Origin of the sequence: Streptomyces sp. NBC_00252 (assembly GCF_036187565.1) — a bacterium.
Lineage (GTDB): Bacteria > Actinomycetota > Actinomycetes > Streptomycetales > Streptomycetaceae > Streptomyces.
Genome location: NZ_CP108087.1, coordinates 9080827 through 9137718, shown reverse-complemented (window position 1 = coordinate 9137718; position 56892 = coordinate 9080827). Strand labels below are relative to the sequence as shown.

Genomic DNA, 56892 nt, shown 5'->3' with positions numbered 1-56892 from the left:
TCAGCAGCGGCTGGCCGTCGCCGCCGGTCTTGACGGTGGAGGTGACCAGCACGGGCAGCCGGGTGCCGTCCCTCGCCTTGAGTTCGAGGGCGATGCCGCTGACCTCGCCCTGCATGCGCAGCAGCGGGGCGAAGTGGGTCTCGTGGTAGAGGCGGCCGCCCACGGTCAGCAGGTCGGAGAAGGTCCTGCGGCCGACCAGGTCGCCGTGGTCGTAGCCGAGCCAGTCGAGCAGCGTCGTGTTGATCTTGGCGATGGTGCCGTCCAGCAGGGTGGAGAGGTAGCCGCACGGCGCGTGTTCGTACAGGTCCTCGGCGCTGTCCTCCAGGAGTGCGGAGAACGCCGCGTGGTCGGTACCCGGCTGTTGGCCGGGCGGTGTCCCGTGGTGTCTGTCGGACGGCCGGTGATCGCCGCTCTCGCCGTCGCCGCCGGCACCCATCAGTGCACGGCTCGGACGAAGTCGGTGATCGCGGCGGCCGTTTCCTCGGGGGCGGCGAGCTGCGGGCAGTGCCCGGTCGCGTCCAGGGTGACCAGCCGGCTGCCCGGGATGCGGGACCGCACGAACGCTCCGACCTCCGGGGGCGCTATGGCGTCGACGGAGCACTGGGCGACCAGGGTGGGCACGGTGACCTTCGCGAGGTCCTCGCGGTTGTCGGAGAGGAAGGTGACGCGGGCGAAGACACGGGCGATGTCGGGATCGGTGCGGCAGAAGCTGTTGGTCAACTCCTCGCCCAGTTCCGGGCGTTCGGGGTTGCCCATGATCACCGGTGCCATGGCGCCCGACCAGCCGAGGTAGTTCGCGTCCAGCGATTCCAGGAGTTCGTCGATGTCGTCGGCGCTGAAGCCGCCGCGGTAGCCGGTCGCCGGGTCGTCGATGAAGCACGGCGAGGGGGCGAGCAGCACCAGGCCGGCGAATACGTCCGGTTCGCGGGCGGCGGCGAGGACGCCCATCATCGCGCTCACGGAGTGCCCGACGAACGTGACCGGGCCGAGCGCCAGCTCACTGCAGATCGCGAGCACGTCGTCCGTGTAGCCGTCGAGCGTGGCGTAGCGCTCCGGGCTCCAGGCCGACAGGTCGGACTGTCCCGCGCCCACGTGGTCGAAGACGACCACGGTGAAGTCGCGTTCCAGGAGCGGTACCACCAGCCGCCACATGTGCTGGTCGCAGCCGAACCCGTGCGCCAGCATCACGACCGGCCCTCCGGCCCGGCCCGACACCGTCACATGGTTCCTGCTCCGCGTACCCATGCGGCTCATCCTCACAGACCGCTGCCCGCTCCACCCGTCGTGCCCACTCCGTGGCGGCGTGATTCAGGCCTGCTTCGGCTTGCCGAGGGACCAGCCGGAGACGTCCGTGAGCCGTCCGCGCCACAGGGGCATGACGACGGTCCCGCCGCCTCCGGCGACCCCGGTGGCGTCGCGCAGGTGGATCCACTGCGGCAGGCGCTGCGGGACGGGTCCGCCCTGCCGGTCCTCGACGACCTCGTCGACCTGCTGCGGGAACCGCTCCAGCAGCTGGGCGCCGGAGCCCTCCATGCCGTGCAGGCTGCGTGCCCAGTCGGTGGTCCACGCCTCGTGGGAGATGAGGTCGCCGTGGAGGAAGGCTCCTCCGACGGTGAGGGTGACGGGCAGGGCTGCCTGCGGGTCCTGGGCGATCAGCCGTACCAGCAGCTGGAGCTGGAGGTCGGGGACCGGCTCCGTCACGATCGGTGCGGCGGGCTGGTGCAGGGGATCGTGGTCGGTGCTCGTGGTGCTCATGCGGAGTGATCCTTTCGGGGCCGCGCGAGGTGGAAGCTGTCGGGCGGGGGGATCACGTGGGGAGCAGGCCGGTCTTCAGCTTGGCGAGGGTGCGGTTGAGCAGGCGGGAGATGTGCATCTGCGAGAGGTTCAGCTCGCGGCCGATCTCCGCCTGGGTCAGCTCCTGGCCGAAGCGCATCTCGATGATGGTGCGCTCCCTCGGGTCGAGCTGCTGGAGCAGCGGGGCGAGGGTGTGCAGGTCCTCGAAGAGTTCCATCGCCGGGTCGTCGTCACCCATCGTGTCGGCGTACTTCGGCGCGCTGTCGGCCTCGTCGTCGCCGCTCGGGGTGTCGATGGAGCCGGCGACGTAGCCGTTCGCGGCGACCAGGCCCTCGATGATCTCGTCCTCGGACAGCTCCAGGTGGGCGGCGAGTTCCTTGACCGTGGGGGTGCGGCCCAGCTCGGTGGCGAGGGTCTCCTTGCTCTTCGCGAGGTCGACCCGGAGTTCCTGGAGGCGGCGCGGGACGTGTACGGCCCAGGTGGTGTCGCGGAAGAACCGCTTGATCTCACCGAGGATGTAGGGGATCGCGAAGGAGGTGAACTCGACCTCGCGGGTCAGGTCGAACCGGTCGATGGCCTTGATCAGCCCGATCGTGCCGACCTGGATGACGTCCTCCATGTCGCCGCTGCCCCGGTTGCGGAACCGGCGCGCCGCGAAGGACACGAGGGAGAGGTTCATCTCGATGAGGGTGTTCCGCGCGTACTGGTGCTCGCGGGTGCCCTCCTCCAGCTCCTGGAGCCGGTCGAGGAAGAGCTTGGACAGCGCGCGGGCGTCCTTGGGAGCGACCTTGGCCCCGTCCTCGATCCACGGAAGGTCGTCGATGACCTCCGGGGCTCCCGTGCGGACAGGAGCAGTTGCCTCGAGGGCGTTCACGGAGGAAGCCACGATGCCGCCTTAGCTGGAGAACAGGACGAACGTCGCGTGCCCCCTTCCGGCCCATGCATGTCTCCCTGGACCTCACAATTCCGCAGTGGCCCCGAAAACTTTCCCGCGAGCCACCGCCGTCGCGTGAATACCTCCTGGTTTCACGCCATTTCACATGGTCTACGACGCTGTCGTGCGCCAGGGTTCACAGGCGCCGCCAGCGCGCCGAAGCGAAGGAGAAGCCGCCGAAGAGGACCAGCCCGACGGCGACGGCGACCAGCAGCCACGGCCCGGCCGGGGTGTGCGCGAAGGTGCGCAGGGTCGCGTCCATGCCCTTGGCCTGATGCGGGTCGAAGCGGATCGCGGCCACCAGCGCGAACACACCCACCCCGGCGAACACGGCACCGCGCGCGGCACCACCGCCCACACCCAGCACGGTGACGACCTGCCGCACCCGGCGGCTCATCCGCCCGGTCTCCAGCTTCCGCAGGAAGCGCCGCATCAGGGCACGCACCGCGAGGACCACGCCGACGCCGATCAGGACGCAGCCGACGAGACCCACCAGCCACTGCCCGCCCGGCCACTTCAGCGCCGAGGCGGTCCAGTCCTGCGACTTGGCGTCGCTGCCGGACGAGCCGCCGGTGCCGGCCGCGAAGGACGCCGTACCCCAGCAGACGAAGCCGTAGAACACCGCCCGGCCGGCGTTCATCAGGCGTGAACCGACCTTTTTCTTCGGGCCGTTGGCGAGGAGTGCCTCGGAGGCGCGCCAGATGGTCATGCAGCCGAAGCCGATGACGAGCAGCCACAGCATCACCTTGCCGAAGGGCTGCGCGGCGACCTGTTGCAACGCGCCCTGCCGGTCCGCCTCGCGGCCCCCGCCGCCGAACGCGATCTGCAGGGCGAGGGCGCCGACGAGGACGTAGACGACGCCGCGTGCGACGAATCCGGCGCGGCCGGTGACGGCCAGCGCCTGCTTTCCCTCGGCCTGCCCCGGCGCGTGGTTCCGCGCGGTGGAACTCGCCCTCCGCAGGCCCCACTTGTGCGTGTGCGACGAGGTCATGATGCCTTCCCGGTGACGCCGGACGGTCCGGAACGCGGACGCTCGGTGCACGTCCCGTACTGTCGCGTGCCCCCTGCGGGCACTTCGATGTGCGTCAGGGGCACGGCATGGCCGATCGCCCGGCGACGGAACCCTCGGAACTGTTAGTTTCCTTTGCGTGATCCATTGGATCTTGTCCCCCACCTCCACACCCCGCGGCGAGGCCTACATGCCCAACTCCCCCTCCGTAGACGGCATCAGCGGACGCCACCGCAAGAGCAGACCCGTCAGTCCGGCGCTCCGCCGCGCCGCCGTCATCGTCGTGGCCGCTCCCGTCGCCGGCACGATCCTGTTCGGCGGCTCCGCCTTCGCCGCAGGGCAGACCGCGGGCACGTCCGACACCGCGACGCTCGACCCGGCGGAGCAGAAGATCGCGGACAATCTCGACGCCCGGGTCCAGGACACGCGTCTGGGCAGCACGTTCAGCGGTGTCGTCATCGACTCCACGGAGAAGACGCCGATCTGGGGCCATGACGCGACCACGGCGCTGATGCCCGCGTCCAACACCAAACTCGGCACGTCCACGGCCGCGTTGACGATCCTCGGCCCCGACCACCACTTCACGACGAAGGTCGTCTACGACAACGGCACCCTCACCCTGGTCGGTGGCGGGGACCGTACCCTGACCACCGCCGACCTCACCGCGATGGCGACAACTGCCGTGGCGGGCCTGAAGAACGCGGGCCTGACGTCGGTGAAGGTGGCGGTCGACGACAGCCTCTTCCCCGAGCCCACGCTCGCCACCGGCTGGAACGACGGCTACTACCCCGACTCCATCGCGCCGGTACGGGCGCTCGTGGTGGACGGCCGCCATGTCACGGACACGTCGCTGGACGCCGGTCAGATCTTCGCGAAGCTCGTCGCGCGGCAGGGGGTGACGGTCACCGGGACCGTCGCGCACGCCACCGCGGGCACCGGCGCCGTCCCCGTGGCGCAGCACGACTCCGCGGCGCTGTCGGCGATCGTGGAGCACATGCTCAAGGTGAGTGACAACGATTTCGCCGAGACCCTGCTCCGGATGACCGCGCTGGCCGCCGGCCGCCCGGCCACCTTCGAGGACGGCACGGCGGTCGTCCGCGAGGTCCTCACGCGGTACGGCATATCGCTGACCAACTACGAGATCCACGACGGCAGCGGGCTGTCCCGCTCGAACCGGATCCCGGCCCGGACGATCGCCGACATCCTCGACGTGGCCGACGACCCGGCCAACGCCCCGACTCTGAAGTACATCGTGGACGGGCTGCCCGTCTCGGGCGAGGCGGGTTCGACGCTGGGCCCGGAGTGGGGCCGCTTCGACACCGCGGACTCGAAGTGCGCCGTGGGGAAGGTCAGCGCCAAGACGGGCACGCTCACCGGCGCGATCGCGCTGAGCGGCCTGACGAAGGCCGAGGACGGGCGCTGGAAGATCTTCTCGTTCATCGAGAACAACTCCACGGCCGCCCCGGACGCCACGAAGGACGCCCTCGACGGTCTCGCGGCCACGGTCAACGGCTGCTGGGCGTAGCCGGCCGGCACACCTCACGACGACCGGTTCCGTGCGGCGGCGATCCATGCGGTCCCGCCGCCGGAACCATCCGATCGACGGAGCGACAAATCGATTCGCCGGGTGAACGCGCCGGCATCCGACCGGCCCCGCCGGTCACCGCGGCGATCCTGGAACGGCTGTCCGCCGATCCACGGCGACAGCCCTTCCAGGACCGACCTCTCCCCTGACCAAGGAGTCCCTTTGCGTCTTCGTCGTACGGTGACCAGCGCCCTCGGTGCCGCCGCCCTCGTGCTCACCTCGCTGGGCGCGGTGGCCGCCGCGAGCCCCGCCGCCTCGGGCGAGCCCTGCGGTTTCTACGAGACCGGGTCCGACGCCTTCTACCGCCACTGCACCACCGACGGCTCGCAGGTCGTCATCAAGGTGGAGGTCGCCCGGGCGCGCGACTACGAGCGGTGTGTGGCGCGGGGCACGACCTGGCTGGGCTCCGCCCGCAAGATCCAGGGCGCCCACTACACGGGCCGCACCTGCTGACACCGGTCCGCATACGGCTCAGGGCCGCCCGTCTCGCGATGGGCGGCCCTGAGTTCGTCGGAGCGGTGCGTCACAGCGCGGCGGTCGCCCCCTCGCCGGAACCGCTGCCCGCGAGCCACTGGGACCAGTCGAGGTTGAAGTCGGCGTAACCGTTGTCGGCCGGGGCCTTGCCGCGGGGCGAGCCGGTGATCGTGATGGGGTCGCCCTGCTTGACCTGGCCGTAGAACCACTTGGCGTCCGACAGCGACAGGTGGACGCAGCCGTGCGAGCCGCGGGCACTGCCGGTGCCGGGGTTCGGGTCGCCGGTCGAGTAGTGCACGTAGGTGCCGGACTGGGTGAGGTGGATGTCCCAGGGCAGCGTCAGGTCGTAGTAGTTGGGGCTGCCCTTGTCGCAGCTGATGCCGACGCTGCAGGAGGTCATGTGGACCTTCTCCTGCTTGTCGATGACGGCCATGGTGCCGTCCCAGGTCGGGTACTGGGCGCTGCCCGCGTTGATCGACAGGGTGCGCACGGCCTGGCCGTTCTTGGTCACCTTCATGGTGTGATCGGTGACCGAGACATCGGCGCGGACGTCGTCGCCGACCTTGAAGGTGTGGGTGTAGTTGTGCACGCCGTAGCGGCCGTTGCCGTTGCTGACGCCCGTCATGTCGGCGTCGATCTTCACGGTCGTGCCGGAGGGCCAGTACGTCTTCGGGCGCCAGTCGGCGCGCTTGTCGCCCATCCAGTGCCAGGCGCCGACCACCGACTGCGAGGCGCTGACCTTCATGTGCTTCTCGACGGTGGCACGCGCCTTGGCGGACACCGGGTTGGTGAAGATCACCGAGATCGGCATGGCCACGCCGACCGTGGTGCCGGTCTGCGGGGTGATCGTGTCCAGCAGCATCGGCGGGCCGGCGGGTTTCGTCGGCGACGGAGAGGTGCTCACGGTCGGCTTGTCCGACGCCTTCGCGTCGCCGCCGCTCGCCTTGTCGCTGCCACCCCCGCCGCAGGCACTCGCGCCCACCAGCACCGCACCCGTGACGAGTGCGATCCCTATGCTGCCCTTGCGCCGTCCCACGACGTGCCCCACTCTCTCTTGGTTCCCCGGCCCTGACGGGCCCGACTCACTGTCAGACAGCGACTGCGGGGGCGGCAGTTGCGTGCGGCGCGTAAAGCGTGTCTCAAGATTCGGTACGCACCGGGTGACCCGGGTCCGTCAGCACTCCGCGTCACCGGACGTCACTCCCCGGCCACGGCCTCCGCCGTCTCTCCCCCTCGCTCCTACCTTGAATACGCGCGGGTATGCAGAAACTCCCAATCGCCGTTCCGCTGGACCGGGATCGTGCCGCAGCGTGAGATCTCCAGCAGGACGCGGCGCAGCCTCCGGCGGAGGTCCGTCATCGTGCGGCGGGACTGCGGTGTGTCGGCGTAGATCGAGTTGATGTGCAGGCCTGAGGTGTCCCGCTGGAACCAGGAGGAGGTCCCGTTGGAGCGGGACGCCCAGACGTGCGCCGTGGGCCGCCAGTCCTCGTGGTGCTCCGCGCCCGGGCACTTGCGCATGTCGACGTAGGAGAAGAAGTTCACCGGGAACGGCCAGGTGCGCAGCGCGAACTCGTCCGGCGCGAGCAGTTCCCACACCCGGACGAACGGTACGTCGACGCTGCGCAGCATCTCCGCGAAGCCGGCCCGCACGTTCGCCAGCACGTCGGCGAAGTCCTCGTCCTCGGCGACGGAGAACTCGATGGGCATGGTGTTCACGAACCAGCCCATCGAGTGCAGCCAGTCGCCCCGGCCGCGTTCGCTGACCGGCATCAGCCCGCGGTAGACCCCGGGACCGCCCGCCTGCCGCAGCGCGATCGCCACGGCGGCCAGCACCCCCATGAACGCCTTCCCGCCGACGGCGAGGCAGCGGCTCTCCAGATCGGCGGTCTGCCGGGCGTCGAGCAGCGGGCCCGCCTCGTTGACCGTGGGATAGGTGCGGCCGGGCTCGATGCCGAGGTCGAGCGGGAATCTCGGGAAGAACTCTCCGTTCCGCGCGATGAACGACTTCCAGTAGTCCAGCCGGCTGTCCGACTCGCTGATGGAGAGATAGTGGTGGCGTTGTTCCTGCGCGAAGTCCAGATAACTTCCGGCCGTCGGGAGTACGACGTCACGTCCGGCCGCATAAGAGGCGTACGCGGTGCGGACGTCGCTGACCACGTTCGGCATCGACATTCCGTCGCACACGATGTGGTCGAAAGCGAGATACACCGTCGAGACGTCGTCCCGGACCACGGCCCCCATCAGGAACAGCGGCCACGAAAGCGTGTCGATCCGCTCTTTGAAACCGTCGCCCAGGAACGTCCGGAGTTCCTCGGTGGATTCGAATTCCCCTACGTCGACGGCGATCAGCCCGATGTCCTCAGGCCGCAGCGGTTCGCACGCCAACTCCCCCGCCAGGCGCCGGAATTCGCACCGGAGCACTTCATGCCGCCGGGCGAAGTGCAGCAGGGCGGACTCCAGTGCCCGCCGGTCGAGGGCGCCCGGCACCTCGAACGTGACCGCGAGCCAGGACGAGAACTCGTCGTCCTCGCGCCGCCCTTCCTCGGCCACGGTGAAGTGCTTGTCCTGGTTGAACGAGGCCCGCCTGACCGGCCCTTCACCACCGCCGCCACCCCGCTCCCCCGTCCGATGAAGCCGCCACTCCACCAACCGCCCGGGCGCCAAGTCGAGCGCCTCCAGGGGAAACTGCCTCATACCGACTCTCCCGCCACCTAAGAACAACTCTCCGGACGGGTAACGACCGTGAGTGCCTGCCGTGTCGCCCCTGGCCGAGGAGGCTCAGGGTGTGGTCGGGACGCGGTCGCCGTGGCCGGTACTGGTGGTTGTGCTCCAGTGCTCGTCGATGACGGCGGTGGTGCGGGCTGTGAGGTCGTAGCGGGGCCGGCCCGGGACGCCGTCGCGGATGAACGCGGTCCACGCCGCGTGTGTGCGGTCCGCCAGGTCGGAGCATCGGCGAGGCGGGAAGGCCGAACCCGGCCGGGAGAGCGCGGAGTTGAGCCCGCCCGCGACTACGGCTCGCTCTGGGAGGACGTGGTGCGCCGCGTCATGCAGGGCGCTTCGAGGGAGTCGGTCTTCTCAGTCGTGAGGGTGATGTCGAGCGTGGTGCCGGCGTCCGCGAGGTGGTGCGGCTTGGTCGCGCCCATGATCCGGGCAGTGGCCACCTGGTTCGCCGGTGCAGGGACCCGTCCGCGGCGCCCGTCCCCTGAAGAGTCGTGGCGGTCGGCGTCTCCGACATGTGCCGTTCCGCGCGCTCATAGGGAGCCGGTCTCCCCCGTCTCCACGAATCGGGTCACGGACCTGCGGATGAGATCAAGGAACTCGGGCAGGTCCTCGGCGACTTTGTCGAACTGTCCCTCGTCCACGGCGGCCGTCCGGGACCGGTGGATCGCGCCGCCCCAGTCGGCGACGTACAGGCGGCCCCCTCCGTCGGAGCCGATCACCATGCCGAGCGGGTCGTCGGCGGCCGGGATCGCGACATCGCCGTCCTCCGCCAGCTGGTCCAGGACGTCTCGCGCCGCGTGGATGAAGTAGCCGTTGCCGACGTCGGACAGGACGACCTCGCCGATGGACGCGTAGAACGTCCGCAACTCCTCGAACCCCAGGGTCTCGCGGGCGTACTCGCGGGCGGCCCGGCGATCGTCGTCATCGGCGACGCGGATCTCGTTACGGCCGGGGGGATATCCGTGTGTCTCCTCGAAGGCGACCACCATCGCGCCGACCGCGTCCGTGATCTCCTCGCGCCAACGGGACAACCAGGCGGCCGAGTACGGGGGTTGGTCCATGGTCCGGATCATTTCACCTCGCCCGGGCGAGGGTTGCCGGGGTGGGTGAGCGGGGTGCGGCGCCCTGCCGGTCGTGCGGCGCGCGGCGCGATTGATCTCCCGGAGGGGCCTGACCCCTTTCGCCAATTCCTCGGATACGGCAATTCCACAAGCCCGTATATCCGTAGCCGCTCTGCCCGCGGATTGGTCTGGGAGAAAGTTTCATCAGATCGGGCAAACGGCCAATCCGCCGGGCTTTCGGAACCGGATTCCCCACGTGACCGACGACGAGCAGATCCCCCGGTCCGGAATGCGCACGGTGCGGTTTTCGCACGGCGGTTCCGGTACGTCGGCGCGGGCCTCTCGACGCGTCGGCCCGGCTGACCACGAACGACCTTTCTCACCCCCCTCTGCCGGCACGTGCCGCACGAGCAACAGGAGAAACACCATGACCACCCGCATCCGTATGCGCCGTACCGCCGTCGTCCTCGCCGCCTCCGCGGTGCTCCCGCTGGCCCTCAGCGCCTGCGGCAGCGGCGGCAGCGACTCCGCGAAGTCCGACGCCTCCACCAAGGCGTCCTCGACCGCGACCGCCGCCGACAACGGCATGACCGGTGCCGGTGCGACGATGTCCGGTCAGCCCTTCGGTACGGGGTGTGCCGCCGTGCCGAAGAGCGGCTCCGGTTCCTTCGACGGCATGGCTCAGGACCCGGTGGCCACCGCCGCGTCCAACAACCCCGCGCTGTCGACGCTGGTGGCCGCGGTGAAGAAGGCCGGTCTGGTCGACACCCTCAACAACGCCCAGAACATCACCGTGTTCGCGCCGACCAACGACGCCTTCGCGAAGATCCCGAAGGCCACCCTGGACAAGGTCCTCAACGACAAGGCCCAGCTGACGAAGATCCTCACCTACCACGTCGTGGGTCAGCCGCTCACCCCCAAGGACCTGGAGAAGGGCTCCTTCACCACGCTGGAGAAGTCCAAGCTGACCACGGCCGGTTCCGGTGAGTCCTACACCGTCAACGGCACGTCCAAGGTCGTCTGCGGTGACGTCAAGACCTCCAACGCCACCGTCTACATCGTCGACACCGTCCTGATGCCCACCAGCTGACGGACCACCAGCAGGCCGGGTTCCTGATGTCACGGCGCCCGGCCGTACGGCTCCTGTGACGGGGAAACGGGAGACAGTGAGGGGCGAGGCGCCGATGGCCTCGCCCCTCATTGCTGCGCGCCTTTCACCTCGGTCACCCCCCGCACCGCACCACCCCCCGACGACCTGCCATGATTCTTACTCATCAGTAGCTTCATGTTCCGGCGAGAGGCAGTCCCGTGGTCCGTCTGTTCACCGTGAGTGGGAGCATCGTCGTCGGCGTCTCCCCCGAGGCCGTCTACCAGGCCGTGAGCCGTCCCGGCGACATGGGTCGCTGGAGCCCCGAGAACCTGGGGACGACGGCCGACTCGGCGGGCGGGGAGGCCGCGACGCTGGGCACCACGTTCGTCGGGCGCAACAAGCGGGGCCGGTTCCGCTGGGTGACGCGGTGCACGGTCACCGCGGCCGATCCCGGCCGGCGTTTCGCCTTCCGCGTCCATGCGATCGGACGCCGCCGTCCGCGGCTGCGCGGTCCGATCGCCAGCTGGGAGTACCGCTTCGAACCCGTCGCCGAGGGGACCCGGGTGACGGAGACCTGGACCGATGACCGGCGCGCCTGGCCGACGTTCGTGGCCAACGCCTTTGACCGTGCGGTCACTTCAGGCAAGACGTTCGCCGACTACCAGTCCCGCAACATCGAGACGACCCTGCGCAACCTCAAGCGGGAGCTGGAGCTGGAGCAGTCCCAGGGGCAGGGACACACCGCGTGAACGCCTTCCGCCCCAGGCACCTGAAGTGGCCTGGGGCGGAAGGCGGTTGAGTTGTGTGGCGGGAGGCTGTTCAGCCCGGACGGCTCATCCGAAGGTGAAGGAGTACGCCTGGATGCCGGGCGTGAACCGGAGTTCCAGATGCGCGGTGCGGGCCGTGTCGTCGTCGACGAGCCGGTGCAGGGTGGGTGTTCCCTCGACCTGGATCGTCTTCACGACCTTGCCGTCGACCAGGACGCTGACCGAACCCTTGCCCGCGAGAACGACGTTGGCGTTCTTCGCCCGGTAGGTGAAGGCGAGCCGTGCGTGGTCGCCCGCCGTGAAGTACTGGTAGCCGGCCGTCCACGTGCCGTCCAGGGAGAGCCTGTTGACCGGGACGTCGCTGGCGAACCGGTAGGCCTTGGGCTTGTCGTGCAGCAGCGGGTCACCGACGTAGCCGCTGATGCGCAGGTTGCTCAGATAGGTCTCCGGAGTGCGGCCCTTCGTGAGCTGCGTGTCCTTCTGGTCGGTCGTCGGGGGCAGTTGGACGTTGGGGTTCGCCTGCTTGAGCAGCGTGCGGATCAGGTTCTCGGTCTGCGCGTACTGTCCCTCGCCGAACTTGAAGTAGCGCACGGTGCCGTTGGCGTCGATCAGGTACTTGGCGGGCCAGTACCGGTTGCGGTAGTTGTCCCAGGTGGTCAGCTTGTTGTCGAGGGCGACCGGATAGGTGACGCCCAACTTCCGTGACTGGTCGGCCACGTTGGACGCGTTCTTCTCGAAGGCGAACTCCGGCGAATGGACCCCGATGATCTCGAGACCGGCGCTCTTGTAGGCGCGGTTCCATGCCTCGATGTGCGGCAGGCTGCGCTGGCAGTTGATGCACGAGTAGGTCCAGAAGTCGACCAGTACGACCTTGCCGTGCTCCTTCTTCAGGTCGACCGGCCGGCCACCGGTGGTGTTGAGCCACTTCGTGATCCCGGCGATGGCGGGCGCCTGCCCGCAGGAGCGCAGTTCGTCGACGCCGTCCGCGCAGCGCGACAGTTCCTTGTTGGAGTTGTCGTACAGGCCCGAAAGCTGCTGCCGGGCTACGGAGTTGTCCTCGACCTTCTTCTGCGCCGCCGAGGTGTAGTCCGGCAGCGCCCGCTGGATCGCGTCGGTGACGTTGAAAGCCAGGGCGAGCGCGAGGGCCATCATCAGGCAGCCCGCCACGATCCGCAGGCTCCGGGCCCGCTTGCGGAAAGCGGTGATCCGCTCGGCCACGCGTCGTCCGGCGAGCGCGAACACCAGCAGGGGCAGCGCCGTGCCGACAGCGAAGGAGACCGTCAACGCGACGATGCCCAGGTTGAGTTCACCGCGTGCGCCGGCCACGGTGATGGCCGCCAGCACGGGACCCGCGCAGGGGACGTACAGCAGTCCGAGCCCCAGGCCCAGGAAGAACGCGCTGCCCTCCTTGTTGACCTGCCGCTGCGGAATCCGCGCGAAGGGCCGCTCCAGCAGCCGCTCGACCGGCGGGAAGACCAGGCTCAGCCCGATCAGGACCAGCATCACCAGGCCGATGTACCGCAGGATGTCGTCGGGCAGACCGAGGGCGGAGATGATCGTCACCCCGAGGAGGGTGAAGAAGCTGAAGCTCAGCACGAGCCCCGCGACCACGGCGTACGGCCGCCGGTTGCGCGCCCGCGCGGCCGGTACCGGCCCGGCCACGAGCACGTCCCCGCTCGGCAGCGCCCTCGGCGGAAGCCCCGGCGGTGGCCCCGCGCCGGCTTCACCGGCCTGACCGCCTGGGCCACCCGGTCCGCCAGGTCCGCCTGGGCCACCCGGTCCTCCCGGTCCGCCCGCGAGGAACACCACCGGCAGCACGGGGAGGATGCACGGAGACACCGCGGTGATCAGACCGCCCAGCAAACCGATCAGAACCAAGGTGATCATGCGATTCAGCCTCCGGGATAAGCGCCGGCTTTCCCGGCCCGCTCACCCCTGATCCGAAACTGCTCACACTTCTGGATTGGTCCACGCCCGTCCCCATCCCGCGAATCGGTAATTCCGCGGGGATTTCCGTCCGGCGCCACACGGGGGCGCGTTTCGCACAAACGTAGGAACCAGCGTGTTTCACGCGCCCCCCTGAGGAGTGGTTTGCCTCTCGCGCCCTTTCTGGGGCGCCTCGCCGACGACGACATTGGACCTGTCCCCCGTTCGACGACGGACAGGAACACATGTTCCGTCGCCAAGGAGCAGACAGGAGCGCGCCGTTGACGACGGACAGGATCGGCCTGGTCGACCCATGGACGACAGTCGGGCGGGAACAGGCGGGCTCAGAGGCCGAGTTGGCGGCTGCCCGACATCGGGTGTCAGCGTTTCTCGGCGCGACCGTCGACGCCGACGGCGGGGTACGGCGGCCGTGCTCCAGCCGGACGCTGGAATCGGCGTTGCTGCTCGTGTTGTTGCGCAGGCGAGACAGCCATCCCGAGCAAGTACGGCGCCTCGCTGCCTACTTGGCCGCCCCGCAGGCACAAGTCACCGGGTTCGAAACGGCGTTGGCCCAGGCGGTCCTGCACGGCCGGACTACCGCCACCGACGTCGTCGGCGACGAACTCCTGGCCGGCTTCGACCACTTCTCCCTCACCCGCAAGCGGCTCCTCTTCGACGTCCATCTCGCCGTGACGGGCGCGATTTCCTTCGACCAGTCCATGCTCCGCCCGCCGCGTACGACGGCTCCGGACGACGGCGCGGACAACTCCGTCAGCTGGATCGAGCTGATCATGCTCAGCGTCCGGGTCCTGGTCGCCCACGGCCTGGGCCGGACCGAGGAGATCAGCTACGCGGAACAGCACCGGCTCCTCACCCTCCTGGGCTCCAGCCGCGCGCCGGTCTGGGAGAACTACCCCATGGCACACCTCCTGGCCCTGCTGGCCGTGGAGCACTTCGCCCCCGAACACCCGCTGGTCGACAGCGGTGTCACCGCCCTGCTGGCAAGCTGCAACCCCGACGGCGGCGCGCCCAGCATCGCGGACCTGCATGTGTTCACCACCGGATGCACGGGCCTGGCGCTGGCCCGCGCGAAGGCTGAACCCGCCCTCCTGCGCCGCCTGTGCGACTACCTCGTCCGGCAGCAACTGCCGGACGGCGGCTGGTCGTTCGGCGAGAACATGCGGCACACCGACATGGACGCCAGCGCGTACGCCGCGGCGTGTCTGGCCACCGTCGACCCCGTCCGCCACCGGACGACACTGGGGCGGGCCGCCGCCTACTTCCGGGGCATGGCGGGCAGCGACGGCGGGTTCCCGACCTACATGCGGGGCGACCCCTCGGAGGTCGGCATGACCGGGGGTGCGCTCAGCGCGCTGCCCTGGAGGGAGTTCGCGCCCGGCGGTCTGCCGGAGGACGCGGCCCGCTGGCTGCTCGACGCTCAGCACGCGGACGGCACGTTCGAGCGGAGCTGGAGCCTGAGCGAGGCCAACACGGTCTGGCGGGCGATGTGGGCGCTGCACTCGCTGCCCGACCCGACCCGCACCGCGCTGCACCGGCGCATCACCGCCGCGAACGCCGCGTCTCTACGGTTCCTCGCCCGGGCGCAGAACCGCGACGGCGGCTGGGGACACCGCCCGGGCGACCCCAGCGATGTCACCAGCACCTGTTACTCCCTGCTCGCCCTCTCGGCCATGGGCCGGCGCCCGGACCATGACCCGATCGTGCGAGCGGGCGTAGCGCATCTCCTGTCGCGGCAGGACCGGGACGGGACGTTCACCGCGCCGCCGGACCAAGTCGCCCCGCGCCCGCTGCTGTTCGACGCGCCGGTCTTCACCGACATCTGGGTCCTGCTGGCACTCACCAGCTGCGACACCGACTGGAACTGGTGAACTCCCGAGAGGAGGACCGACCGAGGTGGACATGAACAGCGCCCCGCGCACCCAGGCTCCCGGCCCGCCGCACTCACCCGAACCGCCGCCCCCGGTCGACCGATCCGCGCCCGCGCCACTACCCGTGCCGGTCAAGCAACCCCTGACGCACCCCGCTTTTGACGCGTACGCCTTCGACTTCGACGGCACTCTCGCCGACACCGCCGACGTCAACCACCGCGCGGTACGCGCCTCGCTGGCCGCGCACGGGGTCACCGTGTCCCTGGCCTGGGTGGTCGCCGCGCCGGTGTTCACCGCCGCTCAGTTGCGCCGCCGGCTCGGCCTCACTCCGGCGGCCCTGCCCGAGGAGACGTTCGTCGAGGCCGCCCGCGCCTACTGGTTGACGCACACCGACCTCATCAGACCGATACACGCCACCGCGCGCATCGCCCGCGCCGCCGCCGCGCACGCCCCGGTCGCGGTCGTGTCGGCCAACTACAGCGACATCGTCCGGCGGGGTCTGACGGTCGTAGGACTCGACGACCTGCCCTGGACCGTCGTTGGCCGTGACGACGTCCCCCATGCCAAACCCGCCCCCGACGCCTATCTGCACGCCGCGCGTCTCCTGGACGTGGCTCCCGGCCGGTGCCTGGCCCACGAGGACACCGACGACGGCATCGCGGCGGCCACGGCGGCGGGCATGAACGTGGTCGACATCAGGCGCCGTCCCTGGCAATGAGCCGACCGGCCGGGGAACGACCAACTGGCCGATTCCGTCTGGCAGTTCGAGGACGACAGCGATGCTTGAGGAACCTTTGGGTCAACTGTCACTGAACCAGGACATTTTGCGCGAGATGTGAGGGCAGGATGGGCGTTGACCATGTTTCTGACGGTGAACACCCGTCAGGGGCATAGAACAAGGCAAGGAGTGTTCTTGATGCGCACCAACCGGAAGATCGCCGTCAGCCTCGTCACGGCCGCCGTACTGGCGGGCGTCGGAGGAGCGGGGATCGCGCAGGCGGCACCGGCGGCGAACGGGAGCGCCCGCCCCTCCGCCTGCCGACCGGCCAACCACACCGCGAAGATCACCGCGGACACCTCCAGCGCGGGCCACCGTCACTACCGCGTCACCCTGACGGCGCCGCGCGGCTACGCGTCGTGCAAGCTCGCCGGCTCGCCCACCGGCGTGCGGTTCACCAACCACGGCACGGGCACCGGGGTCACGCCGCACAGCTACGGCGGCCAGCGGACCGCCGTGACCTTCGGCCCGGGCCACCCGGTGCACTTCGACATCCAGGTCCCGAACAACGCCCGGAGCAAGGCCGCGAACGAGGCGTCGTTCACGCTGCGCACCCCGGGCGGCGGCCAGATCCCCGGCAAGTCCTTCGCCGAGGGCCGGCTCAAGGTCGCCGCCGGCACCCAGATCGGCCCGGTCCAGCGCGGCGCCTGACCTTCCGCACCCCGTCCACCCGGTGGCGTCCTGCGACAGTTTCTCTGTCGCGGGGCGCCATCGGCGTTTCCGTGCGGGAGTTCAGCGCCAGCCGAGCTCCGGGGCGACCTGGGTCAGGATGCTCTCCAGGACATGGGCGTTGTAGTCGACGCCGAGCTGGTTCGGGACGGTGAGCAGGAGGGTGTCCGCGGCCTGGATGGCCTCGTCCTCACGGAGTTGCTTCACGAGGACGTCCGGTTCGGCGGCGTACGAGCGTCCGAAGATCGCCCTGGTCGTGTCGTCGATCATGCCGACCTGGTCCCGCGACTCGCGGTCGTGGCCGAAGTAGGCCCGGTCCATGTCGTTGGTCAGGGCGAAGATGCTGCGGCTGACGGAGACCCGCGGCTCATGCGTGTGCCCGGCCTCCTTGTACGCCTCGCGGTACGCCTCGATCTGCTTGCGCTGCTGGACGTGCAGCGGTTCGCCCGTCTCGTCGTCCTTCAGGGTGGAACTCTGCAGGTTCATCCCCAGCTGCGCGGCCCACACGGCGGTCGCGTTCGAGCTGGAGCCCCACCAGATCCGGTCGCGCAGCCCCTCGGAGTACGGCTCGACACGCAGCAGTCCCGGCGGGTTGGGGAACATCGGCCGCGGGTTCGGCCGCGCGAAACCGTCGCCCTCGATCACCTTGAGGAAGGCCTCGGCGTGCTGCCGGGCCATGTCCGCGCCGGTCTCGCCTTCCGCGGGCGCGTAACCGAAGTAGCGCCAGCCGTCGATCACCTGCTCCGGTGACCCACGGCTGATGCCGAGCTGGAGCCGGCCGCCGGAGATGAGGTCGGCGGCGCCCGCGTTCTCGGCCATGTACAGCGGGTTCTCGTACCGCATGTCGATCACGCCGGTGCCGATCTCGATCTTCGAGGTCCGCGCCCCGATGGCCGAGAGCAGCGGGAACGGGCTGCCCGCCTGCTGCGCGAAGTGGTGCACGCGGAAGTACGCGCCGTCCACGCCCAGTTCCTCGGCGGCGACCGCCAGATCGATGGACTGGTGCAGGAAGTCGGCGCCCGACCGGGTCTTCGAATGCGGACTCGGCGACCAGTGACCGAACGAAAGGAAACCTATCTTCTTCACGCAGGTCACAGCACCTGAGGGCCCTGTTTGATTCCCGCACCGGCACGGTGTGACGACGGTGCCGCGGCTCGTCCGCTCGGTGGCTATTCCGGGAGCGGCCGGTCCTGGACGACGTTCTTCATGACCAGGGTGGACGTCAGCCGCTGGACACCCGGGAGCCGGGCGAGCTGCCGGTCGTAGAGCTGCTGGAAGGCGTCGAGGTCCGCAGTCGCGACCCGGAGGAGGTAGTCGGGCTCGCCGAACAGCCGCTGCGCCTGCAGCACATGGGGCACGGCGGACACGGCCTCCTCGAAGGCGGTGACGGTGTCGGGGGTCTCCCAGCGCAGGGTGACGAAGACGAGGGCCTCGAAGTTCAGGCCCACGGCGGCCGGGTCGACGGCGGCGCGGTAGCCGCGGATCGCACCCTGGCGTTCGAGGTCGCGCAGCCGTCGGTGGCACGGCGACACGCTGAGCTGCACGCGGGCGGCCAGTTCGGTGATGGTCAGTCGGCCGTCGAGCTGCAGCTCGGTCAGAATCTTCCGGTCCAGGGCGTCCATGGCGAAGATTCTCCCTCGGATCTCGCGATCATGGGGTAAATGCGCAAACACCTTCGGGCGTATCCCGCCTAGCTTTCCCTCCAGGGCAGGACGTGCGAGAGGGAACGATCGATGGATACGACGACACTGGCGGCCTTCCTGGCCGTGGACCTGCTGCTGGTGTTCACGCCGGGCGCGGACTGGGCCTACGCGATCTCCGCCGGACTGCGGGGCCGCTCGGTCGTCCCGGCCGTCACGGGGCTGATCGCCGGGCACGCGGCCTACGCACTCGTGGCCGTCGCGGGCCTGGCGGTGATCGTGGCGAACTCCCCGACCGCGCTCACCGCCCTGACCGTGGCGGGGGCCGGTTACCTGCTCTGGCTGGGCTGGGGCGTCCTGCGGCAACCGGCCGTACCGACGGCGGCCGCCGACGAGCGCGCGGACACCTCCCGTCTGCAGGCCGTGCTCAGGGGCGCCGGGATAAGCGGCCTCAACCCCAAGGCGCTGCTGCTGTACTTCTCGCTGTTCCCGCAGTTCATCCACCCGGCCACGGGCTGGCCGGTCGCCGCGCAGACCGGGCTGCTCAGCACCGTGCACCTGACCGCGTGCGCCGTCGTCTACCTCGGCGTGGGCCTCCTGTCGCGGACGGTCCTGAGCACCCGCCCCTCGGCGGCCCTGGCCGTCACCCGCGTCAGCGGTGCCATGATGATCGCCATCGGCGGCTTCCTGCTGGTGGAAGGCCTGGCCCGCTGAGGGATCCGCACCGTCCCGCTCCAGTTCCACCCGACCCGGATCCAGGGAGAGCACCAACGTCGCCTTGAGAAGGCCCGTCGCGCACCGGTGGTCGGCCGTCCACGGGTACGGTGATCTTCGGGCGGCAATGGCGGAGGAAAAAGCGCGATAGCCTCTTCGCCGCGTCGGGTAAACGGGCGGTTCGGCCACGGCGGAGACCGTATCCCCCGCGCGGCCCCGTACGCTTCGTGGTGTCCACGGCGTCACATAGCGGGCGCCACACCACTGGAGGCAACACCACGTGCTGATCGCTCAGCGTCCGTCCCTCACCGAAGAGGTCGTCGACGAGTTCCGCTCCCGGTTCGTCATCGAGCCGCTGGAGCCGGGCTTCGGCTACACCCTCGGCAACTCCCTGCGTCGTACGCTCCTCTCCTCGATCCCCGGCGCTGCTGTCACCAGCATCCGGATCGACGGTGTCCTGCACGAGTTCACCACCGTGCCGGGCGTCAAGGAGGACGTCACCGACCTGATCCTCAACATCAAGCAGCTGGTCGTCTCCTCGGAGCACGACGAGCCGGTCGTGATGTACCTGCGCAAGCAGGGCCCGGGTCTGGTCACCGCCGCCGACATCGCGCCCCCGGCCGGTGTCGAGGTGCACAACCCCGACCTCGTCCTCGCCACGCTCAACAGCAAGGGCAAGCTGGAGATGGAGCTGACCGTCGAGCGCGGTCGCGGCTACGTCTCCGCCGTGCAGAACAAGCAGGTCGGTCAGGAGATCGGGCGCATCCCGGTCGACTCGATCTACTCGCCCGTGCTGAAGGTCACGTACAAGGTCGAGGCGACCCGTGTCGAGCAGCGCACCGACTTCGACAAGCTCATCGTCGACGTCGAGACGAAGCAGGCCATGCGTCCCCGTGACGCCATGGCGTCGGCCGGCAAGACCCTGGTCGAGCTGTTCGGTCTCGCCCGCGAGCTGAACATCGACGCCGAGGGCATCGACATGGGCCCGTCCCCCGTGGACACCGCCCTTGCCGCCGACCTCGCCCTGCCGATCGAGGAGCTGGAGCTCACGGTCCGCTCCTACAACTGCCTCAAGCGCGAAGGCGTCCACTCGGTGGGCGAGCTTCTCGCTCGTTCCGAGGCCGACCTGATGGACATCCGCAACTTCGGTGCGAAGTCCATCGACGAGGTCAAGGAGAAGCTGGCCGGCATGGGCCTGGCCCTGAAGGACAGCCCGCCCGGACTGAACCTGGCGGCCGCCGCCGACACCTATGGTGCCGACGACGACGTGGACGCCGGTTTCGTGGAGACCGAGCAGTACTGAGCACCACGCTGTCGAGCGACCTCGACCGGTTTCGCGCCGACGCACCGCCATGCGGTCCGGGCCGAACGTCGCAGGTCGCTCGGCCGTTTCACGGGCGGTTCGTCGGCGCGGGTGCGGGTGTGGGTGTCGGCTGCCCGGGACCCGCACCCCGAGCCTTCAGACACCGGACGTGAACTGAGGCATCGGCTCCCGGCCGGCTGAGAGCCCCCTCGCAGTGCCGCCCGACGGACGCGTGGCCGACCTTGCGTCGGCCCCGCGTCGGTGGGGACTGCGGGACGCTCGCGCGTGACCGTACGGCGGCTGCCTCACGCCACGGGCCGCCGCTCGTCCGCGGCCCGCCCGACCGACCGGGCAAGGTCCTCTTCGAGGTCGTCGAGCGCCCGGCGGGCAGCGGCGACGCGTTCCAGCAGCAGGCGGCTGTCCTCGTCGTCCGACCCGGGCGCGGACCGCTGCGGAAGCTCATCCCGTTCCGTCTCGCGCGCGTCGTCCAGGGACGTCAGGACCACCCCGATCAGGACGTTGACCAGGACGAACGAAGCCAGCAGCACGTACGAGGCGTAGTAGAGCAGGCTCCAGCGGGAGATCTCCAGGCCGGTGTGGACGGCGTCGCCGATGCCGTCCAGGGTCATCAGCAGGAACAGAGTGAGGACCGCGCGGCCGATGGAGCCGTAGTGCTCGGGGTCGTGGTGGCCGAAGAAGACCCAGCCGACCATCGCGTAGACGTACAGCACAAGACCGCCGACGAGCAGGAAGCTCAGCGTGCCGGGCAGGCTGCGGGCGACGGCGACCAGGACGACCCGCAGCTGGGGCAGGAAGCGGGCGGTACGCAGGACGCGGGCGAGGCGCAGCAGTCGTAGCACCGTGGTGTTCTCGCGTACGACGGGCAGGAAGGCGCAGAGGACGACGGCCAGGTCGAAGAGGTTCCAGGGGTCCTTGGCGAAGTCACGCGGGCGGTCGGCATGGGCGGCGAGGCGGAGCAGGATCTCGACGGTGAACGCGACCAGACAGGCGTGCTCGGCGAGCCGTAACCAGTGGCGCCACTCCGCGACCAGGCCCGGGTACGTCTCGATGCCCAGGAGTGCGGCGTTGGCGAGGATGACGCCGAAGACCGTGAGGGCGAACCAGCGGGCGTCGGTGATGGCCTGGCAGCGGCGTGCCAGTTCCTGCCGGGCTGTTCGGGGTGCCGTCTCGAGTGCGGGGTCGTGTGGGTACGGCATCCTGCTGCCTCTGCTCCTTCGCGCCGTCTCTCGCCCCGGCCAACCGGACTGGCAGGCGGGGTTGTTGAGAGATCACACCTCAGGAGAGACTTCTACAGCACTGTAGATTCAAGCGTGCGGCCGGTACGCCGTAGCGGCCCCGCTCCCGGGAGAAAGCAGACCTGATGTTCGGCTTGAGCGAACTGGCCGTGATCCTTCTCGTCGTCGTGGTCGTCCTGGGCGTCAAGAAGCTGCCGGAGCTGACACGTTCGGCGGGCAAGGCGACCCGGATCTTCAAGAGCGAGGCCAGGGCACTCAAGGAGGACGACACCCGGCGGCCGTGACGGCTCGGGGCGTGCGGGCGGGGGTGGGGCGCGTCGGCGTCGTGACGGGACGGGGCGCGAGAGGGCGGCCCCGAACCCCTGTCGCCGCATCCGGCGCGGATGCCTACCGCTCGCCGCTTCCCCCGACTCCCCCGCTCTCCGCCGCGCGGCCCCGCCCCCACAGCGGGTCCGCGCTCACGGCGGTGTCAGACGTTGACCCCGAAGTCCGAGGCGATGCCGGCCAGTCCGGAGGCATAGCCCTGGCCGACCGCCCGGAACTTCCACTCCGCGCCGTGCCGGTACAGCTCGCCGAAGACCATCGCGGTCTCCGACGACGCGTCCTCGGAGAGGTCGTAGCGGGCGATCTCTCCGTTGTTCGCCTGGTTCACCACCCGGATGAACGCGTTGCGGACCTGGCCGAAGCTCTGGCCGCGGGCTTCCGCGTCATGGATGGACACCGGGAAGACGATCTTGTCGATCTCGGCGGGTACGGCCGCGAGGTTCACCTTGATGCTCTCGTCGTCGCCCTCGCCCTCACCGGTGAGGTTGTCGCCGGTGTGCTCCACCGAGCCGTCCGGGCTCCTGAGGTTGTTGTAGAAGACGAAGTGCTGGTCGGAGACGACCTTGCCCGACGCGTTCAACAACAAGGCGGAGGCGTCCAGGTCGTAGTCCGCGCCGGTCGTGGTGCGGACGTCCCAGCCGAGCCCGACGAGCACCGCCGTAAGTCCCGGCACCTCCTTGCTCAGTGAAACGTTGCCGCCCTTGCCCAGGGAAACTCCCACGGCTCTTTCCTCCTGACTATCGCCTTCTGTACGTCACTTGGTTCCAACGCGGAACCCGACCCGACGGTTCCCATACTTGCGCAACAGCTAAAGTGATCCGCACCGGGTGGAGCCATGACGACAGGCGAGCCGGCCGGTACGGACAGCGAGGAGCGGCGGATGTTCCCGGACGTAGGACTGCCGGAACTGTTCACACTGGCGATTCTTGCCGTCCTGCTCTTCGGTCCGGACAGGTTGCCGGAGATCATCCAGAGCGCGGCGGAGTTCGTGCGCAAGGTGCGGGCGATCTCCGACGGCGCGAAGGAGGAGATCCGTACCGAACTGGGGCCCGAGTTCAAGGACTTCGAGTTCGAGGATCTGCATCCGAAGGCGTTCGTGCGCAAGCACCTGCTCGACGGGGACGGCGCCGGTCTCGACCTTGGCCTGGACGACATCCGCAACGCCCTTGATCCGAGGCGGGAGTTGACGGAGGTGGCCGAAGCCGTACGGGAGGCCGCGGACCGCACGGAACCGGGAACGGCGGCGCCCGCGGTGACGCTGGAGAAGACGGCCCGGCGCCCCGAGAAAGCCACCCGGCGCCCCGAGGGTGCCGCCTTCGACCCCGACGCCACCTGATTCCGCGCTCCGCGACGGCCGAGCCCCTCCGGTCCATGTCACCCAACATGCCCCGGCACAGCGAGACCGGTCTGGGCCTCGGCTACGTACCAGAAGCTGCTGGAGGGCGACGCTGCCAACCCCCCCCCCCGGCGAGGAGGGAGTTCACCCTCCGACGGCCTTTCCCGCCTTGGCCCAGTTGGTGTGCAGGCGGTCGAGGTAGGACTGGGCCTGGGTGCCCGGTGTCGTACCGGCCGCGAAGGCGAGCATGTTCCCGGCACCGGTGTTGTAGCCGAGCGCGAGGAGTTGGTCGCGGCTGAGGGAGGAGCGCCAGGTCGGGGGGAGTTGGGCGGACAGGTCGTGCAGGTACCAGGCCTCGGCCTCGATGGCGAGGTCGCGGTCGTCGGGGAGTTCGTCCCAGCTCCGGTCGGCGAAGTCCCGGCCCTTCTTGACCTCGTCGAAGGTGGCGCGGTGCATGTTCGCGATGCCGAAGGCCGCGTCCGGCTTGTACTTCTGCCAGGCCCGCTCCAAGGCCGGGTCGTGCGGCTTGTACGCCTCGTTGTAGAGGACCGCCATCACCAACTGGGCGCTGACATCGGCCTGTTGGGCCCGGGTGCGGACCTGGACGGCGTAGGCGGCGGGGTCGTAGGCCGAGGGGGACGCCGTGGCGGAGGGGCTGGTCGGGGCGGCGGACGTGGCCGGTCCGGTCGTCCCGGTCGAGGGTGACGTGGCGGCCTGCGGGGTGTCGGCCGCCCGCACGATCACGTAGACGACGACCGCGAAGATCACCAGCGTGAGCCAGCGCCCCCGTGTCCGGGGTTCGGCCATCTCCCGCCTTCCCTCGGGGCCACCTGTGCGTTCGGCACCAGAACGTACCGGTAAACCCTTGTACAGCACATGGATTAAGGCCCGTGTGAAGCACCGCGAGCCGGTCAGCCGGGACCGGTCAGGTGCCGTTCCGCCCGCGACCTGACCGCCGTCAGACCGACCGCGTAGAGCACGAGGACCGCGGCCAGCAGCAGGTAGTAGACGGCGGGCAGCGGGGTGAGGCCCAGCAGCGAGCCGAGCGGGGTGAACGGCAGCAGCAGTCCTACGGCGGTGAGCGCGCCCGCCGCCCACCCGATCGGGCCGGGCCTGCGGCCCTCGGCCGTGTGGCGTCCGGCGCGCAGGAGCAGCATCACCAGGGCCTGGGTGATGAGGTTCTCGGTGAACCAGCCGGAGTGGAACACCGCCTCGTCGTCGAGGCCGTCGGGGCCGTAGAGGGCGAAGGCGAGGACGCCGAAGGTGGCGAGGTCGGCGACGGCGTTGAGGGCGCCGAAGCCGACGATGAAGCGGAGCAGGTCGCGCGGGCGGAGCACGGTCGGGCGGCGCAGCACCGCGGGGTGGGGGCGGTCGTGGGCGAAGGCGAGCTGGGCGCCGTCGAAGCACAGGTTCTGTGCCAGCACCTGGGCCGGGAGCATCGGCAGATAGGGCAGGAGGAGGCCGGCGGCGAGCATCGCGATGACGTTGCCGAGGTTCGAGGAGAGGGTGATCCGCAGGTAGGTGGCGATGTTGCCGCCCGCGTACCGTCCGGCGGCGATGCTGTGGCCGATCGCGGTGAGGTTCTTCTCGGCGAGGACCACGTCGGCGCTGTCCCTGGCGACGGCCACGGCCTCGCGCGGGGCGATGCCGACGTCGGCCGCGCGCAGGGCGGGCAGGTCGTTGACGCCGTCGCCGAGGTAACCGACGGTGTGGCCGCCCGCGCGCAGGGCCGTCGCGATGCGGGCCTTGTGCTCGGGGGTGCAGCGGGCGAAGACGGTGATGCGGGACGCGGTCGCGGCGAGGTCGCCGTCGTCGAGCTGCTCGATGCGGTCGGCGGTGAGGACACCGTCCGGGGGGACGGCGATGCCCAGGTCGCGGCAGGCGCGGGCGGCGGTGCCCGGATGGTCGCCGGTGAGGATCTTGACGGTGACGCCCCGGTCGGCGAGGACCTTCAGCGCTTCGGCGGCGGTGGGGGCGAGGTCGTCCTTGAGGGTAACGAACCCCCGGAAGGTGAGCCCGCGTTCGTCGGCGCGGGCGTGGACGCGGGTGCGGGCGGGGAGTTCGGCGAGGGCGACCGCCAGGACGCGCAGTCCGTCGTCGGCGTGGGTGGCGGCGAGGGCGAGCAGCTTGTCGCGCTCCTCCGCCGTCAGGGCGCAGCGTTCCAGTACGGCTTCCACGGCGCCCTTGACGACGAGGGTGTGCGTGCCGAGCCGGCCGGGTGCGCGGACGACGGCGGTGGAGAGGCGCCGTACCGGATCGAAGGGAAGGGCGGCCACCCCGTCGTAGGCCATGAGGTCGTCCTCGTCGACCGCGTCCAGGACCGCTTCGTCGAGGGCATCGGGGGCGGGCAGGTCGGCGAGTTGGAGGGTCCACCAGGCGTTCACGGCGGCCCAGCGGAGCACCTCGGGGTCGTCCTGGCCGTCCGGGCCGAGGGCGCGGTCGAGGACCGGGCGGTCCCGGGTGAGCGTGCCCGTCTTGTCCAGGCAGAGCACGTCGACGGCGCCGAGGTCGTGCAGTGCGGGCAGCCGCTTGACGATGACGCCGTGGGTGCGGGCCAGCAGGGAGGCGCCGCGGGCGAGGCAGATGGTGACGATGACCGGCAGCATCTCCGGGGTCAGTCCGACGGCCACCGCGACGGAGAAGGGCAGCGTCTCCAGGCCGCGGTCACGCAGGGTCGCGTTGGCCATGAGGACCAGCGGCGGGGTCAGCAGCATGAACCGGATGAGGATCCAGGAGATGCCGTGCACCGACCGGTCGAAGGCGCTCGCCTCGCGCCGGGCACCGCCCCGGCCGTGAGCGGCGGCGAACCGGGTCCGCGCGCCGGTCTCCACGACGACCGCGGTGGCGCTCCCGGACGCGACGCCGCTCCCCTGGAAGCAGAGCTGAGGCTGGTCGAACACTCCGCCGGAAGCCGCGCTCGCGGTGTCGTCGGCGGCCTTCGGCACGGGCGCCGACTCGCCCGTGAGCGCTGCCTGGTGCACGGTCAGGCCCTGGGCGCGCAGCAGTCGTACGTCGGCCGGGACCAGGTCGCCCGGGCCGAGCCGGATCACGTCGCCGGGCACCAGGTCGTCCACGGGGATCTCCCGGGCGTCCGGCGGCGCGTCCTCGTCCGCTCGGCGCAGCACGGTGGCGGTGGTGGCGACCAGTCCGCGCAGCCCGGCCATGGACCGGCCGGCGCGGTACTCCCCCGAGGTGCGCAGCACACAACTGACCGCGACCAGCAGGAGGATGACGCATGCCGTGCCCCAGGAGGCGACCGCCGCCGAGACGAGGCCAAGGCCCAGCAGTACGGCGGTGAACGGATCGCGCAGACTCCGGATGAGCACGCGCGGCCAGGATGCCTCCCCGTGGGTGGGCAGGACGTTGGCCCCGTGGCGGGCCTGACGCTCCTCGGCCTCCGCCTCCGTCAGACCCCGCGGACCGCTGTCCAGCCGGCGCAGCGTCTGCAGCACGGTCGGCACTCCCGGTATCGGGCCGTCGTCACCGCGTGCGGGCTCGGGAGGGAGTACGCCGGTGTCCGAGGCCGCGGTGGTGTCAGCCACCGGTCCCGCGCAGGGTACGGGCGGGTGCGTAGGCCCCCTCGGCACGCGCGGCCAGCTGGCCGACCATGACCCGGACGACGGTGACGACGTCGGGGTCGTCGACGTAGTAGATCTGCCGTCGGCCGTCCCGGCGGGAGCGCACGAGGCCCGCCAGTTTCAGCTTCGCCAGATGCTGGCTCACGGCGGGCAGGGCGCCGCCGACCCGGTCCGCGAGGTGGGTGACATCGCACTCGCCCTGGGCCAGCGCCCACATCAGGTGCAACCGGGCCGCGGACGCCAGCAGCCCGAACGCGGCGGCCGCCTCCGCCAGCACCTCGGCGGACGGATCCTCGAAACCACCGATGCCCGCTGCCACAGCCCGCTCCCGTCCCGCCCTGATCGTCACGCGCCGTACCCGCGCCGCTCCAGTCTAGGTGTCCGGCCGCGCGCCCCTGCCGGACGGCACCCGCCCCAGGCGCGTGATCCGGCGCTGGTGGAGGGGCAGGCGGCCGTCCGGCTCCGCAACCGCACCCGCCCGGAATCGCGTCCTCACCAATGTCTTAGGGTTGCGCAACCGGGCAACCGACATTATCTGGAGGACAACGACGTGGGCATCATCGGCTGGATCATCCTCGGTCTGCTCGCCGGAGGCATAGCCAAGATCCTGCTCCCCGGACGCGACCCGGGCGGCTTCATCGGCACGACCCTCATCGGTGTCGCGGGCGCGTTCGTGGGCGGCTGGATCTCGGCCCGGTTCTTCGACCGCCCGGTGGAGAAGCAGTTCTTCGACCTCTACACCTGGGGTGCGGCGATCGGCGGCTCCCTCGTCCTGCTCATCGCCTACCGCGTCCTGTTCGGCAACTCGCGGGACTGACAGGGCAGTTGGGCAACACCGTCACAGATGGGCGGCGACGGCGGGCAGCAGGTCCTGGAACGTCCGGCCGGCCGCGGGCTCGCCGATCGCCTTCAACTGCCAGCTCCCGCCGTCGCGGTGGAGCTTCGCCATGATCTGCGCGGTGTGCGTGCCGCCGCCGCTGAGCGTGTAGCGGGCCAGCTCCTGCCCGTTGGTCTCGTCGACCAGCCGGCAGAAGGCGTTCTCCACTTCGGCGAAGGTCTGCCCGGTGAACGAGTTGACCGTGAAGACGATCTGGTCGACGCGGTCGGGGACTTGACCGAGATCGACGAGGATCATCTCGTCGTCACCGCCGGCGCCCGCGCCCCCGGTCAGGTTGTCCCCGGTGTGCCGGACGGAGCCGTCGTCACTCGTCAGATGCTGGAAGTAGACGACGTCGACCGGCTCGCGGCCGGCGAAGAGCAGCGCCGACGCGTCCAGGTCGATCTCGCGGGACCCGGCCAGCTTGGCCAGGAAACCCTTGCGGGGCGCGGCCTGCCAGCCGAGCCCCATCCGGACCGAACTCAGGCTGCTGCCATCCGACTTGCTCAGGCTGATCTGCTGGCCCTTGCCCAGGTTGACCGACATACGTGACCTCTCCTCGCGCCGGTTCTCAGACGCCCACGCCGAAGTCGGAGGCGATCCCCGCCAGGCCGGACGCGTAACCCTGGCCCACGGCACGGAACTTCCACTCGGCGCCGTTGCGGTACAGCTCGCCGAAGACCATCGCGGTCTCGGTCGAGGCGTCCTCGGAGAGGTCGTAGCGGGCGAGTTCGGTGCCACCGGCCTGGTTGACGACACGGATGAAGGCGTTGCGTACCTGGCCGAAGCTCTGCCCGCGGGACTCGCCGTCGTGGATCGAGACGGGGAACACGATCTTGTCGACCTCTGCGGGTACGGCAGCGAGGTCCACCTTGAGGGACTCGTCGTCGCCCTCGCCCTCACCGGTGGTGTTGTCACCGGTGTGCTCGACCGAACCGTCGGGGCTCTTGAGGTTGTTGTAGAAGACGAAGTGCTGGTCCGAGAGGACCTTGCCCGAGGCGTCGAGCAGCAGCGCCGAGGCGTCCAGGTCGAAGTCGGTGCCGGTCGTGGTGCGCACGTCCCAGCCGAGCCCGACCAGCACCGCCGAAAGGCCCGGCGCCTCCTTGCTCAGCGAAACGTTGCCACCCTTGGACAGGGAAACACCCATGAATCGTCCCTCCACACACGCCGACTGGTCCGGGCCCGCGGCGCGGACCCGCACTAGAATCTACAACAATGTAGAAATAATCGAGGCCGGACGGCACGGTCGACCGGCACCGCGTGGACACATCGCCCGGTACCGCGTGGGTGCATCGCCCGCTACCGCGTGGGTGCACCGCCCGGCACCGCGTCGACATGTCCACCGACACCGCGTCGATACGATGGGACGCTCACGACCCCGCACCAGCAGGCAGGAGACGGAACGTGGCGGAGCCTGATCCGCGCCCGCAGCGCAGGGCGCAGGGCGAGCTGGAGATCAAGGTGCTCGGCGTGCTGCGTACGGCCGACGCACCGGTGACCGCGGCCTGGGTGCAGGAGCGACTGGACGCCGCGCTCGCGTACACGACGGTGATGACCGTGCTGAGCCGACTGCTGGACAAGCAAGCCGTGACCCGCGTGCGGGAGGGCCGCTCGTTCGTCTGGTCGCCCGCCGCGGACGAGGCGGGACTCGCCGCGCTGAAGATGCGCAAGGTGCTCGACCGCGAGCAGGACCGCCGGGCGGTGCTGGCCAGCTTCATCACCGCGCTCCCCGACGACGACGAGCAACTGCTGCGCGATCTGCTCGACCAGGCCGCAGACGAGTCGGCGGGCTGACGTTCCGTGGGCGTCTTCGTCCTCCTGCCGCTCGTCCTGCCGCTGTCGGCCTGGCCGATCGCCCGCCTGGCCACCCAACATCTCCATCCGCGCACCGCCACAAGGCTGTTGAGCGTCATGGCCGCCGTCATGGGCCTGTGCAGCACGCTGTGCGTGGGCCTGCTCATGGTGGTCGGCACCGCCCAACTCCCGGGCAACCCACTGCCGGACGGCTGGTCGGACCCCGAGGTGCGGGAGAGCGTGCCGCACGACGAGATCGTGGGGAAGGCCGCGATCCCCGTACTGCTCGCGGTCGTCCTGGGCTGCGGCCGAACTCTCCTGCGCCACCGCCGAGTTCGGCGCAAGGCCCATGCGGCCCTCACCGGCCTGCGCGACACCTCGGTCGCGGTCCTCCCCGACGACGAGGCGTACGCCTACGCCCTCCCCGCCGGCCCACGCGACCGGATCGTGGTCACCACGGCGATGCTCGCCTGCCTCGACTCCCGTGAACGCCGGGCCCTGTTCGCCCACGAGCGGGCCCACCTCACCGCCCGGCACCACCGCCACCTGCTGATCGCCCAACTGGCCGCCCAGGCAAACCCGTTCCTGCTGCCACTGCGCACAGCCGTCTCCTACGTCACGGAGCGCTGGGCGGACGAGGAGGCCGCCCAGTCCGTCGGCAGCCGCAAGGCCGTCGCCCGCGCGATCGGCAAGGCGGCCCTCGTCTCCCGCGGCACCCCGGCACCGACCCTCCCGGCCCTCGCGGCACCGGGCCCACTCCCCCGCCGGGTCGCCGCTCTGCTGGCCCCGCCGCCTCCGGCCCGCGCGTGGCCGCCGCTCTTCACCACGGTGGGCCTGGCGCTCTGGAGCGCGGCGACGGGTGCGGCCCTCTCGGCGATGTTCTCGGCGAACTCGGCGGTGACGCTGTTGCTGCTCTTGCACGCGGCGACACCGCTGTAGGCAGGGAGAGCCCGGGCCGACTGCCGCGATGCGCACAACAGCTCTGTGGCCGACGGGAGTTGGGCCCCGTCGGCCACAGTGGTGATGCGCTCAGCGGCAAGCCCGGATCAGAGATCGAACTCGTGCGGCGGCAGCCCCAGCGCGAAGCAGGCATCGCGGACGACGGCCCGCTCCGTGGCGTCGAAGTCCCCGTCGGCGCCGCCGATGACGATGCCGATCTGGATGACGGCACGCGCCTCGGCCGGCTTCTTCTTCGCCTTGGCGATCTCCTGCAGCACGCCCACCTTGCCGAAGTCGAAATCGGCGGTGAGCTTGTTGAGGTTGTCGTCGAAACGGCGCTGGAGGTCGTCGGCCGGGAAGTTCTGCAACACCTCGTTGCTGAAGATGAGTTGGGCGACGCGCTGCCGCTCGGACGGGTCGATCTTCCCGTCGGCGGCGGCGACGAGCGCGCACATCGCCATGCTCGCGTCGCGGAAGGCCCCGCTCTTCAGGTCGTTCTTCTTCGCGACGAGCTGGGTCTGCATCGTCGACGCGGACTCCTTGAAGCGGTCCCACAGGGCCATGCGAACTCCGATTGTCCCGGGCCGCCGGAGCCGCACACGAGGCGTACCGGTCGGCCGTCCCATTCCTTATATCTACAACGATGTAGAAGATAGCAGGGCGGATCCGCACCCCTGCCCGCACGGGCAAAACGGGTCGGAACAGGTCAACACGCGGGAGGAGCAGGCGCGGGCTGGTTCGCGACACCCGACTCCTCGATGCGCTCCAGCAGGAACGGCACCATTCCCCACTCCAGCAGCGCGAGTTCCCACTCCTCCCGCACCCAGGCGGCCTCCGGCTCTCGGCCGTCGTCCACCTCGCCGTTCGCGCCGCGACGATCCCGGGCCGCCGCCATGAGCGCCCAGACGACATCACCCACCATCGCGCCGGCGGCCACGGCCCCGGTGATCAACCCGGCCGTGATCAACCCGTCGCCGACGTAGGGCCGCCCGCCGAAAGCCCGTAGCCCGAAACCGGCTGCCAGCAGCCCCGCCGCGACGACAGCCACCAGCACGAGCACGGCCATGAGCCATCCGCTACGACGCGTAGCCGCCGCGTCGAGACAAGCGGAGCCGCAGTGCGCGCCGCCCTGCCCGTCGTCGGAGGCCAGGTATTCGCGATACCCGGCCTCGGCGACCTCACCGATGGCGTCACGGGCCTGGAGCGCCTGCGTCCGCAACTCCTCCCGGTCAACCGCCTCCCCGGCACGGTCCAGCGCTTCCCTGACCAGCCCGGAGTGGAGAGCACGGTCCAGGATCACCTCGAAGGCGACACCGACGTCCTCCCCCAGAAGCTCAGATTCCGGCATGCATCTCCCCCGATGAACGAAAACTGCGGCGCTTGGAGCCGACCGCGTCCGCGTGAGCGCCAAGGGGTCGAGAGTGTAATGGTTCTTGGCTTGCGCAAGCCCTAAAGGATCTGTAAGTGCGGGTGCCGCAATCGTGGGTGGAGCGGGGCAAAGGTCTCCTCCGTGACGTAGCGGAGTTTGCCCAGGCCTTGATGTTCGGGGCGTCCGTGCGGGGGATGACCAGCAGGATCTGCCGCTTGCGCGGGTACCGCCGGTTGGGGTTGGGGTTGGGATTGGGATTGGGGTCGTGGTTCTTGTCGCCGAGGAGTGCGTCGGGGCGGAGGGGTGGTTGGCTGGGTGGCTCGGTCACAGGCACGGGCGGGGTGCCGGCGAGCGGGGCGGGGGTCCGGGTCCCAGTGACGTCGTTGACGTTGGCCGCAGTGGTGAGGAGCTTGAGCGGGGTGCCGCGTCCGGCGTGGATCAGGTGGTAGTTGCTGCACGTCTTGCGCCGGTCGACCGGGAACTGACCAGTGGGGGCGTCCCCTCTTTTTGCCCGGATGCGGAAGCCGTCCACGCCTGCGCGGGGCCAGTCGAGTTCGCAGGGCGCGTTCGGCTCGGGGAGGAGGCTGCGGTGCAGTTGATCGGAGACCCCATCCTGCTGCCGCCGCCGCTCTAGGCGCCGCCGAGAGGTCCGTCCGGAACCCAACTCCATTTCCAGGGGTCGGGGTTGCAGTGCTCTGTCGTTGTGCGGGACGTACAGGATGCCCTGCAGGCACGGCAGGTCGGCCACCGGGCATGGACCCGGCAACTTCTCCGGACAGGGCTGCAGCAGCGGCTCGATCAATGCCCAGAGGTCGTCGTCCACGATCCACGGCCGGGTGCTCACACCATCCCAAACGGCGGAATCGTCACATCGGTCACGCCGGACCAGGGCGCTTCGACAAGTTCGAGTTACGAGTTCGTGGAGTAGGTGCCCTGCCGTCGCAGTCCAGGACGCGGACGCTGGCCGGGCTTGCCTTGCCTTGCCCGCGACACCGTACGTACGTCTTGCCGCTCAGGGTGCCGCGGCGGGGGCGCCGTCTCCCCCGGCGGTGAAGCTGCCGTAGAGCGGAAGCTCCTACTGGTCGATCCGGTCCGCTCCATAGGCCGAGGTCTGCCCCGGGTAGCGGCTGCGGTGGGTGCCGTCGCGGACGTCGACGCGCTGATATACACGTCGGATCAGGGGTGCGAGAGCCGTGACCGGCGCGGCAGGGGTACCGGCCGCGCTGGTGGTGAGTGAACCGGTCAGCAACCTCCTCGGTGAGTCACCCCTGCCGGAAGCGTCACCGCAGGGGCTGCTCCATTCGGCCGTTTCGCATCCCAGCCGGGCTCGGCCACCTCGCCAGGGGCCTGTCTGCCAGCCCCTGCGGGCCTCCCCGCACGACTGCCCACTCAACTGAACGCCCCAACCGTCCGGCCAGGCGTGTAAGCGGGCCACCTCGCACAGCCCCGGACCGGACCCGGCCGTGACGACAAGGCGCCCCGTACCGGTGCGGTACGGGGCGCCTGCGGTGCGGTGTCGTACGTCAGATGGTCCTGATGTTCTCGGCCTGCGGGCCCTTCTGGCCCTGGGTGACGTCGAACTCGACCTTCTGGCCCTCCGTGAGCTCACGGAAGCCCGACGACGCGATGTTCGAGTAGTGGGCGAACACGTCGGCGCCGCCGCCGTCCTGCTCGATGAAGCCGAAGCCCTTTTCCGAGTTGAACCACTTCACAGTTCCGGTAGCCATGCTGCTCCTTGTTCGAGGACGGGATGCGCATCGGTCGCGCACCCCTGGGGTTGAGGTGATCGCCCTGGTCCTGCGACTGCCGGAAAAGCGGTGCATCGGAACCACGACTGCTGATCAAAAACTAGCCGACCCGACTACATCACCCAACTGCGGGGCCCCGGCGGCCGGTTCCGGCCGACACACCCGGAACCGCACGTCAGCGACATCGTGCTCCCGGCGCAGGACTCCGACCGGGCCGCAGCACATCCCCCGTACGGAGCACACGCACCCGCCCACCGCCAGCTCTGTCGTTGGCTGCAGAGGTCGTTCGGCCGTGCCTGGCGCTGGAAAGCCGAACCGACGCGGCCCGGCAAAGCCGACTCGACCGGCTCCCCCCCCCTCGGCAGCCCTGGACGCCCCAATGCCCAAGCCCAGCAGACCAGTTGACGGGACACGTCGCCCTCGGGGCGCGGATGCCGTCCGCGAAGGCCCATCCCATCACCGAGGTCCAGCGGGCGTCGGCCAAACACCCCACCAGTCCCGCAGACCGCCCGACCCCGACCCCGACCGAGCGAAGCGAACGCCCGAGGTGGCACGCCCCTCAGCCTTGCGGGATCACGGAACTGCAGCACGCTCAAGAGTCACCGCTGATCGGCAAGCTCCGCGTCCAAGTTCGCGAGAAATCTGCCCAGCAGGCCATGCAGCACATCGACCTCCTCCGGGCTGAACCCGTCGAGCGCCCGGTTGTTGGTGTCCAGGAGTGCCGAATGGGCCAGGGGAAGTTTCGCCTGCCCCTCCGCGGTCAGTGAGATCAGGCTGACGCGTCGGTCGTTCGGGTCGGGTGCGCGTTCGACCAGTCCGTCCCGCTCCATACGGGCCAGCAGCTGCGCCATGGACGGCTGCTCGATCCGGGCCAGCCGGGCCAGCTCCTTCTGGGACAGCGGGCCTCCCTGTCCGAGGGCGGCCAGCACAGGCACCTGACCGAAGGCCAGCCCGAGCGGCCGCAGGCGCCGGTCGTTGATCCTGGCCAGCACCCGGGCGGCGGTGTTGACCAGGGTGGTGGGCGGCGAACTCGGGGTCGGAAGCATCACGCGCACAGCATATAGGAACCTATGTATAGTCGATACATAGGTTCCTATATAACTGATCGTGCTCCACGAAGGGATGGATGACCTTGATCATCAAGGATGTGACCGTCATCGACGGCACCGGCGGCGTTCCGCGAGCCGGAATGGACGTCCTCATCGCGGACGGACGGTTCGCGGACATCCGCCCGTCGAGCACCGACACCGACACCTCCTCGACGCCGGCCGGAGAACCCGAACTCGACGGCCATGGCGGCTACTTGCTGCCTGGCCTGTGGGAGAGCCACACGCACCTGAGGGACTACGGCGCATCCCTCCCCGAACCCGAGCGGTTCGCCCACCTGCAGGACGTACTTGCCGGGTATCTCGCCGAGGGCGTCACCTCGGTGTGCGATCTCGGAGGGATGCCGGAACTGAGTTCCAAGCTGCGCGACGCCAGCAAAGCGGACCCCGCCGTGGCGTCACTCTTCACCTCCGAAGCGGTCTTCACCGGTATCGACGGCTGGCCGGTGACCGGTCTCGTGGGTCACCGGTCCGGGGTCATGGAAGTAGGCAGCGCCGACGACGCCGCCCGGTACCTTCAGGACTTGTCGCTCGACGAGGTCGACTACGTCAAGTGCATGTTCGACGGCAAGCCCGGAGGCGGCCAAAGGCTCCCCCGCCCCGCCCTCGAGATGATCATCGCCGCCGCGCACGAGGCGGGCAAGAAGGTACTGGTGCACATCGCGACGGGCGCGGACATGCGGGAGGCGGTCCTTGCAGGCGCCGACTGCATCGAACACTCCCCTGTCCCGCGTGATCCCGGCGACCTGAGCGAAGCCGAGGAACTGGCCGGCCTCATGGCTGACGCGGGAACGCTCTACTGCCCGACCGTCGCCACCTGGGAACAACTGGCCTACGGGGCGTACCCCGACTATCTGGATCGGCTCATCACCGACGGCATTCTCACACCGGACGGCGCCGAAGAGATCAAGGCGCGTCCCACCTACGGCCAACCGTTCCCGAAGCATCCCGCCGAGGAGTGCCGGGTGCGATTCGAGTACGCGATGCGGACGCTGCCGATCTTCCACGAGGCGAACGTCAAGCTCGTCGCCGGCAGTGACATCGCAAGGGTCATGCCCACGCCCGCCCGCGCACTGCTGCGCGAACTGCAGTTGTTCGCCAAGGCCGGAGTGCCGAACTCCACGGTCATCGCCTCCGCCACCGGCCGGGCGGCGGAGAAGGTCGGCAAGCAGACGGCGACCGGAACCGTCGCCGTAGGCAGCATTGCCGATGCCGTCCTGCTGGACGCAGACCCTGTCGCCGACATTTCCCATCTGATCGACCAGCGACACGTCCGCGCCGTCGTCAGCTCCGGGCACATCGTCCAGCGCTGACAACCACGTCGACGCCGACGACCAGGTCGTCATCGACGCCGATACGCGCCTGGTCGTTGCGGTTCCCGGCCGCTCTCCGGGAACCGCAACGACCGTACAACGTGGGAGCAATCCAGCACCAAGGCTGCCGTCGACAACACCTCCACGATCGCCGACGACGGCTACCCAGGCACGAGACTCGCCAAGCCGCACCGCCACCGACAGCGCCGGCAGAACGAACTCCCGGCCCGAAACCGCTACGAGGCGGACCTGGACCCGATGACCGGCGAACCAGACCGGACCAGATCCCCTACGCCGGCATGCTCGCCTGACAGGCAGTCAGCATCCTCATCAAGGAGACAGGCTCTAGCGAGGAGCCGCGAGGACGTCCCGGAGCACGTCCTCGAGCGTGACGCGAGCCAGCTCGTTCCTGAGGCTTTCCTCGATGCCCGCGTAGACGCCCTGCATCGCCGGCTGGATGCCGTGGCCCACCACGCATCCCTGATCCGGGGTGGTGCGGTGCATCGCGAAGAGCGGGCCGGGTTCAACTGCCTCGTAGACGTCGAGCAGGGTCATCGACCCCAGCTCGCGCGCCAGTGACCAGCCGGCGCCCACGCCCCGCCGGGACTCCACGAGCCCGGCCCTGCGCAGCTCGCCGAGCAGCCGCCTGATCACGACGGGGTTGGTGTTCGCGCTGGTTGCGATCTGCTCGGAGGTGGCGACCTCATTGCCCTGGCGCTGATAGAGACCGATCCAGGCCAGCGCGTGGGCGGCCAGGGTCAACCTGCTGTTGGCACTCATGAACCCCTCCTCTCGGCCGCAACGCTTTATGTTACGACGGCCCAGTCGTAACAGCTATGGTTGCAACAAGCTGTCGTAACAATTAACGTTACGACTGCCGGGAACGGTCAATCAACGAGGTGAGAAGTATGAGCAAGCCACTCACGGGCAAGGTCGCCCTGGTCACCGGGGGGTCGCGCGGACTGGGAGCCGCGACCGTACGACTGCTGGCCGAGCAGGGTGCCGATGTCGCCTTCACCTACGTCAGCTCCGAGAAGCAGGCGCAGGCCGTAGTCGACGAGGTGCACGGCAAGGGAGCGAAGGCCGTCGCCTTCAAGACCGACCAGGCGGACACGAGTCAGGCGCAGGCACTGATCGACGACGTGGTCGCGCACTTCGGCGGCCTGGACATCCTCGTCAACAACGCGGCGATCTCGGTGGAGCAGGGCCGCACGGTGGACGACCCGGACGCCGACATCGCCGCGCTGGACCGGATGCACGCCACCAACTACCTGGGCGTGATCGCCGTGATCCGGGCCGCCTCCCGGGTGTTGCGCACGGGCGGCCGCATCATCACAGTGAGCTCCGGACTGGGCTCCCGGGTCGGCGCCCCCGGCCTCGCCGACTACTCGGCGACCAAGTCGGGGATCGAGAGGTACACCATGGGCGTCGCACGCGACCTCGGGACCCGGAACATCACGGCCAACGTCGTCGAAGCCGGACTGATGGAGAGCGGCATGCAACCGCCGGACCCCGAGACCCTCAAGGCCCTGCTCGGCTCGCTGTCCCTGCAACGCATGGGCCACCCCGAGGAAATCGCCGCGGCGATCGCCTTCCTCGCGAGCCCCGCGGCGTCGTACGTCACGGGCGCGGTGCTCGACGCCCACGGCGGCTACAACGCCTGACCCCCGAACCCCTGCGTGCGCCCCGAAGGAAATCCGCCTTCGGGGCGCGACCGCCGACACCCCACGCGGACGAGGATGACCAGGTGCTCAGTCGGCGGCGGATCGGGCACCCGAATCATGGGGCGCCGTGCGATTGGCAGAGTGTCTGATCAGGGTGTGCCGCTTGCTTCGGGGACCTGCACCTTGGTGGGAGCCGAAGCCGTCGGCAGCTTGTGCCGGACGAAGAGCGCGGTGGGGACGGCTACGACCAACAGCGCGATGCCGCCGATGAGCAGCCCTTGGTGCACCGCGTCCGTGAAGGCTTCCGGCACCGCCTCGCCGAGGATCTTGGCGACGGCGGCGGGCGCGCCGCTGGCGTTGGCTCCGTGCTGGACACCCGCGACGACCTGGTCGGCACCGGCAGGGGGAAGGCCACCGTCGATGAGCTTGTCATGGAGGTTGGCGGGGAACTGCGTGGTGACGATGGTGCCCAGCACGCTCGGGCCGAGGACGTTGCCCAGCTGACGCGCCATGTTGATCGCCGAGGCGGCCATGCCGGCCTGAAGCGGAGGAACGCTGCTGACGGCGGCCGCGGATGACGGGGCGATCAGCAGCCCGCCGCCCACACCGGCCGCGAGCAGCCCGGGCCACATCGCGCCGTAGCCGTCGAAGGGGCCCACGGCGAGCAGGGCGAGGGCACCGGAACCCATGAAGACAAGGCCGACGCTGAGGACCGGAGCGAAGCCGAACCTACGGACGAGACGCGGCGCGAGAGCGCTGACGGCGACGAAGGTGACGAACAGGGCGAGCATGTCCACACCCACGTCGAGCGTGCTCAGGCCGCGGACACGCTGCATGTACAGGACGCTGAGCAGGGCGATCCCGACGAACCCGAACATGGCCGCGGTCGCCACGGCCATCACCGCGCTGAACGAAGAACTGCGGAAGAGCCGCATGTCGAGCATCGGGTCGTGGTGGCGCAGCTCCACGCGTACGAAGAGGGCCGCCGACACGGCGAAGACCACGTACATGACGACGATCGGCGTCTCGCCGTAGCCGGTCGCACCGCCCTGGATGATCGCGTAGGTGGCGGAGGCGAGCGTCACGGTACCCAGCAGGACACCGGCCGGATCCAGGCGGCGGGAGGGGTGCTTGCTCTTGTGCACGAACACCGGGGCCAGCAGGGCCGCCACCACACCGATCGCCAGGTTGGTGAGGTAGACGGAGTGCCAGGAGAAGTGCTCCAGCAGTACGCCGGCGATGAGCGGTCCGACGGCCAGGCCGATGCCCGAGCAGGCGGCCCAGGCGCTGATGGCCGTGGTGCGCTCGTGCGGATCGGTGAATGTGGTGGTCACGATCGTCAGGCTGGTCGGCAGAACGGCCGCTCCACCCACGCCCATGACGGCCTGGGCGGCGATGAGGGTGCCGGAGCTGTCGGAGAGGAACGCCAGCAGGCTGCCGAGCGTGAAGACGACGGCACCGGACACGAACACCAGGCGACGACCGATCAGATCGCCCAGTGTCCCGGCCGACATGACCAGACTGACCACGGCCAGGCTGTAGGCGCTGGTCAGCCAGACCAGGGTGCTGGGAGATATCCGCAGGTCGTCCTGGATGGGGCCGAGCGCCGAGATGGTGCCGGTGATGTTGATGAACGCCATCATCACGCCGAGGCACACGACCATCAGGCCGAGCCACCGGTAGGGGATGTCCGCTCCCTCAGGGGCGGCAGACGGACGTGAGGTGGCGCCGGAATCCGCGCCCGCCGATGGCTGACTTCGTATTTGCATAGGCAGGACGTTAGCAGCCTGACTATGGATGTCAAAGGTCAGCCTCCGGCACGATCCCGACCTGGAGCCGGAGCCGGAGCTGGCGCTGGCGCGCGGGGCCGCGGCGTGCGCACTGGGGCCTCCGCGGCATGGACGGGTTGCGGTGCCTTGTGGTGTCGAGGCCCGGGCAGCCCCGGAAACGTCACCCCTGAGGCGCAACAACCCAACCACCTGGCTAGTGTTTTCCAGAGTCAGAAGGTAGCGTCAAGGGTGAGGCTCGACTGTCCGGTTCGACCGCCGCAACGGCCGGTCACCGTCCGGGCGTTGGCGTTCGACCGACTTCTTGATCCTTACGAGTCGGCCACGGGCGGCACGGCTCCGATCTGCCGCGTCCGTACGACGCCGCCAAAGGGCGAATCGCCGGACCGAAGGCCTGAACGGCGTCCACAACGAAGCAGGTGAATCGCCAGTGCTCCATCCCGAGAACGCGTCGCCCGCAGTGGACGAAGAATTTCGGCACGGGCCCACCGGGACTCTTACGCGGCTGGCAAGGGCAGCAGAACTGGCCGCGGTGAACGAACTGCACAGCCGGTGCTCGCAAGCTTCCCTCTACAAGCGCTACCTGGGCACTCGGACCGGGCTCACACCGGGCGAATGGCAGCACATGACCAACGGAGGCACGGCCCTCACGTGGGTGACCTACTCCCCCGAATCCCCCGAGCACTTGATAGCGGTGCTCCAGCTCGTCGGTTCCGCAGAGGGCGACTCCGCCGATCTCGGCCTTCTGATCGAAGACCCGTGGCAGAACAGAAAGTTGGGGACCGCTCTCGTACGCCATGCACGTACGCAGGGCCATCGGATCGGCGCGACGGCCATCACCGGCACGGTCGACCGCCAGAACACCGCGATGCTTCGCATCCTCAAGGGCCTGGGCGCGAGCCTGTCATTCGGGGGCGGTTCCGTGATCGACGCAGTGCTGACGCTGCCCACGATCGATGACCGACTGGCGCCTGCGCAGCGCGAGCGCCATCTCGGTTCGGTCGGCATGGCGTCTGCGGGGTGTCTGCCGCGCTGTTGATCACGCCGCGCCGAGTTCGGCCGGTGGCCGTAGGGCCGACAGCGCGCGGTTGACGCTCCGCGCGCAGGGCACGCGCGCGCCTCGCCGGAGTCGGCGATTTTCGCCGCGCGCGCTTCGGAGAGGCGTAGCGGTGCGTCAGGGAGCGCCCCGCCATGGCCCCCGTTTTCCCGTGCGGGTTGGGATCACTTGCTGCGGATGATCCGGGCTTCAGCCTCGGTCAGTGGCACGTCATGGCCGTGGTCGCAGCTGACGCCCGCGCTGAGGCGCCCGCCGCATCCGGCGTGCACGAACTCCACACCCTTGTCATGCGAGTTCTGGCCCCTGCCCCACTCCGCGAGAGCCACAAGAAGGGGGAAGAGCGCGCGGCCGCGGTCGGTGAGCACATACGCGGAACGTGTGCGTGCACCCGGCTCTTGGTAAGGGCGCCGTGCCAGGAGTCCGTCCTCGACCAGTTGCTTGAGGCGGCCGGCGGTGACCGCCTCGCTCAGCCCGGTACGCCGTACCAGCTCCTCGAAGCGGGTGGCGCCGTAGTACATCTCCCGCAGGAGAATCATCGCGGAGCGGGTCCCGACGACTTCGAGGGCACGTTCGATCGAGCACCATCCCTTGGCCGTCCAGGCGTCGCGATCGGCGAAGGGCCCGGTCAGGGTCATGACGGGCTGGTCCGGTTCGTTGTGTACGGCTTCTCCCATGCGTTCAGCATACGTCTGGCTCTGGGTATGCAGAGCCAGACGGAAACCCGCTGGCTGTGCCGACGGTCGGAGGCGGTGTCGCCCACGTGCCGACCAGGCTCTGGGGTTGTCCGGCGGCCGGTTCGGGCCCGTCACGCTAGGTCACCTGCGTGAACATTCCGACTCGACTCCCGGAGGACTACGCCGGTGGTCAGAAACCGGCCGTGCGGGCCTTCGAGTACACCTCGGCGGCCACGTCCTTCAGTTCGTGCGCGTCCCGTGCGGCCCACGAGAAGTCGACCAGGAACTCGTCGAGGCCGATGTCGGCGTACGCCATCAGGTCGGTGACGATCTGCTCGACGTCGCCCTGGAAGGGCCGGCGGTCCGGTCCCTCGTACCGCTTGGCGGTGTAGTCCGGGTTCGCCCGTACGACCGTCCGCAGCGGGCGGGTTCGGCCCCGCTCGGCGGCGAGGTCCTGCAACTTGCGCCAGCTCTCCGCCACTTGGGCGGGCCCGTCGGCGTACGGCAGCCAGCCGTCGGCATGGTCGACGAGCCGGCGCATCGCCCGCGGGGTGTTGGCCGGCACCAGGATCGGGATCGGCCGGGCGGGCTTCGGACCGACCAAGGCCGAGGCGATCCTCGTGATCCGGCCGCCCTCGTAGACCACCGGGTCCGGGCCCCACACCGCCCGGCACACCTCGATCACCTTGTCCATGGCCTTGCCGCGCTCCTCGAACGGGCGCACCCCGGCAGCCGCGTACTCGTCGAGGGACCAGCCGCTGCCGAAGCCCGCGACCACCCGGCCGCCGCTCGCCGCGTCCAACGTCGCCAGGGATTGGGCGAGTTGAAAGGGGATGTGCAGCGGGGCGACCAGCACGGCGGTGCCGAGTTCGACCCGCTCGGTGGCCGCCGCCGCGAGGGTCAGCGTGACCAGCGGCTCGGCAACACCCCGGTAGGCGTCGTGCCAGGGCAGGCCGGGGACACCGTACAGCGGCTGGGTCTGAGGCTCGGGAAACAGGGCGCGTTCGTACACCCAGACGCTGTCGTAGCCGATGCCCTCGGCGGCACGTGCCACGTCGGGAACGTCCTTGCCGAGGTCGTACTGCCGATTCTGCGGAAGACCGATTCCGAGCCGGGTGGTCATGCCGGTGCGCTCCTCTGCGGTCGGCGAGGCGATCAAGTCGGTTTTTGGGTGGCGGAGTTGGGGCGGGCGAGAAGTCTGAAGCTTCGGCGGCGGTATCCGTGTCTGCTGTCGGCCCTACGGCCGTGTCCGACTCGTTCGTCGAACTCCTCGGCGGGACCATCGAATTGGGGCGAAGGTCGCCGTGTCCGCGCCGCCGAGGTTGCCCGCACGGCCGAACTCGACCTCAAGAACGATGGATTGACGGCACGTCAGCAGCGATAGGTATCGCCAGTGGCCCATCTCCCCCGGGACGGCGCACGGCCCGGTTCGCACCCACGCGCCGGCGGGTGAGGCGCAGGCGGCAGTGCCCCGTGCCTCACCCGCCGTAGGACGACTCAGTGCTTGTTGGCGGCCGAGGGCCAGTCGAAGTTCACGCCCATGTCGGAGTACATCTTCGAGTAGCCGACGAAGCAGTTGAACGCCGTGACCTTGCCGTTCTTCAGGTACCAGAAGTCGGCGGTCGGCGCGTCGACCTTTTGGCCGTTGCCCTTGATGAAACCGCCTGTCGGCGTCGGGAGTTGGCCGTCGAAGGTGCCCTGGATCGACAGCTCGATGCTGATCGTGTCGCCGTTCACGGTGATGCGCTTGAGGTCTCGGTGGACGTCGGAGAAGAGGCCCTTCATGTACGGCAGCACGTTGCCGAGCGCGTCACCCCGGTAGGCCTGGCCTGCGACCATGTCGTTGAAGACGCCGTCCTTGGCGAAGCTGTTGACGAAGGTCGGGACGTCTATGTGGGCGCCCTCCGCCACGTAGTAGTCGCGCAGGACGATCGCGAGGTTGGCCTTCTCGTGCTTGGTCAAGTGGCGGTCGGTGAGCGGCAGTTCGGCCAGTTGGCGCGCGGTGAGGGTCGGGGCGGCCGTGTCGTCGCGGCCCGCCTTGTGGTGAGCGGGGCTTGCCGCCTCTGACGGCACGGCGGCGATGGAGAGACCACCCAGGACAGCTACCGCGGTCGCGGCGGTGATCGACTTCCGGCTGAGCAGCTTCATGTCGTTCTCCTTCAGGTTGGTTCGCGGCATCCGAGATCCGTCGCGGCGGCACCTCTCGGGCACTTAGTAATTCAAACGCTCGCTTGACTTTATGAACGGCGACCCGATCCTGTCAAGCAAGCGTTTAAGTTCTTGGGTCGCGCGACTCGGCGGCGGGCGCGGACGAGCGCATCATTGCTGGTCAGGGCGTATCGGCGAGGTCCTGGCGGCCATTGACAATGTACTCAAGCGTCTGCTTGAGTACATGGCATGACACAGGCGGAAAAGACGGACCTGCGCCGCGAGGCCGGTCAGCGCACGCGGGACAGTCTGCAGGCGGCCGCACTGGAGTTGATCTCCCAGCGAGGCCAGGACGGCTTGACGCTCCGCGAGATCACCGAGCGCGCCGGAGCCAATGTCGCCGCGGTCAGCTACCACTTCGGGTCGCTGAAGGCGCTGTGCGACTCCGCGATCGAGCACGCGCTGGAGCGGTATCTGGACGCGCAGATGGAGGCAATCGACTCCCTCGCCCCCACCGCGACACTCCAGGAAGTGGCGGCGGCCTTCGCCGGGCCGATGATGCGCGCCCTCGCGGCCGGTGGGCAGGACCTGGCCGTCATGCGGACCGTGGCACGCGTCGGCATCGAACCGCCCCAGGGGTGGGAGCGGCTGACCGCCAAGTTCGACAAGAGCCGCCGGGACGCCCTCCGCGTGCTGAAGCCGAACATTCCCGGGGTCGACGAGCAGGAACTGATCTTCCGCACACGATGCGCCGCCGGCATGCTGAACTGGCTCGCCCTGGCCCCCATCGGCGCCGAACTGGCCACGATGCCGACCGAGCAGATCGAACGGCAGCTTGTTCCCGTGGTCGCGGGCGCGTTTCGCGGGGACGGCGACGCCGGGCGCTGACTGGGGCGCACTGGTGCCGGGCATCCGGAAAGGCCGAATGATCCCCCGCGCCGCTGGCGCCGTAGACCTGTATGTAGGCGTGGTTGCAGGTCCCGCTGTTGGTGCAGCCGGAGTTGAGCAGTGAGTCCGCAACACAGGCCGGTTATGCGGAAGTTGGCGCCTGATTCACGTCCGCTCTGGGTATCCAGCCCAGGATGGATCGCCGCAATTACCCTAGGCGCGAGGGTATTTAGATCATGAAGAGATCCAGTGCATCCCACTCAGTGAGAACCCTTGACGAAGTGCAGCGGATGCCGTGGCGAGCCAGAAGACTCCTGCGCAGGGTGCAGAGGAGTGGCAGGACGGGGGTTCTGCTGATCGCTGAGATCAGAGAGCCGATCCGAAGCTTCACCGACAAAGCGGGGATCGTGTCCATCCGCGAGGACAGCCAGAGGATTTGCTCTCGGAACCGCTTCGCCAAAGCGCCGAAATTCGTCGAACTTGCGCCTGGTCCTCACGACTTGGAATTTGTGGTGATTCGCTTCCGGGCTGGCAGGACCAGTTCGTTCCGGAGAGCCGTGGAGCTGCAGGAAGGTGACGTATTGGTTGCGCTGTGCGATCCGGTGCAGCCGAACACCTTCTACCGCAGGAGCAGGACCGTGGATTCCTGGTTCGTCGGGATTCCTTCGGCGCCCTCGAACGGCAAGAGGCCGTCAACGAGAGGGGGGACTGCAACTCCGGGAAAGACGCCCCGGCGGAAGACGTTCACGAGCACGAAGAACAAGAGCAGCGCGGAAAGCAGGAGCAGGTACGCGACGAACCGCCCGCCGTACACGCCGGCTTGGACGAGGCAGGGTTCACCAACACTGCCCCGACCCGCACGACCGCAGAAACTCGCCCGCCCGGGCAGTCCCCCTACGCATCACCCTCAGCGGCCGCAGGCACCGTGTCCCTGCCACGACATACACAGCCCCCACCCACCGGCCCCAACATCCCCGCGCCGCATGCCCAATCGACTCACAGCTCACCGGCACACGATCAGTCCAAGCCCGGTACAAGGACGACTCCCCCACCACGCAGCCTCACTCCCGTCGACCGCTACTACCTAGCCTGGCATTACCTCCACCAGCACCTGCACACCGAACCGAACGCGGCCGAACTATCCGCTTACCTCGCCCGACAAGGGATCCTCGACCGCGACAGCCAGCCCCTCAAACCGAAGACACTCGCCCGCTATCTCCTGCAGTTCCGGATCTACACCATCTGGGCCCACCACCGCGCCATCGATGATCAACCAGCACCCGACCACGTCGCCAAAGACCCCGCACAACACGGCATCACCGCCCAGTACAACCAGCCCATCCGCCCACACGACCTCGAAATACACCACCACACCTTCGAACACCGGTGGCAAGCCCTCACCCATCACACCCACAACAACCCACCACCACAAAGCACATCTCACTAGCCACGACCAACCAACAAAACGCACCCACATCCCCCCACTAGCGTATGGAGCACCGGTTGTGGCTCTGGGGCGGAAAACGGCCTCGAGATATCCCCGCACCCACGGGGTTGGTCCCCAGGCTGCCGAGTTCGAACTTGGTGAACTGTCATGCTCCCTGCACCCCCGGGGTTGGTCCCAGGGTCATCGAGCCGCTGACCCTGATGAACCACTGCTCCCCGCACTCGCAGGGTTGGTCCCGCGAAGTGCGCCGCACGGGTCAGTGCGCCGCTCTGCTCCCCGCACCCGCGAGGTTGGTCCCTCCTCCCTGGCCACCCTGCACGAGGAAAACGGCCATTGACACTCCAGGGGCCCCGCCCCTCACTGGTCAATCGCCCGAGGAAAACACCCCGCCCAGGCCCTGCCTGCCTCGCCAGACGACGAGCCGACGTCCTGTTCGCGATGCTCCGCGACGGGACCCTCGTCGATCGCAACAGGGTAATTTCAGACGCCGCACGGACGCCTGCCCTCATCAGCTGGCTCGTGTGACCTGGATACCGGAGGACCATGCGGGCGGGGCGTCGAACACAGTCTGAGGAACGGCTGGTGCTGGACCGTTCCCCCACACGACGGACACGTGTGCGGGAAACCGGACCGGGTGCACCGTGTAAAAGCTGCGGTGCACCCGGTCGTAGTCTCTGAGCTATGCGTCCGGCCCAAGTGACGCCAGGTCGAAGGCGTTACTGATGGCGCTGTAGCCGTCTGCAGTCAGATTGACGTGGTCGCCGGAGTCGAAGTCCGCCGGAGCCGCGTCGTTGCCCAGCTTCAGTGCCTGCGGGTCGGCCGTGCTCGCTGTATCGATGACCGCGACGATCGCCTCCGCGTCCGCATAACTCACTGTGGGCGAGGTGAAGTCGAGTTGGTCAGTGATCCAGGTGTTGGTGTCGATGCGATTCTGGTCGACTGCCGCCGTGCAGGCACTGTTGCCGTCGCAGGGTGTCAGGGTGGCGAAGATGACCTTGATGCCCCACCCCTTCAGTTGGTCCCGCAACAGTCCGAGTGCGCTGTCGATGTCGACGTCGTCGTGGCCAGCGACGATGTCTTCCAGACCCTGCGTGACAACGACGGTCTTGATGCCGGGAATGGACAGGACATCCCGGTCCAGGCGGGTGAGTGCTGCCCGGCCACCTGCACCTGCGCCCTGGTCGGTGCCGAGGTAGTTGTTCTCGATACCGGAGGCCACGACGCCGTAGACCGGAACACCGTCGGTGTTGGTGATCAGGCGGTTCGCCAGGTACTGGTTGAAGCGCGGGGTGCTGTAGCCCGCCGTATTGCCTGTGGTGCGGGTGTTGATGAGGCCGTCGCCGAGCACGGAGACGGTGGGCTGGTGGTCGGTGGTGGTGACGTCGACTCCGGTGAGGATGTCGGTGGAGCGACCTGCGACCGTGCCGGTGCCTGTGAACGCCGTGTCGGCCGCGTCCGCGGTGTGGTCGCCGCTGCCGACCGCGCTGATGTACCCGACTGAGTCGGTGGCTGCCCAGGGGTGCATGACGAGGTAGCTCACCTGGTTCACCAGGTGGATGCTGGTCGTGATCACTCCGCCGGGGGCGACCGTCATGGGGATCGGGTCGCTGTAGAGCTCCCCGCCTTCCGGGATGACCACCGATTTGACTCCGCCGAAGGTCACGTCCACGGGTGTAGAGGCAGTTGCCGCCCCCGTGCTGTACGGGGCGACGGTGACGTGGTCGAGGGTCAGCGGATTGGTGCCCAGGGCGTTGGACAGACGTAGCCGCACGTGGTCACCGCCGGCGCTTATCTGACTAACCTCGCGGAAGGTCTGGTTACTGAAGGCGCCCATGGCGGAGAACTGGAATCGCTCTTCGGTGGGCGCGCTCCAACTGCCGGTCCAGGACGCGTTGTTCGCCGCGGTGGTGGTGTCGCGGATGGACATGCCGATGATGTGCATCCCCGGCACGTACTTGCGCGCGGCGCTGGCGACGTCAGGCAGATTGACCGAGCTGACGGTTGCACCGGCCTTCAGGGGGACGGCGAAGGCGTAGATGTTGGTGCTGTGGGTCACCGGGTTGGTGGGGATGTTGCGGTACGGAAGGGTGATGGCGGCCATGGTGTCGGGGCCGTTCACCCAGTCGGGCATGGTCAGGTAGTAGGGCTGTGAGGTGCCGTCTCCGTAGGTGATGGATCCTTTCGGAGTGGTGCAGTCCTCGTAGGTGCCGTTGCCCAGGCTGCAGTTGGTGGCAGACGTGTTGGTGTTGTCGGGGACGACGGGGTTGGTGGTGTCGCCGTCCTGATGCTCGGAGGCCACGGATCCGTAGGTGGAGTAGCCGAGGAAGACCAGGGCCTGGCCAGTGGTGCCGTTCATCTGGATGGTCTGGTTGGCTGCCAGCACGTTGTCGCCGGTACTGGAACCCCAGTTGGGCAGGGTGAAGGTGGCACCGTCGACGGTGATCTTGCTGCCGGGTTGCCAGCCCGCTGCCTTGAGTGTCTGGAGGGACAAGCTGTCACCTACTCCGTCGGCGTCGGCGGTGGTGCGGTTGCTGTCGTCGGTGGTGGCGGTGTTGTTGAAGGCCGCCTGCAGGCTGGCGTAGCTCTTCGTGGTGTGCCCGATCGCGGTGAACTCGTACTGCTGCTGGGAGGAGACGTTCCCGGCCGAGTCGACGGCGTAGACGTAGAGCGTATGAGTACCTGGTGCCACCGGTGTCACGGTGATCGTGGCGGTGTTGCTGCTGGCCGTCGCGGTCTGCGCGGCCGGAGTGCTGGAGGTGGGCGGTGCTGCGTCCAGGCCGTAGAGGAACTTGGCGGCGTTGTTGCCGTTCGTGCCGGGATTCACGGAAAGAGTGAACTTGCCCGCCGTGCCGGCGGCGGTGATGCCCGGCGCGTCCTCCGGGTAGAGGCTGTCCGCGGTTTTGACCGTGGGTTGGGCGGGACTGTGCAGGTCGACGGTGAAGTGGCAGGTGGCAGAGACGGGGGAGGTGTCCTCGCCGTCCGTCGAGGTGACCTTCCAGCTGACCACGCTGCCGTCGGCGAGGCCGCTCATGAACGTCGAGGGCAGCTGTTTGGGTGCGTTGGCGCCGCTGGCGACGGTGGCGCTGGCCGTTGTGGTGGCTGTACCGCTGCCGACCCAGTACGAGTAGGTGGCGGCCAGGGCGTCCTTGTCGGTGTCGCTGACGGTGGCGTTGAGCGTGGGCGGGGTGGTGGCCAAGGTCTTGCCGACGATGGGGTAGGGGGCGGCGGTGCCGCAGCCCAGCGAGGTGGAGCCGACCTTGGTGGCCAGCGTGCCCGGCTTGTTGGGCACGTGGTTGTAGGTGATGGACATCGACGGGTTGTTGGCGAAGCGCTTGAAGTAGTTGCCGTCGCTGCTGGCGCTCTGACTGTTGATCAGGGCGAAGGACCAGCTCGTCCAGTGCGCGGCGGCTCCCTTGGCGATCGTGGAGGTCACCGAGAAGCCGCCGGAGGGCTCGCTGGTGCAGGCCGGCCCGAAGCTCTTGGTGGCCAGTTTGCCGCTCAGAGCCGGTCTGGTGTTCCAGGTGGTGCCGGAGCCGATCGCACCGGACCAGTAGAGATAGACGTCCGAGGAGAGACTGCAGCTGGCGGAGTAGTTCTCCTTCGCGTCCACCGTGGCAGAGACGATGTGGGAGCCCCAGATGCCCGAGGGGACCGCGAGCTGGTAGTAGGCGCGCTCAAGACCGATGCAGCCCGACCAGCTGTTGTAGCCGACGCCGGGGTCGCCGTACTGGGTGGAGTCGTAGTTCTTCGCGGTGGGACAGCCTGCCTGGACCTCGACGTAGTGCTGCTTGGAGCCGCTGGCGTAGTGCGGATTCCAAGTCGGGTCGATGAAGACCGGAAACTTGGTGTGTGCGTCACCGAGCAGTTTGGCGTCCGGGACGAGGGACAGCGTCCGGCCGTGCAGGCGGCCCTGGACGCGGGCCACCCGGGACTTCGGCGCGGGGCCCGATTCCGGGGCAGTGCGCGCCGCGTCGATGCCGCTGGAGTCCCACATCGCCGGCTGCGGGGCGCTGAAGAGCACCTTGCCGTCCGGTGTGGTCGCGGCGAGGTTCCCGTGGCCGTCGTCGGTGACGCTGACGCCCTTCGCCTCTGTGGCGAGGGCGAGTTGAGCGAGTTCCGGGTTGGCGGCCGCCTGGGCGTCCTTGACGACGAGGACCTGTGACCAGCCTCCCTGGGTGTCTGCGGTGACCCGGAGATCCACGCCGGACAGCACGTCCGGGTAGGTCAGGCTCGCGCCGGAGGCGTGCGGGGTGGGCAGGGCGTGCGGCCAGGACAAGGCGAGGGACGCGGTGCCCTTGGCCATGGTGGCCAGGGGAGTGGTGCCGCCGCCGGAGAAGGCGAGCGGTTCGGCCGCGGCCGTGGGGCTCCAGGTGCCGTCGGCGTTGTGCTTCAGCGTGGCGTCTACCGGGACCCAGCGGTGCGACTTGCGTACGCGTACGGGCAGCAGGCTGGAGTCGTAGGTGACGGTGCCGGATGGGTTCGCCGTCGTGGTGGCCGTCTCGGTGGTCAGGGCATCGACCTGGACCGGCTCGCCGGTCGCCGCGGCCTGTTTCTGGGCACCGGCCAGTGCCGACTCCTCGGCTGTCGTCAGTCCGCCGTCGTCATCTGCCGGGCGCAGGGAGCCGGTCGGGTCCGGTGCCTTCGTGTCGTCCTTCGGTGCCGGAGTCAGATCCGGCCGGCTGGTGTTGACATCTGCGACGGAGCCCGGTCCGGTATCCGCAGCGGCGGGCTGAGCGGCGAGCGGTGCCAGGCAGAGCGCGCTGACCGTGGCAAGAACCAGGAATCTGCCTGGTATTCGCGGGCTCTTTCTGAATGGGCCGCCGGTGGAAAGTCGACGGAAACGGTCGGACATCTGCCCCCCAATTTGAGTCCGAGTGAAAAGTGCCTATGGGCGCGAGGGAGGCTACCCGCAATCACTGCAAGGCGACAACAGTGTTAAGCGGGAGGCTGCTGCGGTACGGCTTCTTCCGGCGCGTAGATGAAGTGTGCAACTTTGTTGCCGGGTGGGCTGGTTGACGTTCTTGTTGGGTGATCCATCACGTTCATGGGGGAGTTGGTGTTTTTGGTGTCGAGTTTTGGTCGAACGAAGGGTGATACATGGCGATCCCTATACCTTTTGAGCATGTGAAGGGACTGTGAGGGATGTCTTTTATCTGATCCAATAGCTCCTCGACAGCCGTGCTGGAATGGGGGGTCCGGAGTGCGTCGCAATTCGCGTTGGCGGATTTATAGAAAGACCATGCGGATACGCAGGGCGCCCGCTTTGTGGATCGTCGCAATCGGTGTGCTCGGCTTGCTCGTCGGGTTTATCGCGCCGACGGACGCACTTGCTGCCGGTCAGCGCGCGGATTACCTCGTGAAGGCTAAGAAAGAACCTTCGGTTCCTGTCTCGCCAGTCAAGGGCAAGGCCGCGAAGGTGCCGCAGATGGCGCGCTGGAGCGCCGCCCAGGCCCACAAGACCTGGCCCGCCAAGGGAGCGGCCGACGTGGCGGTTCCCGCACGCGGCGCCGCTGCCAAGCAGGCCGACGGTGTCCCCGTGACGGTTGCGGCGGCGAAGAGCGCGCACCGGGTGGGCGCAGGCACCCGCGTCCACGTGTCGCTGCCGGGGCAGACGGCCGCGCAGAAACTCGCTCTCGACGGCGTCGTCCTCACCGTGCAGCCCGACAGCACCACCGCGGGTGGCACGGCCCAAGTGGGCCTGGACTACTCGTCGTTCAAGGACGCCTACGGCGGCGACTGGGCCGGCCGACTGCACCTCGTCCAGTTGCCGGCCTGCGCCCTGACCACCCCGCAAGCCGCCGCCTGCCGCAAGCAGACCCCGCTGGCCTCGACCAACGACGCCAAGACGCAGACGGTCTCGGCCGAGGTCGCGCTGCCCGCCACCAGCACGGCGCAGCCGATGGTGCTCGCGGCCGAGGCGGCCGCCGCAGGCGGAGGCGGCAGCTACGCGGCCACCTCCCTGGCCCCGTCCGGCCAGTGGACGGCCGGCGGTTCGACCGGCGCCTTCAGCTACTCGTACCCCATCTCGGTGCCTGACGTCCCCGGCAGCCTGGCCCCGAGCGTGTCCCTCGACTACAGCTCGCAGACCGTGGACGGGCGCACCTCCTCGACGAACGCCCAGTCCTCCTGGATCGGCGACGGCTGGGACTACTCGCCCGGCTTCGTCGAGCGCAGCTACGCCTCCTGCTCCGACGACACGGCGGGCGGCTCCCCCAAGACCTCCGACGAGTGCTGGTCGGACGACGTCGACTCGCTCACCCTGTCGCTGAACGGCTCGTCCAACACGCTCGTCCACGACGACACGACCAACACCTGGCACCCGCAGGGCGACAGCGGCGAGAAGATCGAGGTCAAGACCGACACGGTCAACGGTGACAACGACAACGAGTACTTCGTCGTCACCACCGCCGACGGTACGCAGTACTACTTCGGCAAGAACCGGCTGCCCGGCTGGGCGACGGGCAACGCGACCACCAACTCGGTGTTCACCACGCCCGTCTACGGCAACGACACGGGCGAGCCGTGCCACGCCGCGACGTTCGCCGCCTCCTGGTGCCAGCAGGGCTACCGCTGGAACCTCGACTACACCGTCGACCCGCACGGCAACGCGATCAGCTACTGGTACACGCCCGAGACCGGTTACTACGGCAGGGACAACGCCACCACCCCGACCACGTACGCCCGCAGCGGTTACCTCGCCAAGATCCAGTACGGCCAGCTGGCGGGCAAGGTCTACGACACCACAGCGCAGGCCGCCGCCCAAGTCTTCTTCGACACCTCCGAGCGCTGCCTGGCCGACTCCAGCTTCGACTGCGCCACGTCCAAGATGACGACGGCCAACGCCTCGCACTGGCCGGACGTACCCGTTGACCAGACCTGTGCCTCCACGGGCACCTGCAACAACCACGGCCCAGCCTTCTTCACCACCAGGCGTCTGACAGGCATCCGCACCCAGTCCCTGGTCGGCACCGGCTACCAGAACGTGGACGCCTGGACGCTCACCCAGACCTTCCCGTCGACCGGGGACACCACCACCCCGTCGCTGTGGCTGAGCCAGATCGTGCATACCGGCAAGGACGGCGGAAGCCTGGACCTGCCGCCGGTGAAGTTCGCCGGCCAGGCACTCGCCAACCGCGTGGACGGCCTCGACGGCTACCAGCCGATCACCCGCTACCGGATGACCACGGTCACCACCGAGTCCGGCGAAGTGGTCACGGTCAACTACACCGGCCCCCAATGCCACCGCACGGGCACGGCGGTCATCCCGTCGAGCCAGGACAACAACACCCTCCGCTGCTACCCGCAGTACTGGACGCCGCCGGGCCAGACCTCGCCACAACTGGACTGGTTCAACAAGTTCCTCGTGAACTCCGTGACGACCCAGGACCCCACCGCGGGCGGGCTGCCCGTCCAAACCTCGTACAACTACGTCGGTGACCCGGCCTGGCACTACAACGACGACCCGCTGACGCAGGCCAAGTACCGCACCTGGAACCAGTGGCGCGGCTACGGCACGGTCGAGACCCGCACGGGCACGGCGCCCGCGCAGATCACGCTGTCCCGGGAGACGTTCTTCCGTGGAATGGACGGCGACAAGACCTCGAGCGGCACGCGCAGTGTCACGCTCAACGACACGGCCAACGACGATCCGCAGAAGGACTCCGACTGGCTGGCCGGCCAGACCTTCGAAGCGCAGACCTACAACGGCGCCGGCGGCGCGCTGCTCTCGGACGGTGTCACCGACCCCTGGAGCTCAGCGGCGACGGCCACTCAGTCCCGTACGAAGGCGGGCCTGAACCCGCTGGTCGCCCGTCGCACCAACATTCAGCGGGCCCGCACCGTCACCACCAAGGCGGACGGCACCAAACGCACCACCGAGATCGACTACACGATCGACGGCGCCACCGGTCTGCCCAAGGCCGTGGACGACCAGGGCGACACCGCCACATCCACCGACGACAAGTGCACCCGCACCTGGTACGCGACGGACGCCTCCGGCAACCTGCTGCCGATTCCTCGCCGTGTCCAGGAAGTCTCCGTCTCCTGCTCCGCCACCCCGAAATACCCCAACGACCTGCTCAGCGACGACCTCACCTTCTTCGACGGCTCCACCGACAACACCACGACGCCCACCAAGGGCGACGTCACGATGGTCCAGAAGGCCGACACGGTCGCCGACGACGGCACCCCGCACTACATCACGGCGCTGAAGAACACCTACGACTCCTACGGCCGTGAACTCACCGAGACCGACGCCGACGGCAGGGTCACGAGCACCGCCTACACCCCCGCGACCGGCACCAACCCGACCTCCATCGCGGTCACTCAGCCGAAGGCCACCGGCCAGACAGCCGGCTTCACCACCACGACCACCCTGGACCCGGTACGCGGCCTGGACCTGAAGACCACCGACGCGGCCGGATACTCCACCACCAGCGCCTACGACGCGTTGGGCCGCCTGACCTCGGTGTGGAGCCCGGGCTTCCCCACCGACGACAACCCCAACATCAAGTACAGCTACAACCTCACACCGTCGGCGCCGTCCACGGTCACCACCCAGACCCTCACCGACGACAACGCCTACCGCACTTCCATCTCGCTCTACGACGCGATGCTGCGCCCGCGCGAGACGCAGACGGCCACCGTCGACGGCGGCCGGACGGTCACCGACACCGTCTACGACTCGCACGGCTGGGCGGTCAGCTCCTCCGACGCGTACTACAACAGCGACGCCCCGTCCGGCACGATGGTCGATGCGCCGGACAACAAGACGCCGTCCCAGACCGCCACCGTCTACGACGGCGCGGGCCGGGTGACCGCCTCGATCGCCTACACCTTCGCGTCCGAGACCTGGCGCACCACCACCGCCTACCCCGGCTCCGACCGCGTCGACGTCACGCCGTCCGCCGGCACCAAGCCCTTCGGAGCCACACCCACCACCACGTACACCGATGCCCGCGACCAGCTGGTCAAACTCCTGCGCTACCACGGCACCACAGCCACCGGCGCCGCCGACACCGTCACCTACTCCTATGACGCGGACGGCCACCAGACCGGCCAGGACGACGGCCAGGGCCACACCTGGTCCAGCGGCTACGACCTCCTCGGCCGCCGCACCTCCCAGACCGACCCCGATACCGGCTCCTCCAGTTCGACGTACGACAACGCGGGCCAGCTGACGGCGTCGACCGACGCACGCGGCAAGACCATCAGCTACACGTACGACGAAATGGGCCGCAAGAAGGCCGAGTTCGACACCACGGGAGGTGTCGCGCAGTCCACGGGCAACGAGTTGGCGGCCTGGACGTACGACTCGCTGAAGAAGGGCAAGCCCACCGCGTCCATTCGCTATGTGGGCGGTACCGGCGGCTCCGCCTACACCGACAAGGTCCTCGGCTACGACAGCCACGGCTGGGCACAGGCCAGCGAACTCGTGGTCCCCGCCGCCGAAGGCGCCCTCGCCGGCAACTACATCCACCAGAACACGTACAACCTCACCGGGACGCTGAGGAATTACACCGACCAGGATCCGACGACGGTCAAGCTGCCGCAGGAGACCGTCTCCTACAACTACGACGCCTATGGTCGCCCCACCTCGGTCGGTGGCGGGACGAACAGCTGGGACTACGTCGACAAGCTCAGCTACACGGAGTTCGACGAGCCCTATCAGCTCACCTACGGCACCTCGGGCAACTTCGCCCAGCAGACCCTGAACTACGACGACCAGACCCGTCGCCTGAAGGACTCGACGACCACCACCCAGTCGGGCGCCGCGATCGCCGACAAGACCAGCTACGCCTACCAGCCCTCCGGCAACGTCACGAAGATCACCGACAAGCTGGAGACCGGCTCGACCGACACCCAGTGCTTCGACTACGACTGGGCGCAGCGCCTGAAGGACGCCTGGACGGCCACGGACGACTGTTCGGCAACTCCCGCATCCGGAGCCTCCAGCACGGTGGGCGGCCCGTCGTCGTACTGGCAGTCCTGGTCCTACGACGCCACGGGCGCGCGTACCTCCCAGGTGGACCACGACACGACGGGCGACACCACCCACGACGCGACGTCTTCGTACAACCCGTTCGCCGCGGGCAAGGGCCCGGCCCACGCGGTGTCGACGGTGGACACGGTCGTGCCGGGCGACTCGACGGCCGACACCACCAACGCCTACACCTACGACCAGGACGGCAACGTCCTCACCCGTACCACTCGCGCGGGCACGGACACCCTCACCTACAACGACGAGGGCAGCCTCTCCGAACTGGCCTCGACCGGCTCGGCCGGCGACACGAAGTACCTGTACGACGCCGACGGCGGCCTGCTGATCCGCCACAGTCCGGACGGGACCACCCTGTACACGGGCGACGAGGAGATCACCCTCAAGCCCGGCGCCACCAGCGCTGACGGAGTGCGCTACATCTCCATCGCCGGCGAGACGGTGGCCACCCACTCCTCAGACGGCAAGTTCACCTACCTGATTCCCGACCGCCAGGGAACCGGCACCCTGGAGATCGACTCCCAGACTCAGCAGGTGGTCCGCCGCCAGTACAAGCCCTTCGGTGAGTCACGCGACCAGACCGGCACGTGGATCGGGCAACAGGGCTACGTCGGCGGTACCCAGGACGACAACACGGGCCTGACCAACCTGGGCGCCCGCGAGTACGACCCGTCCATCGGCCGCTTCCTCAGCCCCGACCCGATCCTCGACCCGGGCTCACCGCAGACCTGGAACGCCTACGACTACGCAGGCGACTCCCCGGTCACCGAGTCCGACCCGTCGGGCCTGTGCATGGCCGACCAGTGCGGCGTCGGCTACCCCATCGGCGGTACCGGAACCAGCAAGAGCAACCCGACCCGCTACGTCGAGACCGGCCCGGTCGACCCCGGCGGCCAGAACCACGCCGTCTGCCACCAGGGCCGCTGCTCCGACGGCCACACGCTCGGCGCCCCCGGCGGCAACATCAGCAAGCAGACCTACGACCCGCAGGCCGAGGCCAAGGCCGTACAGCGCGCCAAGGCGACCGCGGACGCCTCCGCCGCCGCGGCGAAGAAGCAGGCATCCGGCCTCAAGCACCAACTGCTCAGCCTGGTCGCGGATGTCCTCGGCCTGACCGATGCCTACAACTGCTTCACCAAGGGCGACGTGATGGGCTGTATCAACACAGCCCTGACAGCGGTCCCTTGGGGCAAGGTCTTCAAGGCCATCAAGGTAGGAGTGGAAGCCTTCAAGGTC

The 56892-nt window shown here is 69.1% G+C and carries 51 protein-coding genes and 1 pseudogene (2 of these 52 cut by a window edge); 20 read left to right on the top strand and 32 right to left on the bottom strand.

The window, feature by feature from the left end:
* From OHT77_RS40690 to OHT77_RS40670, 5 genes are all read right to left on the bottom strand, one after another.
* Positions 1-436, bottom strand: partial view of a PP2C family protein-serine/threonine phosphatase gene (locus OHT77_RS40690; RefSeq protein WP_328833370.1) — the beginning only. The gene continues 860 nt to the left of window position 1, outside the view; 436 of the gene's 1296 nt are visible here — the first part of the coding sequence; the start codon lies at positions 434-436; its stop codon lies off the left edge, out of view.
* Complete coding sequence (locus OHT77_RS40685) at positions 436-1245, bottom strand: alpha/beta fold hydrolase (RefSeq protein ID WP_328833369.1); 810 nt, start codon at positions 1243-1245, stop codon at positions 436-438. The genes OHT77_RS40690 and OHT77_RS40685 overlap by 1 nt, the downstream gene beginning before the upstream one ends.
* Positions 1246-1308: 63 nt before the next feature.
* Entirely contained in the window at positions 1309-1755 is a 447-nt protein-coding gene (locus OHT77_RS40680) for a hypothetical protein (RefSeq protein ID WP_328833368.1), read from the bottom strand.
* A 52-nt stretch (positions 1756-1807) separates the two neighbouring features.
* On the bottom strand, positions 1808-2683 hold the full coding sequence (locus OHT77_RS40675) for an RNA polymerase sigma factor SigF (RefSeq protein WP_402413535.1): 876 nt from the start codon (positions 2681-2683) through the stop codon (positions 1808-1810).
* Positions 2684-2864: 181 nt separating this feature from the next.
* Positions 2865-3719 carry a DUF1206 domain-containing protein gene (locus OHT77_RS40670; protein WP_328833367.1) on the bottom strand — a complete coding sequence of 285 codons (855 nt, stop codon included), beginning with the start codon at positions 3717-3719 and terminating at the stop codon, positions 2865-2867.
* A gap of 208 nt (positions 3720-3927) precedes the next feature.
* On the opposite strand from OHT77_RS40670, the gene dacB reads away from it, so the two are divergent.
* A complete protein-coding gene (dacB, locus tag OHT77_RS40665; protein WP_328834473.1) occupies positions 3928-5262 on the top strand; it encodes a D-alanyl-D-alanine carboxypeptidase/D-alanyl-D-alanine endopeptidase in 1335 nt (444 codons plus the stop codon).
* A 222-nt stretch (positions 5263-5484) separates the two neighbouring features.
* Positions 5485-5775, top strand: coding sequence for a DUF6355 family natural product biosynthesis protein (locus tag OHT77_RS40660; protein ID WP_328833366.1), 291 nt, complete (start codon positions 5485-5487; stop codon positions 5773-5775).
* A gap of 70 nt (positions 5776-5845) precedes the next feature.
* On the opposite strand, the gene OHT77_RS40655 is transcribed toward OHT77_RS40660, so the two are convergent.
* From OHT77_RS40655 to OHT77_RS40640, 4 genes are all read right to left on the bottom strand, one after another.
* A complete protein-coding gene (locus OHT77_RS40655; RefSeq protein ID WP_328833365.1) occupies positions 5846-6832 on the bottom strand; it encodes a L,D-transpeptidase in 987 nt (328 codons plus the stop codon).
* Positions 6833-7035: 203 nt separating this feature from the next.
* Entirely contained in the window at positions 7036-8490 is a 1455-nt protein-coding gene (locus OHT77_RS40650) for a condensation domain-containing protein (protein ID WP_328833364.1), read from the bottom strand.
* Positions 8491-8804: 314 nt separating this feature from the next.
* Entirely contained in the window at positions 8805-8939 is a 135-nt protein-coding gene (locus OHT77_RS40645; RefSeq protein WP_328833362.1) for a hypothetical protein, read from the bottom strand.
* A 108-nt stretch (positions 8940-9047) separates the two neighbouring features.
* Positions 9048-9578 (bottom strand): hypothetical protein, encoded by a 531-nt coding sequence (locus OHT77_RS40640; RefSeq protein ID WP_328833361.1) that lies wholly within the window; start codon positions 9576-9578, stop codon positions 9048-9050.
* Positions 9579-10005: 427 nt separating this feature from the next.
* On the opposite strand from OHT77_RS40640, the gene OHT77_RS40635 reads away from it, so the two are divergent.
* The gene (locus OHT77_RS40635; RefSeq protein ID WP_328833360.1) at positions 10006-10668 is read left to right on the top strand and encodes a fasciclin domain-containing protein; all 663 of its coding nucleotides are present in this window, start codon (positions 10006-10008) and stop codon (positions 10666-10668) included.
* A gap of 218 nt (positions 10669-10886) precedes the next feature.
* On the top strand, positions 10887-11417 hold the full coding sequence (locus OHT77_RS40630; RefSeq protein WP_328833359.1) for an SRPBCC family protein: 531 nt from the start codon (positions 10887-10889) through the stop codon (positions 11415-11417).
* A gap of 84 nt (positions 11418-11501) precedes the next feature.
* On the opposite strand, the gene OHT77_RS40625 is transcribed toward OHT77_RS40630, so the two are convergent.
* A complete protein-coding gene (locus OHT77_RS40625) occupies positions 11502-13097 on the bottom strand; it encodes a redoxin domain-containing protein (RefSeq protein WP_328833358.1) in 1596 nt (531 codons plus the stop codon).
* Positions 13098-13642: 545 nt separating this feature from the next.
* Here OHT77_RS40625 and OHT77_RS40620 point away from each other — a divergent pair.
* The 3 genes from OHT77_RS40620 (at position 13643) to OHT77_RS40610 (ending at position 16679) form a co-directional block, all read left to right on the top strand.
* Complete coding sequence (locus OHT77_RS40620) at positions 13643-15250, top strand: prenyltransferase/squalene oxidase repeat-containing protein (RefSeq protein WP_328833357.1); 1608 nt, start codon at positions 13643-13645, stop codon at positions 15248-15250.
* A 31-nt stretch (positions 15251-15281) separates the two neighbouring features.
* The gene (locus OHT77_RS40615) at positions 15282-15968 is read left to right on the top strand and encodes an HAD family hydrolase (RefSeq protein WP_328834472.1); all 687 of its coding nucleotides are present in this window, start codon (positions 15282-15284) and stop codon (positions 15966-15968) included.
* Between the two features lie 198 nt (positions 15969-16166).
* Positions 16167-16679 carry a DUF4232 domain-containing protein gene (locus OHT77_RS40610; protein ID WP_328833356.1) on the top strand — a complete coding sequence of 171 codons (513 nt, stop codon included), beginning with the start codon at positions 16167-16169 and terminating at the stop codon, positions 16677-16679.
* A gap of 81 nt (positions 16680-16760) precedes the next feature.
* Here OHT77_RS40610 and OHT77_RS40605 read toward each other — a convergent pair whose 3' ends face one another.
* Both OHT77_RS40605 and OHT77_RS40600 read right to left on the bottom strand, forming a co-directional pair.
* Positions 16761-17783 (bottom strand): LLM class flavin-dependent oxidoreductase, encoded by a 1023-nt coding sequence (locus tag OHT77_RS40605; RefSeq protein WP_266774796.1) that lies wholly within the window; start codon positions 17781-17783, stop codon positions 16761-16763.
* An 83-nt stretch (positions 17784-17866) separates the two neighbouring features.
* Entirely contained in the window at positions 17867-18319 is a 453-nt protein-coding gene (locus OHT77_RS40600; RefSeq protein ID WP_328833355.1) for an Lrp/AsnC family transcriptional regulator, read from the bottom strand.
* A gap of 111 nt (positions 18320-18430) precedes the next feature.
* Here OHT77_RS40600 and OHT77_RS40595 point away from each other — a divergent pair, with 111 nt between their 5' ends.
* Together OHT77_RS40595 and OHT77_RS40590 are read left to right on the top strand one after the other, a co-directional pair.
* A complete protein-coding gene (locus OHT77_RS40595) occupies positions 18431-19051 on the top strand; it encodes a LysE family translocator (protein WP_328833353.1) in 621 nt (206 codons plus the stop codon).
* 280 nt (positions 19052-19331) lie between these two features.
* A complete protein-coding gene (locus OHT77_RS40590; protein ID WP_266774792.1) occupies positions 19332-20354 on the top strand; it encodes a DNA-directed RNA polymerase subunit alpha in 1023 nt (340 codons plus the stop codon).
* Positions 20355-20659: 305 nt separating this feature from the next.
* Here the strand turns inward: OHT77_RS40590 and OHT77_RS40585 are convergent, their stop codons facing one another.
* Positions 20660-21571: an ion transporter gene (locus OHT77_RS40585; protein WP_328833352.1), complete on the bottom strand. Its 912-nt coding sequence runs from the start codon at positions 21569-21571 to the stop codon at positions 20660-20662.
* A gap of 164 nt (positions 21572-21735) precedes the next feature.
* On the opposite strand from OHT77_RS40585, the gene OHT77_RS40580 reads away from it, so the two are divergent.
* A complete protein-coding gene (locus OHT77_RS40580) occupies positions 21736-21894 on the top strand; it encodes a twin-arginine translocase TatA/TatE family subunit (RefSeq protein ID WP_328833351.1) in 159 nt (52 codons plus the stop codon).
* Positions 21895-22079: 185 nt separating this feature from the next.
* On the opposite strand, the gene OHT77_RS40575 is transcribed toward OHT77_RS40580, so the two are convergent.
* Complete coding sequence (locus OHT77_RS40575; protein ID WP_266774789.1) at positions 22080-22655, bottom strand: TerD family protein; 576 nt, start codon at positions 22653-22655, stop codon at positions 22080-22082.
* A gap of 159 nt (positions 22656-22814) precedes the next feature.
* On the opposite strand from OHT77_RS40575, the gene OHT77_RS40570 reads away from it, so the two are divergent.
* Positions 22815-23270, top strand: coding sequence for a sec-independent translocase (locus OHT77_RS40570; RefSeq protein WP_328834471.1), 456 nt, complete (start codon positions 22815-22817; stop codon positions 23268-23270).
* A gap of 144 nt (positions 23271-23414) precedes the next feature.
* On the opposite strand, the gene OHT77_RS40565 is transcribed toward OHT77_RS40570, so the two are convergent.
* The 3 genes from OHT77_RS40565 to OHT77_RS40555 form a co-directional block, all read right to left on the bottom strand.
* Positions 23415-24077, bottom strand: coding sequence for a lytic transglycosylase domain-containing protein (locus tag OHT77_RS40565; protein ID WP_328833350.1), 663 nt, complete (start codon positions 24075-24077; stop codon positions 23415-23417).
* Positions 24078-24181: 104 nt separating this feature from the next.
* Positions 24182-26812, bottom strand: a complete 2631-nt coding sequence (gene mgtA / locus OHT77_RS40560) for a magnesium-translocating P-type ATPase (RefSeq protein ID WP_443048178.1) — start codon at positions 26810-26812, stop codon at positions 24182-24184.
* Entirely contained in the window at positions 26805-27167 is a 363-nt protein-coding gene (locus tag OHT77_RS40555; RefSeq protein ID WP_328833349.1) for an ArsR/SmtB family transcription factor, read from the bottom strand. The genes mgtA and OHT77_RS40555 overlap by 8 nt, the downstream gene beginning before the upstream one ends.
* A 231-nt stretch (positions 27168-27398) precedes the next feature.
* On the opposite strand from OHT77_RS40555, the gene OHT77_RS40550 reads away from it, so the two are divergent.
* Positions 27399-27665 (top strand): GlsB/YeaQ/YmgE family stress response membrane protein, encoded by a 267-nt coding sequence (locus OHT77_RS40550; protein WP_266774786.1) that lies wholly within the window; start codon positions 27399-27401, stop codon positions 27663-27665.
* A 21-nt stretch (positions 27666-27686) separates the two neighbouring features.
* Here OHT77_RS40550 and OHT77_RS40545 read toward each other — a convergent pair whose 3' ends face one another.
* Both OHT77_RS40545 and OHT77_RS40540 read right to left on the bottom strand, forming a co-directional pair.
* Positions 27687-28271, bottom strand: coding sequence for a TerD family protein (locus tag OHT77_RS40545; RefSeq protein WP_328833348.1), 585 nt, complete (start codon positions 28269-28271; stop codon positions 27687-27689).
* A 25-nt stretch (positions 28272-28296) separates the two neighbouring features.
* Positions 28297-28872 (bottom strand): TerD family protein, encoded by a 576-nt coding sequence (locus OHT77_RS40540; protein WP_328833347.1) that lies wholly within the window; start codon positions 28870-28872, stop codon positions 28297-28299.
* A 257-nt stretch (positions 28873-29129) separates the two neighbouring features.
* Between OHT77_RS40540 and OHT77_RS40535 the strand changes: the two genes are divergently transcribed.
* Both OHT77_RS40535 and OHT77_RS40530 read left to right on the top strand, forming a co-directional pair.
* Complete coding sequence (locus OHT77_RS40535) at positions 29130-29519, top strand: BlaI/MecI/CopY family transcriptional regulator (protein ID WP_328833346.1); 390 nt, start codon at positions 29130-29132, stop codon at positions 29517-29519.
* A gap of 6 nt (positions 29520-29525) precedes the next feature.
* Entirely contained in the window at positions 29526-30458 is a 933-nt protein-coding gene (locus OHT77_RS40530; RefSeq protein WP_328833345.1) for a M56 family metallopeptidase, read from the top strand.
* Positions 30459-30565: 107 nt separating this feature from the next.
* Here the strand turns inward: OHT77_RS40530 and OHT77_RS40525 are convergent, their stop codons facing one another.
* From OHT77_RS40525 to OHT77_RS40500, 6 genes are all read right to left on the bottom strand, one after another.
* Positions 30566-31021 carry a tellurite resistance TerB family protein gene (locus OHT77_RS40525; protein WP_266774781.1) on the bottom strand — a complete coding sequence of 152 codons (456 nt, stop codon included), beginning with the start codon at positions 31019-31021 and terminating at the stop codon, positions 30566-30568.
* A 143-nt stretch (positions 31022-31164) separates the two neighbouring features.
* Entirely contained in the window at positions 31165-31806 is a 642-nt protein-coding gene (locus OHT77_RS40520; RefSeq protein ID WP_328833344.1) for a hypothetical protein, read from the bottom strand.
* On the bottom strand, positions 31793-32650 hold the full coding sequence (locus tag OHT77_RS40515; RefSeq protein ID WP_328833343.1) for a hypothetical protein: 858 nt from the start codon (positions 32648-32650) through the stop codon (positions 31793-31795). The genes OHT77_RS40520 and OHT77_RS40515 overlap by 14 nt, the downstream gene beginning before the upstream one ends.
* 252 nt (positions 32651-32902) lie before the next feature.
* A complete protein-coding gene (locus OHT77_RS40510) occupies positions 32903-33076 on the bottom strand; it encodes a hypothetical protein (protein WP_328833342.1) in 174 nt (57 codons plus the stop codon).
* 274 nt (positions 33077-33350) lie between these two features.
* Positions 33351-33554, bottom strand: coding sequence for a cold-shock protein (locus OHT77_RS40505; protein ID WP_033283508.1), 204 nt, complete (start codon positions 33552-33554; stop codon positions 33351-33353).
* A gap of 620 nt (positions 33555-34174) precedes the next feature.
* Positions 34175-34621, bottom strand: a complete 447-nt coding sequence (locus OHT77_RS40500; protein WP_328834469.1) for a MarR family winged helix-turn-helix transcriptional regulator — start codon at positions 34619-34621, stop codon at positions 34175-34177.
* 80 nt (positions 34622-34701) lie between these two features.
* On the opposite strand from OHT77_RS40500, the gene OHT77_RS40495 reads away from it, so the two are divergent.
* On the top strand, positions 34702-35994 hold the full coding sequence (locus tag OHT77_RS40495; RefSeq protein WP_328833339.1) for an amidohydrolase family protein: 1293 nt from the start codon (positions 34702-34704) through the stop codon (positions 35992-35994).
* Positions 35995-36013: 19 nt separating this feature from the next.
* Positions 36014-36219, top strand: a pseudogene (locus tag OHT77_RS40490) (transposase); the annotation flags it as partial.
* A gap of 120 nt (positions 36220-36339) precedes the next feature.
* Here OHT77_RS40490 and OHT77_RS40485 read toward each other — a convergent pair.
* Complete coding sequence (locus OHT77_RS40485) at positions 36340-36774, bottom strand: Rrf2 family transcriptional regulator (protein ID WP_266774775.1); 435 nt, start codon at positions 36772-36774, stop codon at positions 36340-36342.
* Positions 36775-36902: 128 nt separating this feature from the next.
* On the opposite strand from OHT77_RS40485, the gene OHT77_RS40480 reads away from it, so the two are divergent.
* Positions 36903-37658 (top strand): SDR family NAD(P)-dependent oxidoreductase, encoded by a 756-nt coding sequence (locus OHT77_RS40480; protein ID WP_328833338.1) that lies wholly within the window; start codon positions 36903-36905, stop codon positions 37656-37658.
* 149 nt (positions 37659-37807) lie between these two features.
* Here the strand turns inward: OHT77_RS40480 and OHT77_RS40475 are convergent, their stop codons facing one another.
* Positions 37808-39427 (bottom strand): MFS transporter, encoded by a 1620-nt coding sequence (locus OHT77_RS40475; RefSeq protein ID WP_328833337.1) that lies wholly within the window; start codon positions 39425-39427, stop codon positions 37808-37810.
* Between the two features lie 448 nt (positions 39428-39875).
* On the opposite strand from OHT77_RS40475, the gene OHT77_RS40470 reads away from it, so the two are divergent.
* Positions 39876-40484 (top strand): GNAT family N-acetyltransferase, encoded by a 609-nt coding sequence (locus tag OHT77_RS40470; protein WP_328833336.1) that lies wholly within the window; start codon positions 39876-39878, stop codon positions 40482-40484.
* 182 nt (positions 40485-40666) lie between these two features.
* On the opposite strand, the gene OHT77_RS40465 is transcribed toward OHT77_RS40470, so the two are convergent.
* The 3 genes from OHT77_RS40465 to OHT77_RS40455 all read right to left on the bottom strand — a co-directional run bounded on the left by OHT77_RS40465 (position 40667) and on the right by OHT77_RS40455 (position 43324).
* The gene (locus tag OHT77_RS40465) at positions 40667-41176 is read right to left on the bottom strand and encodes a winged helix-turn-helix transcriptional regulator (RefSeq protein ID WP_328833335.1); all 510 of its coding nucleotides are present in this window, start codon (positions 41174-41176) and stop codon (positions 40667-40669) included.
* Between the two features lie 190 nt (positions 41177-41366).
* Positions 41367-42299 (bottom strand): LLM class F420-dependent oxidoreductase, encoded by a 933-nt coding sequence (locus tag OHT77_RS40460; protein ID WP_328833334.1) that lies wholly within the window; start codon positions 42297-42299, stop codon positions 41367-41369.
* Positions 42300-42673: 374 nt separating this feature from the next.
* The gene (locus OHT77_RS40455; protein WP_328833333.1) at positions 42674-43324 is read right to left on the bottom strand and encodes a nuclear transport factor 2 family protein; all 651 of its coding nucleotides are present in this window, start codon (positions 43322-43324) and stop codon (positions 42674-42676) included.
* Positions 43325-43573: 249 nt separating this feature from the next.
* On the opposite strand from OHT77_RS40455, the gene OHT77_RS40450 reads away from it, so the two are divergent.
* Positions 43574-44212 carry a TetR/AcrR family transcriptional regulator gene (locus OHT77_RS40450; protein ID WP_328833332.1) on the top strand — a complete coding sequence of 213 codons (639 nt, stop codon included), beginning with the start codon at positions 43574-43576 and terminating at the stop codon, positions 44210-44212.
* 1138 nt (positions 44213-45350) lie between these two features.
* On the opposite strand, the gene OHT77_RS40445 is transcribed toward OHT77_RS40450, so the two are convergent.
* Positions 45351-45617, bottom strand: a complete 267-nt coding sequence (locus OHT77_RS40445) for a hypothetical protein (RefSeq protein ID WP_328833331.1) — start codon at positions 45615-45617, stop codon at positions 45351-45353.
* Positions 45618-46338: 721 nt separating this feature from the next.
* Positions 46339-50511 (bottom strand): hypothetical protein, encoded by a 4173-nt coding sequence (locus OHT77_RS40440; protein WP_328833330.1) that lies wholly within the window; start codon positions 50509-50511, stop codon positions 46339-46341.
* Positions 50512-51084: 573 nt separating this feature from the next.
* Here OHT77_RS40440 and OHT77_RS40435 point away from each other — a divergent pair.
* Positions 51085-56892 carry the 5' portion of an RHS repeat-associated core domain-containing protein gene (locus OHT77_RS40435; protein ID WP_328833329.1) on the top strand. Its footprint extends 993 nt past the window's final position, so only the first 5808 of its 6801 coding nucleotides appear in the window; it begins with the start codon at positions 51085-51087; its stop codon lies off the right edge, out of view.

Bases quoted from the DNA above. Each gene is read 5' to 3' on its own strand.
- OHT77_RS40640 (WP_328833361.1), bottom strand. From the start codon at position 9,578: ATGGACCAACCCCCGTACTCGGCCGCCTGGTTGTCCCGTTGGCGCGAG.
- OHT77_RS40570 (WP_328834471.1), top strand. From the start codon at position 22,815: ATGTTCCCGGACGTAGGACTGCCGGAACTGTTCACACTGGCGATTCTT.
- OHT77_RS40540 (WP_328833347.1), bottom strand. From the start codon at position 28,872: ATGGGTGTTTCCCTGTCCAAGGGTGGCAACGTTTCGCTGAGCAAGGAG.
- OHT77_RS40680 (WP_328833368.1), bottom strand. From the start codon at position 1,755: ATGAGCACCACGAGCACCGACCACGATCCCCTGCACCAGCCCGCCGCA.
- OHT77_RS40460 (WP_328833334.1), bottom strand. From the start codon at position 42,299: ATGACCACCCGGCTCGGAATCGGTCTTCCGCAGAATCGGCAGTACGAC.
- dacB (WP_328834473.1), top strand. From the start codon at position 3,928: ATGCCCAACTCCCCCTCCGTAGACGGCATCAGCGGACGCCACCGCAAG.
- OHT77_RS40685 (WP_328833369.1), bottom strand. From the start codon at position 1,245: ATGGGTACGCGGAGCAGGAACCATGTGACGGTGTCGGGCCGGGCCGGA.
- OHT77_RS40585 (WP_328833352.1), bottom strand. From the start codon at position 21,571: ATGCCGTACCCACACGACCCCGCACTCGAGACGGCACCCCGAACAGCC.
- OHT77_RS40670 (WP_328833367.1), bottom strand. From the start codon at position 3,719: ATGACCTCGTCGCACACGCACAAGTGGGGCCTGCGGAGGGCGAGTTCC.
- OHT77_RS40565 (WP_328833350.1), bottom strand. From the start codon at position 24,077: ATGGCCGAACCCCGGACACGGGGGCGCTGGCTCACGCTGGTGATCTTC.
- OHT77_RS40635 (WP_328833360.1), top strand. From the start codon at position 10,006: ATGACCACCCGCATCCGTATGCGCCGTACCGCCGTCGTCCTCGCCGCC.
- OHT77_RS40600 (WP_328833355.1), bottom strand. From the start codon at position 18,319: ATGGACGCCCTGGACCGGAAGATTCTGACCGAGCTGCAGCTCGACGGC.
- OHT77_RS40480 (WP_328833338.1), top strand. From the start codon at position 36,903: ATGAGCAAGCCACTCACGGGCAAGGTCGCCCTGGTCACCGGGGGGTCG.
- OHT77_RS40595 (WP_328833353.1), top strand. From the start codon at position 18,431: ATGGATACGACGACACTGGCGGCCTTCCTGGCCGTGGACCTGCTGCTG.
- OHT77_RS40505 (WP_033283508.1), bottom strand. From the start codon at position 33,554: ATGGCTACCGGAACTGTGAAGTGGTTCAACTCGGAAAAGGGCTTCGGC.
- OHT77_RS40645 (WP_328833362.1), bottom strand. From the start codon at position 8,939: ATGGGCGCGACCAAGCCGCACCACCTCGCGGACGCCGGCACCACGCTC.
- OHT77_RS40440 (WP_328833330.1), bottom strand. From the start codon at position 50,511: ATGTCCGACCGTTTCCGTCGACTTTCCACCGGCGGCCCATTCAGAAAG.
- OHT77_RS40545 (WP_328833348.1), bottom strand. From the start codon at position 28,271: ATGTCGGTCAACCTGGGCAAGGGCCAGCAGATCAGCCTGAGCAAGTCG.
- OHT77_RS40520 (WP_328833344.1), bottom strand. From the start codon at position 31,806: ATGCCGGAATCTGAGCTTCTGGGGGAGGACGTCGGTGTCGCCTTCGAG.
- OHT77_RS40465 (WP_328833335.1), bottom strand. From the start codon at position 41,176: ATGGGAGAAGCCGTACACAACGAACCGGACCAGCCCGTCATGACCCTG.
- OHT77_RS40445 (WP_328833331.1), bottom strand. From the start codon at position 45,617: ATGGGTGAGGGCTTGCCACCGGTGTTCGAAGGTGTGGTGGTGTATTTC.
- OHT77_RS40650 (WP_328833364.1), bottom strand. From the start codon at position 8,490: ATGAGGCAGTTTCCCCTGGAGGCGCTCGACTTGGCGCCCGGGCGGTTG.
- OHT77_RS40500 (WP_328834469.1), bottom strand. From the start codon at position 34,621: ATGCTTCCGACCCCGAGTTCGCCGCCCACCACCCTGGTCAACACCGCC.
- OHT77_RS40455 (WP_328833333.1), bottom strand. From the start codon at position 43,324: ATGAAGCTGCTCAGCCGGAAGTCGATCACCGCCGCGACCGCGGTAGCT.
- OHT77_RS40475 (WP_328833337.1), bottom strand. From the start codon at position 39,427: ATGCAAATACGAAGTCAGCCATCGGCGGGCGCGGATTCCGGCGCCACC.
- OHT77_RS40450 (WP_328833332.1), top strand. From the start codon at position 43,574: ATGACACAGGCGGAAAAGACGGACCTGCGCCGCGAGGCCGGTCAGCGC.
- OHT77_RS40525 (WP_266774781.1), bottom strand. From the start codon at position 31,021: ATGGCCCTGTGGGACCGCTTCAAGGAGTCCGCGTCGACGATGCAGACC.
- OHT77_RS40485 (WP_266774775.1), bottom strand. From the start codon at position 36,774: ATGAGTGCCAACAGCAGGTTGACCCTGGCCGCCCACGCGCTGGCCTGG.
- OHT77_RS40615 (WP_328834472.1), top strand. From the start codon at position 15,282: ATGAACAGCGCCCCGCGCACCCAGGCTCCCGGCCCGCCGCACTCACCC.
- OHT77_RS40495 (WP_328833339.1), top strand. From the start codon at position 34,702: ATGACCTTGATCATCAAGGATGTGACCGTCATCGACGGCACCGGCGGC.
- OHT77_RS40610 (WP_328833356.1), top strand. From the start codon at position 16,167: ATGCGCACCAACCGGAAGATCGCCGTCAGCCTCGTCACGGCCGCCGTA.
- OHT77_RS40580 (WP_328833351.1), top strand. From the start codon at position 21,736: ATGTTCGGCTTGAGCGAACTGGCCGTGATCCTTCTCGTCGTCGTGGTC.